Below are 56,784 nucleotides of genomic sequence, written 5' to 3'. Positions count from 1 at the left end.
GCTCCGGGCTCGCCGCGGTCGAGACGGTCGGGCTCGGCTGCCCGCCCGCCGTCGAGGCGGCCGGCGCCGCCGTCCCGGACTGCTGTTCACCACACGCGGCCAGGGCGGCCAGGCTGGTCAGTGCGATCGCGGTCCGCGCGATCCGGCTGCGCAACAACATCTCTGCTCTACCTCGTGTTCGGGGAGAACCGTGCCCGTACGCGCGGTTCGGCTCCCACACGGCCGGATCGGCGAAGTGGTTCACCGGGGTGCCGGAGAGAGGCTCCCATCACGAAGCCCGAACTTCCACTGAACCGTTCCGGGGCACCGTCCGTGTGGGTGGCGGCAACGGCGAAAGACGGTCCACGAGAGACCGCCTCACGAGCCGGAGAGACCCGAGGACACGAGGGAGCGGAAACGTGGCTACTTACCACATCGTCAGCGAGGACATCCAGGAGTCGGCGAGCTGGCTGCAGCAGAACATGCAGACGCTGCTCGACGGGATGACGCAGGCCAAGAGCAAGATCGACACGCTGATCCAGGGCGGCTACAACACCCCGGGCGCGCAGCAGCAGTTCGGGCCGTACTTCGAGGAGTACAAGGGCAGCGTGGACCAGACGCTGCACGGCATGGAGGGCATCAGCCAGTACCTCACGCAGGTCAGCGACGCCTTCACCGACACCGACACGCAGACCGCGAACAGCCTCAGCCGCTGACGACCGGACGGCGTCGGGGCCGCGTGGTGAGCAGATCACCACGCGGCCCCGACGTTTTGTTCTGACGGACCATCCGACCAGGAGAACCACGTGCGTCTGTTGCTCACCGTTGCGGACCCGTCCACCGCCGTCACCGACTACCAGGTCGACGCCAGCCCCGAGAACACCGTCGCGGAGCTCGCCGAAGCGCTGGGCGCGCGCCGTGCGGCGCCCGGTGACACGCCCCCGACGATCTTCGTCGCCGGGGCGCCGCTGGACCCGCGGCTCACCCTCGCCGAGGCGCCGCTGCGCCAGGGCACCGTGCTCGGCCTGGACCGGCCCGCACCCGAGGCGCCCGCGCAACCTCCCGGCCTGCTGGAGGTACGGGTGGTCAGCGGAACCGACGCCGGCAGCGTGCACCAGCTCGACATCGGCGAGCACTCGGTCGGCGCCGCGAGCACCAGCCGGGTCCGTCTCACCGATTCGTCGCTCGCCGCCGTGATGGCGTGGATCCGGGTCACCCCGGACGGTGAGTGTCGTCTGCGCCCAGCCCAACCCGGGCTGCTGCTCGACCGCGCCGAACTCGACGGCGAGCAGGTCTGGGCTCCCGGCGCGCAGCTCGCCGTGGGCTCGTCCATGCTGGAGCTGCGTCGCCCGGCCCGGGCGGAGGCCGCGCTGCAGATCTCCGAGGACCGGACCGGCCTGGACTACAACCGTCCGCCGCGCCTGCTCCCCGCGGCCCGCACCACCCAGTTCACCCTTCCGGGGGTGCCGGCACCGCCCGATCGGCGACCGATCGCGCTGATCACCGTGCTGGCCCCGCTGGTGGTCTCCGGGGCCGCGTACCTCGTCACGCGGAACCCACTGACCCTGCTCTTCGCCGTCCTCTCGCCGGTGGCGTTGATCGCCAGCCAGGTCGGGGCCCGCCGCCAGGGGAAGGTCACCTACCGCACCCGGCTCGCCGAGTACGAGGCGAAGAAGAAGCGGATCAGCGCCGAGGCACAGGAGGCGCTGACCGCCGAACGGTTGGCCCGGCGGGAGAACTTCCCCGACCCGGCGGCGGTACGGCTGATCGCGGTGGGGCCGCAGCGCCGGCTCTGGGAACGACGCCGCACCGACCCCGACTTCCTGGAGCTGCGCGCCGGCAGCGCCGACCTTCCGTCCGAGGTGGTGCTCCGGGATCCGAGTCAGGACGAACACCGCCGGGAGATCCGGTGGAGCGCGCTCGACGTGCCGGCGACGGTGCCGGTACGCAAGCACGGCGTGGTCGGCGTCGCCGGCGGTGCCGTCGCCCGCGCCACCGCCCGGTGGATGGTGGCCCAGGCGGCCGCCCTGCACAGCCCGGAGGACCTGCAGATCTACCTGCTGGCCGGCGCCGGCGACGAGGAGGGCTGGTCGTGGGCCGGTTGGTTGCCGCACGCGGCACCCCGCGACGGCCAGGACACCCTCGCCACCGTCGGCGCGGAGACCCAGACCGTGGCCCGGCGGGTGGCGGAGCTGGTCGCCGTCATCTCCGCCCGCTCCGGCGAGCGGGCCGACGGCGCGTTCCGCGACATCCTCGTGGTGCTCGACGGGGCGCGCAAACTGCGCTCGCTCCCCGGGGTGACACAGATCCTGCGGGAAGGGCCGTCGGTCGGGGTGCACGCGATCTGCGTCGACGCGGAGGAGAAGCTGCTGCCGGAGGAGTGCCAGGCGGTCGTCGCCGAGCAGGCCGACGGGACGTTGCTGGTGACCCGGACGCTCGCCGCCCCGGTCTCCGGCGTCCACCCGGACCTGGTCTCCCTGGACTGGCTGCGGACGGTCGCCCGCGCGCTGGCCCCGTTGCGGGACACCGGTGGCTCGGACGACGGGGGAGCGCTGCCGGACGCGAGCCGGCTGCTCGACGTACTGGGGATGGAGCCGCCGGAGTCGGACGCGGTCGCGGCGCGGTGGACCACCGGCGGCCGGACCACCGAGGCCGTGCTCGGCATCTCGCTCGACGGGCCGTTCGCCCTGGACCTGAAGCGGGACGGGCCGCACGCCCTGGTGGCCGGCACCACCGGCTCCGGCAAGTCGGAGCTGCTGCAGACCCTGGTCGCCTCGCTCGCGGTCGCCAACCGGCCGGACGCCATGACCTTCGTACTCGTCGACTACAAGGGCGGTAGCGCGTTCAAGGACTGCGTCCTGCTCCCGCACACCGTCGGCATGGTCACCGACCTCGACACCCACCTGGTGAGCCGGGCGCTGACCTCGCTCACCGCGGAGCTGAAGCGGCGGGAACACATCCTCGCCGAGGCGGGGGCGAAGGACATCGACGACTACGTCGACCTGCTGCGCCGCGAGCCGACCCGGACCGCCATGCCCCGGCTGCTGATCGTGATCGACGAGTTCGCCTCGATGATCCGCGACCTGCCGGACTTCGTGACCGGTCTGGTCAACATCGCTCAGCGGGGACGGTCGCTCGGCATCCATCTGGTGCTGGCCACCCAGCGCCCGGGCGGCGTGGTGTCGCCTGAGATCCGTGCGAACACCAACCTGCGGATCGCGCTACGGGTGACCGACAGCAGCGAGAGCCAGGACGTGTTGAACGCCCCGGACGCCGCCTCGATCTCCAAGTCGACGCCCGGCCGCGCCTTCGTCCGCCTCGCGCAGTCGTCGCTCGTGCCGTTCCAGGCCGGACGGGTCGGCGGGTTCCGGCCGGGGGCCCGGGCCACCACCCGGCAGGTGCCGTGGTTGGCGCCGCTCTCCTGGCCCGACCTGGGCAAGCCGGCACCGAGCCGCCCCGGCGGCGGCAACGCCGAACCGTCCGCGGAGCTGACCGACCTCGCCGTGCTGGTGCAGGCGATCCGGGGCGCCAGCACGCAGCTGGCCATCCCGCCGCAGCACAGCCCGTGGTTGGCGGCGCTGCCGGAGACGTTGACCGTGGACGCGCTGCCCGCCGCCCGAGGCAACGGCTACCACCTGCCCCCGGTGGCGTACGGCCTGGTCGACCTGCCGGCGCAGCAGGAGCAGGTGCCGCTGGAGCTGGATCTGGGGACGCTCGGGCATCTGCACGTCATCGGCTCGTCGCGCAGCGGGCGGTCGCAGACGCTGCGGACGATCGCCGGAACGGTCGCCCGTACGCACTCGGCCGCGGACGTCCACCTCTACGGCGTCGACTGCGGCAACGGCGCGTTGCTGGCGCTCAGCGACCTGCCGCACTGCGGTGCGGTGGTGCAGCGTACGGAGGCGGAGCGGCTCGGTCGGCTCTTCGGTCGGCTCGTCGCCGAGCTGGGGCGACGGCAGCAGCTGCTCGCCTCCACGGGCTCGGCGAGCCTCGTCGAGTACCGCGGCGGTGCGGCCGAGGCGGATCGTCCGCCACACATCCTGCTGCTGCTGGACCGGTTCGAGGTCTTCGACAAGACCTTCGCCGACTACGACAACGGCAACATCATGGCGGCTCTCCTCACGCTGCTGCGGGAGGGCGCCGGGGCCGGAATCCACGTGGTGCTGGCCGGTGACCGGAGCATGTTCTCCACCCGGATCTCCTCGACCACCGACGACAAGCTGGTGCTCCGGCTGACCGAACGCAGCGACTACAGCATGGTCGGCATCAACTACCGGCAGCTGCCCGACGAGATCGAGGCGGGGCGGGCGATCCGGGCGGTCGACAGCGCGGAGGCGCAGATCGCGCTGCTCGCGGAGGACAGCTCCGGTCAGGGGCAGGCGCGGGCCCTCGCCGAGATCGCCGAAGCGGCCCGGCTGCGGGACGCCGAGCTCGCCGACGCCGCCCGACCGTTCCGGATCGACGTGTTGCCGGACGAGTTGACCCTGGCGGAGGCCCGGACGCTGCCACGACCGGCCGGACCGCTCTGGACGATGGTCGGGGTGGGCGGCGACGAGCTCACGGCGATCGGCCCGGACCTGGAGAACATCCCCACCTTCGTGCTGGCCGGACCGCCGCGCTCGGGTCGGAGCACGACGCTGCTGACCATGGTCGCAGGCCTGCTGGAGAAGGGGACGCCAGTGGTGATCGCGGCACCCCGCCGGTCGCCGCTGCGGAACCTGGCCGGCCTGCCCGGGGTGCTCGATCTCGTGACGAGCGAGAACTTCACCTCGGCGGGGCTCGCGGCGGCCCTGGACGGGCGGACCGGACCGGCCGTCGTCGTCCTGGACGACGCCGAGCTGCTGCTCAAGTGCGATGCCGGCAGCGACCTCGGAGAGATCGCGCGGACCGGGGCGGAGAACGGCCTGGGATTGATCATGGCGGGTTCCATCGACGGACTCGCCGGCGGCTTCGGCGGCTGGCACGTCGACGCCCGACGCAACCGGCAGGGCGGACTGCTCAGCCCGCAGGGCCTCGGCGACGGGGAGCTGATCGGCGTCAAGCTCTCCCGCGGCCAGCTCGGCGGCGGACGGGCGGGCCGGGTGCTCGCGCACTTCGGCGACGGCAAGCTGCACCTGGTGCAGGTGCCCCGGACCGAACCCGCCGCGCTGCGGGCACCGTCGGCGGACGGAGGTTCCCCGGTCGACGAGCCGGCGTAACGATCACGCACACGCCGGCAGGTCACGCCCCGGAAGGGCGTGACCTGCCGGCGTATCCGTAGCTGAAAAAGGTCGGGGGGACACCGCCCCCGGTGTCCCCCCGACGTGAAGCCGGCAGCTACCCCCTAGCCGCCGACTCCGACGGGAGACGCCGCCTGCGGCGTGAGCGCGCGGCCGTCCCCCTCCCAGGTGAAGATCAGTGTCGCGGTGATCGTGGCGAAGAGCTCGAAGAGCTCCTCCGCCTCCGCGAGGTTCGGACTCGAACCGGTGACCAGCAGGACGTTCGCCGAGCCCGGCAGCGGTACGACCGTGTGCATCACGGCACAGCGCATGGTGGCGCCGTCCTGGGTGACGTTCTGGATGCCGTGCACCCGGCCGACCGTGCCGATCGTGGGAATCTGGGCGGTGCTCACCCGACGCCAGGTCCCGTCGGGTCGGGCCGGCTGCCCGACCGCGGTCAGCGCGCCGAGGATGTCACCGGTCGCCGGCGGGGTGACCACCGAGACCAGCACGGTCGCGGTGAGCGGACCGTCCTCGTAGACCTGGAACGTGCCGGCGGCGTGCACCGCTCCGGCGGCGCGGGCCTGCCGCACCGAGCGGCGTAGCTGCTCGGCGTACTGCCCGGCCTGGTCCTCGGTGAACCCGCCGTCGCGGGCCCGCGTCCACACCTCGTTCGCCATCCGGTTCTCGCTCGCCTCGTCGGCGACCGAGTAGTCCACCCAGTCGTCCGGGGTTCGCAGCTCGAAGCCGGTCGGGGTCGGGGACGTGGTTGTCGCGCCGGTCACTGTGCTGGCTCCCTCGTTCGTCAACTCGTCGCCTCGTCCGGGTTCGTGAGGGCGTTGACCGTCTGCTCGTCCGTCTCGCGGAACGCGTCGGCCACCGCCTTCGAGGCGTCGCGTACGCCTTCCAGGTCCTTCGCCACGACGTGCCGGCCGTCGCCCCACCGCTTCTCGAACTCGTGGGCGGCCTTCTCCAACTCCCGCTGCCCGAGGGTGTCGACGACGGACCCCATCGACCTGATCGGCGCGCTGTCCATCAGGTCCTTGGTGCGCTGCAACAGGTCGTGCACCCGCTCCAACTCCACACCGGGTACGTCGATCACGCTCATTCCGACGCTCCCACGCCGCGCCCGCTCATGGCGGCACCCCCGCTCCGCTTCCTGCCGTGACGAGGCAGCAGCACACCGAGCCTGACCATCCGCTCGCTCATCTCCGCCCTTCCTCCGGGAGCCGTGAACGGCTCTGCGCGGTACACGGACGGTCGGCCGGAGCGGTTCAGACCGCCTGAACCGATCTCCTGCCCGCTACGTGTGCGAGCCGGCTCCCGGCATTCGACCTGATGCCGGATGCCCAGACAGTGCGATGGGGAGGTTGGTCATGGCACGTCCAGGAACGGCCGAGTGGTCGGTGTTGGAACTCGACTCGGATCCGGTGCCGGGTGATCCGGAGTCCTTCGAGGAGATCACCCGCGCCTACCAGGAGTTGGCCCGAACCACCCAGGAGGCACACGACCTGCTCGCCTCGGGCGGCCAGATCGACGTCGGCCAGGGCAAAGCCATGGAGGCCTTCAAGGACCTGATCGGCAAGCTGCCGCCCCGCCTCGACCGCATGGCCCACTCCTACGCCTCGGCCGCCGAGGCCTACCTGCGCTACCTGCCGTCTCTGGAAGAGGCGCAGACCATGTCACTGCGCGCCCTCGAACAGGCTCGACAGGCCTCCGGCGACCAGGGTGCCGCGCAGGCCGCGCTCTCCTCGGCGCAGGCCGCGCTCACCGCCCTCACCGGGGACACCGACGCCGCCAAAGACGCCAAGGACAGGGCCGACGACGACCTCGCCGCCGCCCAGCGCCGAACCGACGACGCCCGACAAGCCCTCGACCAGGCGAAGTCCCTCCTCGGTCAGGCGACCGCCCTCCGCGACCAGGCCGCCCGCACCGCCGCCGAGACCCTGCGGCAGCTCGCCAAGGACGCACCCCAGCGATCCCTCTGGGAGAAGATCGCCGAAGCGTTCCGCGCCTTCATCGAATTCCTCCGCAGCACCGTCATCGAGTGGATCACCACCGTCCTCGACGTGCTCTCCACCATCGCGTTCTTCATCTTTCCCCCGCTCGGCGAAGCGATCGGGCTCCTCTCCGGCGCAATCGAACTCGGCGCCGCCATCCTCACCGGAAACCCCGCCGAGATCGGACTCGCCGCCGGTGGACTCGCGCTCGGACTCGTACCCGGCGGCCGGCTCGTCGGCAAGGTCATGAAATTCGCCCTCAAAGGCACCATCAAAGACGGCATCAAGACCGGCACCAAACAACTGACCAACGTCAGAACCCCACCCAACGCCGGCGCGAAGAGCCTGGACACGGGCGCGGTGAGCTACGGCCCCGGCAAGACGATCAAGGGAGCGTTCACCTCCGCCGGAAAGAACCTGGGCGATCTGGCGGCACGGTTCAAATCCCGACCCCCGGCGAACGAGAACACCATCGTCGGCAGGAACCGCTTCGGCATGAAGACGCGTTTCGACATCGGCGACGTCCGGGCCGAACCGGTGCTCAACGGTGACGGCAAGCAGATCGGCGTGAGTTTCCCGTTGAGCGCCAGCGACACCAAGAGCCGCGCCGAGTGGGCGAGCGTGGACACCAACCTCTCCACCGGCAAGTACCGGGGCCCGGATCTGGCCCCCGACGGGCGAGCGGTCTTCAAGAGCGTGCCCGGCGAGCGGCCGACCGAGGCGGTAGGTGGAAAGCTCGGTCAGCCGCGGCCGGACTTCGAGTTCGACCAGCTCCGCCGCGCGCCCTGGGCCGGGGAGGCCAACGACCCGATGTTCGTCATGGCGCACAGCAGCGCGAAGGACGTCGGCCTGCAGTTGAAGAACGGCAAGGTGGTGAACGTCTCCGGTGGGGAGTTCGCCAAGGTCCTGCACCACAACTCGGTGTTCAAGGACGCCGCCGGAGCGAACCCCGACAGCTCCATCACCATGATCGCCTGCAGTTTCGGGGCGAAGGACGGCAAGGTCGCCCCGCAGTTCAGCCAGGTGATGCAGGACCTCGGCAACGGCCGGCAGATCTACGCGGCGACCGACACCGTGTGGACCACCCGGCCGAAGGACTTCCAAGGCAAGGTCAACGTCCCCGGCGGAGACTTCGCCACCATCGCGGTCTCCAACAAGGGCGAGTTCCGCCCGCTGGTCTCGCCCGGAGCCGGCCACCCGTCACCTCCGCCGGCAGCTGCTCCCCCGGCAACCACTCCGCCGCAGCTTCCCCCCTTGGACTTCGGCGACCCGTTGCCCGACTTCAGCAGGTAGGCGTCCCGATGTACGGCCGGAGACCGGCGAACAGGAGCAGCCGGCGAACCGTTCGCCGGACCCGGGCGGCGAAAGAGCGCCACCGGAGCCCGCGCCGCCCAGGGGCACCTGGCCACCCGGGTGGCCAGATCGAGGTCGGGAGCACGGGCAAGTTCGTCGAATCGAATACCAGTAAGGGAGTGGGCAAGTGAGCGAACAGGACGACACCGGTCTTGACCGTAACTGGATGCTGCTGCTCGACAGCGACTGGTCGCCGCCCCCGGAGGCCGACGACCAGTCCGGTGCGGTACCGCCGGTGGAGTCGATCGTCGGCGGCTGGCTCGTCGACGACGACGGAACGGTCGGCGCGTTCGAGCCGAATCCGCTCTACCTGCCCAGCGGCCAGGACGCGCCGACCGGACCGGTCGACGCGGCGGCGAAGTTGGTCGTGGCAGGGCGTGCCGAACCGGGCCTGGTGCTGCTCGCGCTGCGGGACAGTCTGACCGAGGTCGCGGTCGACGACGAGGATCGCGTCATCGTGGCACCGGCCCCCGACGGGGCACCGTGCGTGCTGGTCGTCACGGGTGCGGCGGACCGGCTTCGGGTGCGAGCAGCGGGCTGGCGGCAGGTCAGTAGCGCCGAGCTGGTGGAGCTGCTACCCGAGGGCGTCGACGTGCTGCTCAATCCGGGCGGTCCCGCCTCGATGCGGCTCTTCGCCGACGTGCTGCGTGAGGCCGTCACCGAAACCGAGTGACTCCGGCGGATCGACCTGCGGGAACGGGGCCCGGGAGCCCGCCACCGATCCGAGCCCGCGATGAACCCGTTCGGTCCTGAGTACGTGTTCGGGTCGGCCGACGTCCACGCGTCCGGCTCACCCGCAGGAGCGGGCGGCGGAAAGCCGAGACGGTGCGATAGGGGAGGTTGGTCATGACGCGTCCAGGTGACGCCGAGTGGTCGGTGTTGCAGCTCGACTCCGACCCGGTGCCGGGTGATCCGGAGTCCTTTGAGGAGATCACCCGGGCCTACCAGGAGTTGGCCCGATCGACTCAGGAGGCGCACGACCTGCTCGCTTCCGGCAGCCAGATCGACGTCGGCCAGGGCAAGGCGATGGAGGCCTTCCGTGACCTGATCGGCAAGCTGCCCGGGCGGCTGGACGGGATGGCGCACTCGTACGCGGCGGCGGCCGACGCGTACCTGCGCTACCTGCCGTCGCTCGAAGAGGCGCAGAAGATGTCGGTGCAGGCCCTGGAGCAGGCCCGGCAGGCCTCCGGGGACCAGGGTGCCGCGCAGGCGGCGGTCTCGGCGGCGCAGGCCGCGATCACCGCGCTGGGTGGCGACCCGGAGGCCGCCCAGGCCGCGAAGGACAAGGCCACCGACGACGCCACCGCCGCCCAGAACCGCGCCGACGAGGCCCGGCAGGCGCTCGACCAGGCGAAGGCGCTGATCGGTCAGGCGACCGCGCTGCGCGACCAGGCCGCCCGTACGGCAGCCGGGACGCTTCGACAGTTGGCGAAGGACGCGCCACAGCGGTCGCTCTGGGACAAGATCGTCGAGGCGTTCGAGGCGTTCATCGAATTCCTGCGCAGCACGGTGATCCAGTGGATCACCACCGTCCTGGACGTGATCTCGGTGATCGCGTCGTTCATCTTCCCGCCGCTCGGCGAGGCGATCGGCCTGCTCTCCGGCGCGATCGACCTCGCGTCGGCCGTGCTCGGCGGAGACCCCGCCGAGATCGGATTGGCCGCCGGCGGGCTGGCCCTCGGCCTGATCCCGGGCGGCCGGGCCGGCGCGCTGGTCATGAAGTTCGCCGCCAAGGGCGGCAAGGCCCTCGGCCTGGCCGGCGACGGCGTCAAGGGAGCCACCCGCGGCCTGAACGGTGGCGGCGGAAAGACGATCGGGGGTGCGCTGCCCGGCAAGGGCGCGGGCGCCAACCGGCCCCCCGTCCCGAAGGACACCTCCCTGTCGATCGACGTACGCAAGTGCGTCACCGACCCGATCGACGTCGCCACCGGCGAGATGGTGCTCTCCCAGATCGACCTGGAGCTGCCCGCGCCCTTCCTGGTGCCGCTGGAGCGGACCCACCTCTCGTCGTACCGGGCGGGCGGTTGGTTCGGACCGAGCTGGGCCTCCACCCTCGACCAGCGGCTCGAATTCGACGCGCAGGGCGTCTGCTACTTCGCCCCCGACGGCACGATCCTGGTCTACCCGCCGGGAACCCCGGGCGAGCCGGTCCTCCCCGTCGAGGGGCCGCGATGGCCACTCACGGTGCACGCGGACGGCACCGCCGTGGTGACCGACCCGGTAGCCGGCCGGTCCAGCCTCTTCCTGCTCTCCGGCGCGGTCAGCCGGCTCGCGGCGGTCGTCGACGGTGACGGCAACCGGCTGGAGGTGGCGCGGGACGCGCGGCAGGCGCCGGTCGCGTTGCGGCACGCGGACGGGCAGTGGATCGCCGTCAGCACCTCGGGCAACCGGGTCACCGCCCTGCACCGGACGGATCCGGGCGGGCGGCCCACCGAGCTGATCGCCCGCTACCGCTACGACGAGCAGGGCCGGCTCGTGGAGGTCGACAACACCTCCGGCCGACCGATGCGCTTCGGGTACGACGAGGCCGGCCGGATCACCGGCTGGCACGACCGCAACGGGGTCGAGTACCGGTACACGTACGACGCGAGCGGCCGCTGCGTACGTACCGAGGGCGCGGACGGATTCCTGAACGGCACCCTCGCCTACGACCCCACCGAGCGGACCACGACGTACACCGACTCGCTCGGCAACGTCACCGTCTACCGGCTGGACGACCTGCGGCACGTGGCGAGCGAGACCGACCCGCTGGGCAACACCACCCGGTACGAGTGGGGCCGCTACAACCAGCTGCTGGCCCGGATCGACCCGCTGGGCCGGACCACCCGTTACGAGTACGACGCCGACGGCCGGCTGAGCACGCTGATCCGTCCGGACGGCACCGAGGCGCAGGTCACCAGCGGCGGCGACGCCGCGGCCGGCACCATCGCGGTGCAGGTCGGCGAGCGGCTGCTCACCCGCAGCTACGACACCGCACCGGACCCGGACGGCGGGCAGGTCGGGGTGGCCGAGCCGTTCGACTACGACCGGCTGCGCGCGGACGACCCGGTCCGGGACGCGGCGCTCGCCGGGCGCCGGGCCCACCGGCTCGACGCACGCGGCCGGCTCGAACGGGTGCGCTACGACGACGAGGGCAACCCGATCGAGCGGACCGACGCCGCGGGCCACGTGACCCGCACCGAGTACGGACCGTTCGACCTGGTGCTCGCCACCGTCGACGCCACCGGCGCCCGGACCGGCTACGAGTACGACGCCGAGCTGCGGCTGACCCGGGTCACCGATCCCCGTGGCCTGCAGTGGCGCTACACCTACGACCCGGCGGGCCGGCTGGTCGAGGAGGTCGACTTCAACGGCCGGGTACGGCGGTACGACTACGACGCGGCCGGTCAGCTGGTCCGGTCGACGAACGGGCTGGGTGAGGTCACCGAGTACGAGCACGACCTGCTCGGCAACGTGGTCGAGCGGCGAACCGGGTCCGGCACCACCCGGTACCGCTACGACGCGGTCGGCCGGCTGGTGGCGGCCGAGAACGCCGACGCCGAGCTGGTGATCGAGCGCGACGAGGCCGGGCGGGTGGTGGCGCACACCACGAACGGCCGGACCCTCTCCTTCCGCTACGACGACCGGACCGGCGCCCGGCACCGCCGCACCCCCCACGGGTCGGAGAGCGTCTGGGCGTACGACCCGTTCGGCAATCTCGACTCGTTGGTCACCGCGGGGCACACGCTCGGCTTCCGGCACGACTGGCAGGGCCGGGAGCTGCGGCGCAGCCTCGACGGTCAGGTGGTGCTCGAGCAGACCTTCGGCGCCGACCGGCAGCTCGCCGCGCAGGTGCTGCCCGGCCTGCGGCAGCGCCGGTTCGACTACCGGGCCGACGGCCTGCTCGCCGGCATCGACGAGGACGTGACGGGCCGGGTCGACTTCACCCTGGACGAGGCGGGCCGGGTGCTCGCCGTCCGGGGCACGGGCCGGGTCGAGGACTACCGGTACGACGCGACCGGCAACCTGACGTCGGCCCGGGTGTCCGGCCTGCCGTACGCCGGGGAGCTGCGCTACGACGGCAACCTGGTCACCGAGGCGGGCGGGGTCCGCTACCGGTACGACGCGCAGGGCCGGATGGTCGGCCGGACGTTGACCGACCCGGCCGGTGGGGACCGTACGTGGCACTTCGAGTGGGACGCCCACGATCGGCTGGTCGGGGTGCGGACGCCGGAGGGCGACCGCTGGCGTTACCGCTACGACCCGCTGGGTCGCCGGATCGGCAAGCAGCGGTTCGTCGGCGACGACCCGGCCCCGGTCGAGCAGGTGGACTTCGTCTGGGACGGGTCGCTCCTGGTCGAGCAGGCGCAGACCGACGAGCACGGCCGTACCCGGGTGACCAGCTGGGAGTACCACCCGCAGGAGCAGCGCCCGGTGGCGCAGACCGTCCGGGACGAGCGGGACGAGCTCGGCGAGCGCTTCTACGCGATCGTCACCGACCTGGTCGGCACACCCACCGATCTCGTCGACGCCGACGGCGCGCTGGTGTGGCGCAACGACGCCAGCCTGTGGGGTGTGGCCCCCGGCGCCGACGCCTCGGGCATGATCCCGCTGCGCTTCCCCGGGCAGTACCTGGACCCGGAGACCGGTCTGCACTACAACGTCTACCGCTACTACGACCCGATCAGCGGCCGGTACGTCAGCCAGGACCCGCTCGGCCTCGCGCCGGCACCGGATCCGGCCGGCTACGTGCCGAATCCGTACGCGGCGGCCGATCCGCTCGGCCTGGCCTGCACCGCCGGCTCGTCGAGCGGTACCCCGGGCTCTCCGGGCGGGGGCACCGACGCTCGGAGCCTGCCCGACACCGCTGGTTCGTCGGGCGGGAACCGCCCGCTTTTCGGGGGCGAATCCCTCGACAACGTCGACGACACCTTCCCGCCCATCCCCAACCGCCCGCGTCCCGACCAGCGGCCGGACGATCTGGGTGCCCCGGACGCCGAGCTCTACGACCTGAGCAATCCGATTCACCGCGCGCGGCCGATTCAACCGAACCCACCGCGACCGTCCGCCCTGTTCCACGGTTCGAGCGCTCCGCCGGACGTCGTCTTCCAGGACGGGCTGAAATCGCGGCACACGCAAGAGGTTCTGGGCACGCCAGAAGGCGACTACGTGCAGCCGCACTACGACCTTTTCAAGCACATGCACAACGGCAAGGGCAGCGGGTTCGTCTCGACCACCGGCAGCCAGGACGCCGCGCTCTCATTCGTGCGTCCGACGCCGCTTCCCGACCGTCCGGGCTTCAAGAAAGGAACCGCGGCGGACGGCAAGCAATACGATCATCACGACGGTTATCTCTATGTGGTCGACAATGATCTTCCGGCTATCCACGCGCCGTCCCAGAATCTGCCACCGGTACTCGATCGCGTGAGGTATCAGGACGAGTGGTCCGTGGTCGGGGACATTCCGCCAGACCGAATCATCAAAGCTATTCATGTCGAGGGTTACTACAACACGAATAGCGGGACGATGCCGGATCCGTACCGGCCCGGCCAGACGATTCCTACGGTGTCCCTCGAATTCCCGAACGACCCGAAGCTCGGCACGGTCCAGACGGTCGAGCACAACCCCAACTACGGCAGGCGGCGGTGAACGCCGGTTTTCAACAGATCACGCACCGGGACGCCATGCACCAGCCCCGGGATCCCGCGATGAGTGAGCACGAGAGGAGCTGGAGACAGCGATGACGACAGCGCAAATCCCAACGGTGACTTCGGAGATGCGTGACCGGGCCCGGCGGGCGCCGGACAGCTGGATCTACACCGTCGATCCGGCCTTCGAGGGGGCCGGGGACGTGCCCGGCTGGGCCGTCATCGGCGCGTTCCGGGTGGACGAGCGGGGTGAGATCGGCGACGAGTTCCGGCGGAACCCGAACTACCGGCCCACCCCGGTCGCGCTCGGGTTCCCCGTTCCGGCGAACGAGCTGGAGAACGCGTTGCAGTTGGCGGTCACCGGCCTGGGCGGGGACGAGGAGGTCCGCAACGCGCTGCGCGAGGCGACGGTTCTCGTACCCCACGTGCCGGAGGTCGGCGTCGCCGACCTGGACGCCGGCCTGGACCGGCCGGTGGTGCACGCGTTCACCTCGGACCAGTACCTGCCCGACCCGGCGCAGTGGCAGTACTGGGAGCGGTGGCCGGCCCGGGAGCTCGCCGCGTCCATGGGTGACCGATACCTGGTGCTCAACCCGGGCAGCGCGCTGGAGCTGCGGCTTCCCGCGTCCGACCTCGCCTGACCGCCCGCGGCCCGGCCCGCCCGGCCCGCCCGGCCCGCGTTCCCTCGGATCCCGCTCGGTGTCACCACGCCGTCACACCGAGCGGGCCGGGGAGGCGGACCGATCCACGCCCGGCACTGAACCTGTTCGGGCCCCGCTTACGTGTACGCGTCGGTAGCCACCGTCTCCGAGTCGCGGGCGACCCGTACATGTCACGACAAAGGTGTGAGTGAGGTAGTTCATGCGCAGGCTGCTCCGCGCCGCGTTACGCCGGTCGTCCCGGCCGGCGAAGGGCCGGTTGCTCGCCACCGGCGCCGCACTGGTGTTCCTGCTGCTGCCGCTGACCCCGGGCACGGCGAGCGCCGTGGAGCCCTCGGTGCCGTACTGGGTGGTGCCGGGGCAACCGGGCACGGAGAGCGACCTGACCCTGCCGGGGGTCGCCGACCGGGTGCTCGGCGACAGCCGGCGCTGGCCGGAGATCTTCGAGCTCAACCGGGGGCGGACGCAGCCGGACGGTCTCGTGCTGACCGAACCGGCGCAGTCGATCCGCGCCGGCTGGGTCTTCGTCCTCCCCGAGGGCGCGACCTCCGGCGAGATCCGGATCGGCGCACCGCCGACGGCCACGCCGCCGGCGGGTCAGCAGCCCGCCGGCCAGCAGCCGGAGGCGCCACCCGCCGACCGGCCCCAGCCGGCCGCGGTGCAGCCGGCGCCACCCGTCGACGGCGAGGAGACCCTGATCCTGGGCCTCCGGCCGATCACCGCGGCGCTGCTCGGCGTGGGCACGCTCCTGGTGCTGGCCGTCGTCGTACTGGTGCCGATCCTGCTGGGACAGCGCCGCCGCCCGGCGGAGTCCGCACACCCGGCGCCGGCGTCGGGCTCCCGGGCGGTCGTGGACCGCGCGTTGCGGCAGCTCGCCACGCAGGCCGGCCAGGCGCAGGTGTACGCGGCACTGATCGGCCCGGACCGGGTCTCGCTGCGACTCGCCCCCGCGCTGCCGGAGGCCCCACCACCGTGGCAGGCGCGGCAGCAGGGTGCGATCTGGGAGGCGCCCAGCTGGCAGCTCGACCAGAACCTCGACGACAGCGGTGAACTGCCGCTGCTCGCCACCGTCGGCACGGTCGGGGGCGAGCTGGCCGTGGTCAACCTGGGCCGCGCCCCGGGCATCGTCGCGCTCACCGGGGAGCCCGCGGCCGCGATGCGCGTGGCGGTTTCCTTCCTCGACGAGATCGCCCGGCATCCGGCGGCGGCGTCCGTGGTGATCAGCGTGGTCGGCACGCTGCCCGCCGCGTCGACGGCTCCGGAACGGGTCCGGGTCATCGCCGACGCGGAGTACCTGCTGACGCCGTCCGGCGACGGTGGCGAGGTGCTGCGCGACCACCTGGTGGTGGTGACCGCCCCGATCCCACCGGCCGAGTTGGAGCGCCTCGGCGCGCTGGCGGCGGTCTCGGAGGGTACGGCCGCCGTGCTCGTCGTCGGTGACGCCCCGAACGCGGCCTGGCGGTTCGCGGCCGACGCCGACGGGTCCCTCGACGTCGGAGTGCTCGGGCTTCACCTGGACCGTCCGACGCCGCGCGGCCGGCTCGTCCCCGGCCGCCGCGGTTGACCGGCCCGCTCCTGTCCGAACCCGTCGATCGATTGGTGTGGCGATGAAAGCTCGCATCCCCCGTACGCTGCTCGGCTCGGTGACGCTCTCCGTGGCGCTGCTCGCGACCGGGTGCACCACCACGGTGACCGACCCGGTCGCCCTGCCCCAGCCGGACTCCGGCAACAGCACGTCCCGGCCGGACTCCGGCAGCAGCGCGTCCCAGCCGGACTCCGGTGCCGCGCAGCAGCCGGCCGGAGCCGGTCCGCAGGACGATCTGGGCAAACGCAGCCGCGACGGCGGCTACTGGCCGGCGTCGGTACAGCTCGGCGAGAACCCGGAGCTCGGTCCGGTGATCCTCGACGGACAGGGCTTCACCCTTTACCGGTTCGACAAGGACGACTCCTCGCCGTCCCGGTCGAACTGCACCGAGGGCTGCCTCCTGCAGTGGCTTCCGGTACTGGTCAGCGAGAAGATCAAGTTCGAGAACCTCGATCCCGCCGGACTCGGCGCGACGGCCCGCCCGGACGGCACCCAGCAGGTGACCGTGGGCGGCTGGCCGGTCTACCGCTACGCGGAGGACAAGGTGCCGGGCCGGGTCTCCGGGCAGGGCGTCGACGGGCTCTGGTTCGTGGTGGGCCCGGACGGCAACAAGGCCGCCGCGCCGGCCGGGCAATAGTTGACGGCGCAACGACGTGAGCAGAAATACACATTCGCCCGCGATCTCCAGTAAACGGGAACGCAGCAGGCATCCTGGTGGCCTGTGGGCACCGGTGGGGACCGGCGTCGTGAGGCCAATAAAGGGTGGTACGTATGGCGGGGTTGAGGCCCGTTCGTCAGCAGGCAGTAGCAGACGAGGCCTTGGTCCGATCCCTCTACGAGGAGCACGGCCGCGCGATGCTCGCTTATGCGACGCAGCTGACCCGCGACCGCGCCGCCGCGGAGGACGTCGTCCAGGAAGCCCTCGTGCGGGCCTGGCGTCACCCGGACAGTCTGGTCAACGGCAAGGGTTCGGTTCGGGGGTGGCTGCTTACCGTGGTACGCAACATCGTCACTGACACGGTACGTGCCCGGAAGGCGCGACCGGCCGAGGTTCCGGAGAGTCCGACAGACGTCGCTGTCGAGCGCGACCACGCCGATCAGGTGGTCAATTCGATGGTCGTGATGGACGCTCTCAACCATCTCTCTCGCGAGCACCGCGAGGTGCTTGAACAGGTATACCTACTCGGGAGTACAGTCGCGGAAGCCGCGAAGGCGCTGGGTATCCCGCCGGGCACGGTCAAGTCACGCTCCTACTACGCACTCCGGGCGCTCCGCGACATCGCGGGACGCCCAGCCGGGGTGGAACGGTCTGCCTCATGAAATCCGACAGCTCGATGCCGACCAGTGACCACGTGGACATTGGCGGCTATCTGATGGGCGCGCTCGACGAGGAGCAGGTCCGGCAGGTAGAGGAACACCTGGCGGGCTGCGCGGAGTGCCGGACAGAGGTCGAGTCGCTGCAGGAATGGACGATGGCGCTCCAAGCGGTGCCGGACGCGATGCTGCTCGACGGCCCGCCGGAGGGCGGGGACCTGCTGCTGCAGCGCACCCTGCGGCAGGTGCGGAGCGAGTCGTCCGGCCGGCGTCAGCGCCGGGGCGTGATCTTCAGCGCCGCCGCGGCGGTGGTCATCGCCGCCGCCGTCTCGGGCGGCGTCGTCCTCGGCCGCACGACCGCCGACGCTCCGCAGATCGAGGCCCAGCCCGGGCCGTCCGCCTCGGTGACCGCCGCCGGTCCGGGAGTCCGGAACGTCAGCGCGTCCGACCCGCAGACCGGCGCCCGGCTGACCGTGGCCATGACCCCGGCACCCGGTTGGGTGCGGATCAACGCCGCGATCACCGGGATCCCCCGGGGAGAGCGCTGCCGCCTCCTGGTGGTCGGCAAGGACGGCAGCACCGTGCTGGCCGGCAGTTGGCTGGTGTCCGAGAAGGGCCAGGCCGACGGCACCACGCTCGACGGCAGCGCCCTGATCGACCCGGAACAGGTCGACAGCATCCGGGTGGAGACGGTCGAGGGCAAACCCTACGTCGGCGTGAAGCTGTGACCCGAAGGGCCCGCCCCGGCCGATGACTCGGCCGGGGCGGGCCCTCGTGGTTCTGCTGACGACCGCGGAAGCCGCCCTACCGGTACTTCTCCAGACAGGGCACGATCGCCCCGGCGGTGAAGCCGTCGCGGAACGCCTCGACCCGGGCGAAGCCGGACGGGATGCCGGCGCCGTTGGCGTCCGCGGCAATCAGGCTCCGGGGGGCGAGCATCTCGGCCACCGCCTCGTCCAGGTCGCCCGGGGACAGCTGCAGGACCGCGCCCCGGCCCACCACGATCGTCGCCGCCCAGACCCCGGTCATGCAGGCCGTACGCTGCGCCGTGGCCAGCCCGGTGAGCGGATAGCCCTCCGCCTGCTGCCTCGCCAGCGCGTACCGGGAGGCGACCTCGGCGAAGGCGGCGAAGTCCCCCAGACCACCCTCACCCTGCTCCGGGGCGGTACCGAGGCGACCCAGCTCGCCCAGGTCCAGCCCGACGGTGTTGGTGGCCGGGCAGTACGAGGCGGGCGTCGTCGCGGTCGCACCGGGGCACGGCCCCCCGGAGCGGCTGATCGCCGGCCACTGGGCACCCGGTCGACCGAAGGCGGCCCGCAGCGTCTCCTGCAGGGCGAGCAGCGAGTCCTGGTCGTCCACCGGCAGGTTCCCGGCCGTCTCGCCGGCGGGCGACGCCTGGCCGCTGGCCGGCTGGGTGATCCGCCGCCGCACCTCCGCCTCGTCGATGCGGGCGCACCGCTCGGGGCCGTCGCCGAAGCCGAACTGGAACGCCGAGACCCGGTCGAACGCGTTGCCGTGCGCCCCCTCGGCGTCGAATCCCGTTTCAACGCCGTCGCGGATGAAGAAGAGCGTGGCGAGGATCTGGTTGAGGCCGGGCCCGGTGGAGAGCCGGAAGTGTGGGGAGTTGCCCTCCGCCACCCACCGGAAGAAGTTCCCCGCGTAGCAGTCGGCCTGCTGCTCCTTGACGATGGAGCTGGTCCGCCCGCCGGCCGAGCCGAGCCGGAACTGCACGGCGTGCCCCAGCTCGTGTGCGAGGACGGCCACCACCGCCATCGGCCCGAACGAGTCGTCGAGGGTGGGAAGCAACTGCCCCCGGTCCCAGGCGACCGAGTCGTCGAGCGAGCAGTAGAACGCGTTCACCGCACCGGCCGTGCTGCTGTTGCAGACGGTGACGGCCGGGCCCGTCGAGTCGTACGAGATGAGCCGACTGACGGGGTCGAAGCCGCGGTCGAAGGCGGCGGGCAGCTGCTCCCCCCAGTACTTCTGCAGGTCGTCGACGGCGTTGCGGGCGAGCCGATCCAGCTCGCCGCCGTCGCTCCCCTCGGCGGTCAGGCGGGTGTCGGGCACCCCGGGCCGGGGCCCGCTCTCACCTGTGGTGATCTCCAGACCGGCGACCTTGGTGGCGCTCCACCGCTCGGCCGCGCCGGTACCGTCCACGGTCCGGGTGCAGCCGGCGAGCAGGGCCGCCATCCCGAGGGTCACCCCGCCGAGTGCGAGCGCCCGCCTTCTACTCACCGCCCGTACGTTGCGATGCGTCATCTTCCAGCACCTTCTTGATGTCGCGGCGCCGCCGTGGCACCGCTGTCGGGGGAGGCCGGCCGGGAGCGCGTCGGGAGGCCACCGGCGCGGCGCGGGTACGAAAACGGGTGTGCCGGCCCGGCGAAGAGCCGGACCGGCACACCCGCTGTGTGTGGTCGGACGATCAGCTGAAGCGGATCGAGGCGACGGCGTCGTCGAACTTGAGGGCCGCCAGGTTGGTGACGTCACCGTTGATGATCTGGGACTTGCCGGTGCAGTCCGGGCCGGTCCAGATCTTCAGCGAGCCGTTGGTCGCGATGGAGGAGGCCACGCGGGGACGGGGCACGTTCTGGCAGCCGGGGCCGGCGACACCCTGGGAGGCGCCGCTGTCGCTGAAGTTGGCGTCGTCGAAGAGGACGGCGCTGGTGGCGGGCGGAGCGGTCGCCCCACCGTTGTCCGGAGTGCCCTGACCACCGTCGTTACCACCGTTGTCGATGCCGGCCTTGCCGCCGGTCGGGGTCACGCCGAACCAGGTGCCACCGACGCCCTGGCCGAGGGTGTCACCGCGCTTGGTGTCCTTGGCGAACCGGTAGACCGGCCAGCCGTTGATGGTGACCTGCCGGGTGCCGTCGGAGCGCCGGACCGTGCCGACGGCCGACTTCTTGATCCCGGCGATGAAGATCTTGCCGCCCGGCGCGACGGTCACCGGCGGCCAGGTCTGCGCGCACTCGCCCTCGCAGTTCGAGGCGGGCGGGTTGTTGCTGTCCTTGTCGAACCGGTAGAGCGTCAGCCCGGAGCCGTTCACCACCACCGGGTCGAGGTCGCCGGCCTTGCTCGCGGTGAGCTGGACCCACTTCTGCGCGTTCCGCAGGGTCTCGCCGCCCGCGACGCCGCCGTTCGGCACGGCCCAGTCGCCCATGCCCGGCGCGGAGTTGTTGGACTTCGCGGTGCCCGGGAGCAGCGAGAGGTCACCGGCGCCCGCGCCGTCGGCCGGCGGAGCGGCTTGGCTGCTGGCCGGAGCCGAGGCCTGGGCCGGCGCCGGCGCCTCCGGGGTCGAGCTGCACGCGGTCAGCGCCGCCAGGCCGGCCGCCAGCACGGCGACGAGGGGCACCAGGTGCTTGCGCATCATGTGGAATCTCCAGGTTCTAGCCGGCTCCAGCGCGTTCCGGAGGCCGTTCGGCATCCACACGGAGCCCACCGGGAAACGGTTCAGCCCACTTCTGATCACCCGTCGTCACGCATGACAAGATCAGCCATGCCCGTGACCAACCCCTGGCTGGCCGGCCCGTCGCCCACCCGACGGCTCGACCGGCACCGCCTCGAGGAGCGCATCCTCAACCTGCTGTCGGCGCAGAACATGTGCGTCCTCGCCACCTCCGGGCCGGACGGCCCGCTGGCGACGCCGGTGCGCTACTTCCACCTCGACTTCGCGCTGATGTTCACCGCCGCCGCCGCGTCCCCGAAGATGCGGAACATCGCCGCGGACCCACGAATCTCGGTCGGCGTCTTCGCGCCGCTCGTCGGCCAAGCGAGCAGCCGGGGAGCCCAGCTCTTCGGCCGCGCCCGGGTGCTGGCGGCCGGCGACCCCGAGCGGGAGCGGTACTGGCCGGCCGTGCGTTGGCAGTCCGATCACGTCGAACGCTCCCGGGCCCTCGACGAGCCGCCGACGGACCCACTCGTGGTGGTCGACGCGGAGCGCATCGTCTACACGGAACACTGGCTGCGCCGGGACGGGTACGCACCACGGCAGTTCTGGCGGCGCGAGCCGAGCTGACGACTGTCGGTTCGGCCGCGGTGGTCCCGGCATGGGAGTGGCCGGGGACCGTCCGGGTACGACAGCGGGATGACGGATCGACCTCGACTGGTCCTGACCAGCACGGTGCTGGACTCTCCCGATGCCCAGGAGCTCGCCGCGTTCTACGAGCGTCTGCTCGGTTGGTCGCGGGACGAGGACGAGCCCGACTGGGTGACCCTGCGCGCGCCCGGGGGTGGGGCCGGGCTGGCCTTCCAGAGTGAGCCGGCGTACGTCCGGCCGGTCTGGCCGGCCGATCCCGGCCGGCCGCAGATGATGGCGCACCTCGACATCAGGGTCGAGGACCTCGAGGCTGCCTCGGCCCACGCGCTCGCCGCAGGTGCCACCCGGGCGGACTTCCAACCGCAGGAGCATGTTCGGGTGCACTTCGACCCCGCCGGTCACCCCTTCTGCCTGTACCTCTGAAACCCGGCGTCCGGCCGGTCTAAGCGCGGACCGACTGGGCGCGTGCGCCGGCGGCGCTCGAACGCGCCCAGTCGCCGTCGTCCGGAGGGTCAGGCCTTACGCAGGGACGCGATCACCGCCGCGGAGTGGGCGCGCATGGCGGGAACGCCGGCCTGGGCGGGTGCGGGCAGCGCGGAGAGGATGAGCGCGACCTCTTCCGGCGTGCCGACCTCGTCGAAGAAGCCGACGAGCAGGCTGGCGCCGACCGGCGGGGTGGTGGTGATCACCCTGAGCGCGAAGGCCTCCCACGTCTCGGGCGACACGTGCTCCTGCAGGGCGGGGAAGAGCAGGGGCTCCTCGTGCGAGAGGTGCGTGTGGACGAGGTCCCGCAGGGCGGCCGCGGCGGTGGCCAGCTCCCGCCGGTCGCCCTCGGTCGGCACCGGCATTTCCTCCAGCGCGTCCAGGGCGGCGTCGAGGGCGTCGTGCTCGTCGCTGAGGGCCTTGAGGGGCTCGGAGGCGCCGGGCGAGACGGCCTCGATCATCGGCCAGAGGTCGTGGTCCTCGCTCTCGTGGTGGTGGCGCAGCGTCGCCACCAGGAAGTCGCGGAGTTCGGTGAGGTGGGCGACGTCGGCTTCCCGGCGCGCTGCGGCCTCGGCCAGCAGGGTCGTCGCCTGGCGGTGCATGTCGTGGGTGAGCCGGGTCTCGATGACGGAGCGGGGCTCCTGTGCCGTGGTCATGCGAGCCAGAGTAGTTCGCTATAGGGCAATATGCTGAATAAAGCGTCCTCGGTGTGGCCTGAACTACACGGGGCGGCATCATCACACGCCGGGCCACCCAGGAATAGCGCCCGTGACGAATCCGGTTCGTTCGACACACCCGAGAGTTCACCGCATCGGCACACGTACCCCAGTCGGTTCCGGTTCATCATTCGAGCAAATTACCTGGTCAGCCGCCATCGGTCGGCGGAGACGCGATTAGCACGAAGACTCGGACGAGCCTCATCGGTGAGCGTCGGCGTATTACGCCCGTCACGTTGCTCAATTGTGCGGAAGTCGTTAGCTTTTTTCTGCTGCTCGGATGCCGCCCGTCCGAAGGGGACGGACGCACCACTCGGCGCCAGCCCGATCTGACGCAATCCTGATCGCTCTCCGCAACGGCTTTCATCCGAATCGGAAGGTGAAGTGTGGTGGCTACGAAGTGCCACCCGAGCATTCAGCGAATGGAGTTCTCCGCATGACTCGATCTGTCAGGCGACGCGCGCACGGACCTGGTTCCCTGCTGGGGGCCGCGCTGGTCGCGCTGCTCGGCGCGTCCGTCGCCGCACCGGCGGCACAGGCCGCTTCAGAATCCGCCTCCGGCAAGCCGGCCCCGAACTGCGCTCCTGGAGCCAGAGCTGTGGGGTTCAGCGACGCCCTGGACAAGGTCACCGTCAAGGGTGTGCAGGTCGGCGGTCTGTCCGCCATCACCTACGACGAGCGCAGTCACGGTTACGTCTCAGTGGTCGACCGCAGCGGCACGCTCCCTGCCCAGCTGTGGTTCTTCCGGGATCCCGGCCACCCACGCGTCACCGGGTCAACCCTGCTGACCAAGGCGGACGGCACCCCGTACGACGGCACGAACTTCGACGCCGAAGGGCTCGCCGTCCTGCCTGACGGCCGGTTCCTCGTCAGCTCCGAGTCCGAGCCCTCGATCCGGATCTTCGGACGTGACGGGGTTGAGCGCGGCGAGCTGCCGGTGCCGGCACGTTTCCGGGTCTCCCCCGCAGGGGAGGCCACCGACAACGGCACCCTCGAGGGGCTCGGCATCTCCCCCGACGGTCAGTACGTCTACGCCGCCATGGAGGACACCCTCAGCGGTGACGTCTCGCCGACGGGCGAGGCGGTCTGGCGGCGGATCCTCGTCTACCGGGCCGATCGGCACCACGACTACCGGCTGGTCCGACAGATCGGGTACAAGGTCGACCAGGGACTTCGGATCGCGGAGATCGCCCCGTACGGCGACGGCCGGTTCGTGGTGCTCGAAGCCGCCTTCACCGCCAACGTCGGCAACACGGTCCGGCTGTACGCGGTGACCGGCGCGGACCGGGCCGGCGACGTCACCTCGATCCGGAATCTCTCCGCCGCCCCCGGCCGGGACGTGATCGGCAAGCGGCTGGTCGCGGACCTGGTCAACTGCCCGACGCTGGGTGCCACCAGCCCCGAGCCGCAGATCAACCCGCTGCTCGACAACTACGAGGCACTGACGGTCGATCGTGGGCGTGGCGACGGGAAGGCCGAGATCCACCTGATCAGCGACGACAACTTCAACCCGATCCAGGTGACCCGGGTGCTGACCCTGCAGGCGCGGCTGCCCTGACCCTCGCTGCCGCCGGTGATTGACTAAGGGATCAGGGGAGTCGGGGGTCCGGCCGACCTGGATGCCCCGACTTCAAGGACGTTGAGTCGATCACCGGCGGCCGCGGCGACGCACCCCGGGATCACTGCAACGGGAAGTCGTGACCCGCGCCTCGCTCGTCCTCCTGCCGTGGCCCGAAGTAGCGCCGATCGGCCGCACTGATCGGCACGTCGTTGATGCTGGCCTCGCGACGGCGCATCAGCCCGTTCTCGTCGAACTCCCACAGCTCGTTGCCGTAGCTGCGCCACCACCGATCCTCGCGGTCGCGACACTCGTACTGGAAACGGACGGCGATCCGGTTCTCCCGAAAAGACCACAGGCCTTTCCGCAGCACGTAGTCGAGTTCGCGCTCCCACTTGGCGGTGAGGAACTCGACGATCGCCCGACGACCGGTGATGAACTGGTCGCGGTTACGCCAGACGGAGTCCTCCGTATAGGCGAGGCTCACCCGCTGCGGGTCGCGACTGTTCCACGCGTCCTCGGCGGCCTGCACCTTGGCCAGCGCGCTGTCGAGGTCGAACGGCGGAAACGGTGGGCGCGCCTCGCTCATGGTCCTGTCCCCTTCCGCGGTCCCCAGGACGGGCTGCGGCATTCCCGGCGGGAGCAGGGCCGAAACGTGGCCCCCTCCCGCCGGCTGGGCCGGGCCCGCAGCGGGTTCAGCGGGTCTGATCGGTCGGTCGGATCAGGATCTCGTTGACGGCGACGTGCTCGGGCTGGGTGAGCGCGTACAGGACGGCGCTCGCGATGTCCTCGGGCTGGAGGGTCCGCATCGACTCGGCCATGCTCTTCGCCATGGCCTGGATGGCCGGATCGCTGATGTGGCTGGCCAGCTCGGTGTCGACGAATCCGGGTTCGATGACGATCACCCGTACGCCCTCCGCGGTGACCTCCTGCCGCAGCGCCTCGGAGAAGGCGGTGATGCCGAACTTCGTGGCCCCGTAGACGGCGCTCGCGGCGGAGGCCGTACGCCCCGAGGTCGAGGAGATCTGCACCACGGCGCCCTTGGCGGCGAGCAGGTGCGGCAGGGCGGCGTGCACCGCGTACATCGAACCGAGCAGGTTGGTCTCGACCATCCGCGTCCACTCGGTGAGGTCCGCGCCCAGGATCGGGCCGCTGAGCATGACGCCCGCGTTGTTCACCAGCACGTCGAGGGAGCCGAATCGGTCGACGGTCGCCGTGACGGCGTTCTGCACGGACTGGCGATCGGTGACGTCCAGGTCGAGGGCGAGGATCTCGCCGGGGGCGTCCTGGGTGAGGGACTTCAGCCGGTCGGCCCGGCGGGCCCCGACCGCGACCCGGGTGCCCGCCTTCGACAGGGCGAGCGCCGTGCCCTGACCGATGCCCGAGGACGCGCCGGTGACGAGGACGACCTTTCCGTCCAGTGCGTTGCTCATTGTCCTACCTCCGGGGTGGGTTCGGAATGACTGCTCCGCCGGCCGAAGGGCCGGGCGGTGACCGGCGGAACAGAAAATGACCGCCTGGTCATGTTGACCGTAGCAGAGAAAATGACCGACCGGTCATGTTGGTGGTAGGGTCGACCCCGGGAGGGGGTACGCGTGACCGAGACGACAGCCACTCCGGGCCAGCGAGCGGACATGGTGCGCAACCGGCGCCTGCTGCTCGACGCGGCGACCGCGGCGTTCGCCGAGTGCGGGGTCGACGTGTCGATGGGGGAGATCGCCCAGCGCGCCGGGCTCGCCAAGGGCACGGTGTTCCGGCACTTCGCCTCGAAGGAAGACCTGCTCGCGGCGATCATGCTTCAGCTGCTCGACCGACTCACCAGCACGGCGGACCGCCTGGTCGACGCCGACGACGCGGCCGCCGCGCTGCACGAGTTCATGACCGCCGGGGTCGAGGTGCTCGCCGCCGACCGTGCGTTCTGCGAGGTGATCGGGCGCCCGTCGCTGCAACTCGCCCAGGTGCGGTCCGCGATCGAGCGCCTCGGCCAGACCGCCGAGACGCTCACCGCCCGGGCCCGCGAACAGGGCACGATCCGCGACGACGTCACCGGCATGGACATCGTGTTGCTGCTCGGCGGCATACATCAGACGGCGGCGCCCCTGCTGGACGCGCAGCCGCAGGTTTGGCGCCGCTACCTCGAACTGACCTTCGACGGGCTCCGCGCCACGAACGCCCGGAGCCTGCCGCACCCGCCGTCGCGCCGGCTCCCCACCGCCCAGTCCGACTGACCTCACCGGGCCCGCGCCGCTCGTCGTTCGCGAGCGACTCGGCCGCCCGTCCGGGGGACGGCGGAGGAACGCCCGGCGGCCCCGAAACGAGGACCGCCTCCGGAGGCCGCGCTGGGGTCCGGGGGCGGTCGACGGTACGACCCGATCAGATAATGATCTTGTACATGTTGAGATCGCCGATCGCGACGACGTGCTGCCGAACTGCTTCAACGCCAGGTCTGCCACACCCCGGGCTGGGGACTCCGCTCACTTGACGACCGCTCGAATTTAGTCATAGTTTTGGACGGTCAAGAAATTGGACTAACTCCGGTGAGGGAGACCCGACATGCGCGCAGCCTGGTACGAGAAGCAGGGTCCGGCGGCCGAGGTGCTGCGGCTCGGCGAGATGCCCGACCCGCAGCCCGGCCCCGGCGAGGTCCGGGTACGCATCACCGCATCCGGCATCCACGTCGGCGACATCGGCAAGCGCCGCGGCTACTGGGGCTCGACGATGTCGTACCCCCGGGTGATCCCGCACGGCGACGGCAGTGGCGTCATCGACGTGGTAGGCGAAGGCGTCGACCCGGCCCGGATCGGTGAGCGCGTCTGGGTCTACCTCGCACAGTCGTACCGCCCGTTCGGCACGGCCGCCGAGTACACGGTCGTGCCGGCCGCCCATGCCGTCCCGCTGCCGTCGGCGGTCCCCGACGAGCAGGCGGCCGGCCTCGGCATCCCTGGCATCACCGCGCATCGCGCGATCTTCGCTGACGGCCCGGTGACCGGGCAGCGCGTACTGGTGACGGGTGCGCTGGGCGCTGTCGGACGGGCCGCGGTGGCGGTGGCCCGGCGGGGCGGGGCCACGGTCGTCGCGACGGTGCGGCACCCCGAGCAGATCCCGGCGGCCCTCGCGGCCGGCGCCCACCACGTCGTCGACGTGTCGAGCGGTGACGCGGCCGAACGGATCCTGGCGGCGACCGGCGGGGAACCCGTCGACCGGGTGGCCGAGCTGGCCTTTGACGCCAACCTCGAACTCAACGAGAAGATCCTCGCCTACAACGGCGTGATCGCCACGTACGCGACGGGCGACAGCTCGCCGCGCATCCCGTACTGGCCATACGCCTTCAAGAACATCACGGTGCGCTTCCTCAGCAACGACGACTTCCCCGAGGAGGCGAACGAGGCGGCCGCCCGGGCCCTGACCGAGGCCCTGGTCGCCGGCGACCTGGTCTATCCGATCGCCGCGGAGCTGCCACTGTCGGAGATCGTCCGGGCCCACGAACTGGTCGAGGAGCCGACCACCGTCGGCCGCGTCGTCCTCAAGCTCTGACGACGGGCCGGGCGGCCCGGCCGGTCAGACGGAGGTTCCCTCCTCGGCGCTGATCAACGCGCCGATCGCGTCGAAGAACGCCGCGATTCCGGGGAGGTTGGCCCCCTTGGCCCGGGACGCGGCGAAGTCCTCGGGGGTCTCCCAGAGCACGATGTCCAGCCACTCGTCGTTCGGAAGGCGCACCAGGCGCGCCTCGATGAAGCCCGAGCGGTCCGCCTGGAAGTCGGCGAGCATCTGCGGCCGGGCCTGCAACAGGTCGTTCTCGCGGGCCGGGTCGACCCGGAAGCGAGTGAGTTCCACGGTGGGCATGAGTTCCTCCGGTTGGTTCGGTAGCACGATCGTATAGTCCAATTTATGGACTATCTATTCCCCGGCCTCTAACGGGGATTACACGAGACGGAGCAGCCGCGCTGTGGATCTCGGCATGCTCGCCACCCGACTCCTGTTCGGGCTGCAGTCCGAGCTGTTCCGGCGCGGCGCCGAGGAGGGCTTCGACGACCTCCGCCCCCGGCACGGAGCGGTGTTGGCCCACCTGGACGAGGACGGCCTGCGGCAGACCGACCTCACCCGGCTGGCCGGCCGGAACAAGCAGACCATCAGTGAGCCCAGGGGTTCGTGAAGGTGGTCACAGATATTGACTGTCCAGTCTTTGGACTGTCAAGATTTTGGACGTTACCGAAACACCTCCACCGCCGTCCCGCTGCCTCGAAGCTGAGACGGGCTGGATTCGCGGAGCCCCGGCGGCACCCGCGAAGCATCGTCCCGCCCGCTACGTGAGCGGCACCGACCAACGGAGCGACCATGACCTGGACAGCCGGTTTCCGTACCGCCGTGATCAACCCGCACGACCAGCTCCAGCTCAGCGAACCCCGTGGCTTCGCCGACCAGACCGTACGACAGGTGCTGCACCTGGCCGGCGGTGGAGAAGCCTTCCGCGTACGCCTGACGAACCGCTACGGCCGGGCCCCGTTGACCATCGCGGCGGCCACGTACTCGGTCGGCCGACGGCAGGGCGCTCTCACCTTCGACGGCATCGGGCAGTGCGTCATTCCGGCGGGCGAGGAGCTCGTCTCCGACCCGGTCGAGCTTCCCGTCGCCGCCGGCACGGACCTGGTCGTCGACCTCTACCTCCCGGAGCGGACCGGCCTCGCCACCTACTCCCACCGGCCGGCGGAGGTCGCGCGAGTCGTCGACGGAAACCACGTCGGCTCGCCCACGTTCGCTCGGGCCGCGCAGGTGGAGGCCCGGTTCTACCTCTCCGGGGTCGACGTGCTCGCCGCGCCGGGGACCGCGATCGCGGTGGCCTTCGGCGACTCCTGGTTCGAGGGCGTCGGCACCACGACCAGCGCGAACCGCCGCTCCGTCGACTACCTCAACCGCCGACTCGATCGAGGGTGGGTCGTCAACCAGGGCATCGCCGGGAACCGCCTGCTGCGCGACGAGGTCGGCGAACACGCGCTGACCCGCTTCGACCGCGACGTCCTCCCGGTACCCGGAGTCACCCACGTCCTGCTGCACTTCGGTATCAACGATCTCGTTCTCCCCACCATGCTGGGCGAGCCGCTCCCCACCGCCGCCGCCCTCGTCGAGGGCTTCACCAACCTGGCCGACCGCGCCCACGCCGCCGGCCTGAAGGTCATCGGAGGAACCATCGGCGCCTTCGGGGGCGCTCCGATCAGCACGCCGGAGGGCCTCGCCGTCCGGCGCCAGGTGAACGACTGGATCCGTACAACCGACGCCTTCGACGGTGTCTTCGACGTGGCCCGGGCCGTGGCGAACCCGCAGGCCCCCGACCACATCCACCCCGCGCTGGACAGCGGCGACGGCATGCACCTCAACGACCGGGGCGCCAAGGCCATGGCCGACGCCGTCGACCTGGCGGACCTCACGCTCTAGCTGCCCCCGCCGCCCGCCGCCCGTACGCGACGGCCCCGGCCAGCCCGCGCTCATCTGCGTTCGCCGATCCTGGACGCGTACACGGAGGCGGCGCCGTCGGAGAGCGTGGGAAAGACGACGGGCATGAAGTCCTCGCTGAAGGTCACAGGAGCGCCATTCGAGCACCCGACCGACCACAAGGGAGGGAAACACCGCGGGCCTGATCTGCCATATCGGCAGTTCAGGGTCGCGGTGATCTTGGCGCCCGAAGGGACTCGACTCCCTAACCTTCTAATTTGTAGGAGCATCCTGCACCCGGCGGTACCCGCCTCGCCTCCCCGCTGGCTCGTGGCCGACGTTCATCCGGTGGCGGCCGTTGGCGTTGTGCTGGGGTCAGGCTGGGGTCAGAGACTCGCAGCTTGGGAATCTCACAAGATCGACCGTGGGTGCGGCCCTACGCCTGCTCGGCGCGTTCTCACGTGGCCTGGTTTGGCCCCCCGTGCCATCGCCTTGTGGCCCGTGGATGGCCCGGCCACACCTCTGACCGGGGATGGTCGCCCAGCGGCTTCGCCCTTGACCGGAGCATGTCAGGCCGCGCCACTACGGTTCATCGCGTGATCCAAGAGACGACGGAGAAGCTGAACCGGTGCCGTGAGAAGGCGCTCGCACGCGATATCCCCACCGTTGACGTGGAGCGGTGGTTGGGCGTCGTACGCCGGTGCGCCACGCTGTCGCCGCAGGCGAATGGGCCGGTCGTGGGCCGCCTCGGCGGTCCACTGATGCTTCCGCCCGACGTCCCCGACCCTGAGTATCCCCTCATCGCGTCCCTTGACCTCGCGGCGCTGCCGCAGGACGCGACAGACCTCCCATTGCCGCCCGACGGCCAGCTTCTGTTGTTCGCCTGTCCCGAAGCCTCGGCATGGGGCAGCGAGATCCCCCTCGGTTCTGCGGCGTACGTCCCTGTCGGCACGACCGTCGAGGAACGCTGGTTGGACTTCAGCGACACGGGCGAGGAGTTTGCCAGCTATCAAGAGGTATCTGAGCTGCAGGGAGAGCTGCGACTGAGGTACGACATCTCGCTCCCGGACCATGACGACATCATCGACAAGGCCGAGCACCCCCACGCCGCCGAGCTGCGCGAGGTGTGGGGACAGGTGCGAGGCGAAGGTCTGAAGGTCATCGGCTGGGATCGGCTGCAGATCGGCGGATACGCCACTGACTGCGGTATGGACCCCGTCACCTCATCTGCGGTGTCGGCAGCGCGAACAGAGAGGGCCGGCCTACGACCGGGGACCGGGGAAGCGACACACCCGGAGGACTGGGTGCTTCTCGCCGAATGGCATCCTTCCCTCCCTGGCTGGGAAGACGCAGTTGCCCACTGGTCGATCAGGCGGCAGGACGCGGCGGCGCGACGCTTCAACCGGGCGTACGTCTCCGTGTTCTGGTTTTGACCGTCGTGCACCACGTCGGCGGTCTTGAGGATCTCCTCGTCGCGGTTCTTGAAGGCTGCGCGGGATGACCGGTGGTATGCGCCGTACTCGGTCGCCTTGGCGCTGGGGCTTCGCCGCGGTGAGGCGTTGGCGCTGCGGTGGGTCGACGTGGACCTGGTCGATGGCGTGCTCCGCGTTCGGCAGTCGTTGCAGCGCACAGGCGGACAACTCCGGTTCGGGCCGGTGAAGACGGACGGGTCGGAACGGGCGGTGGCCTTGCCTGCCGGGCTGGTCGACGTGCTCCGTGGTCATCGGGTCTTGCAGCGGACGAAGCGGGAGGCCGCCGGTGATCGCTGGCAGGAGCATGGCCTTCTGTTCACGACAAAGATCGGCACACCGATTGAGCCGCGCAATATCAATCGGCATCTCGACCAGCTCTGCGAGCGGGCAGGCGTTCGTCGTATTCGGGTTCATGACCTACGCCACGTAGGGGTCAGCCGTGGGGGTCAGAAAGGTCAAGGGCCAGTCTCCCATGATGGGAAACCGGCCCCTGACCTGCTGTGCGCCCGAAGGGACTCGAACCCCTAACCTTCTGATCCGTAGTCAGATGCTCTATCCATTGAGCTACGGGCGCTGGTGCTCAGCCAGCCTACACGACCGACTTTCGCGCGGAGACTCCGGGATTCGAACCCGGGAGGGGCTTTAAGACCCCAACCGCATTAGCAGTGCGGCGCCATAGACCAGACTAGGCGAAGTCTCCTCGGTGACCCGCAAGTCACCGCGCCCGAGGATACAGGGCCGCACCCATCGGGGGCAAAGCGACCTCCTCGGCGACTCCGTCCGGTCTCCGCCTCGCTGTACTTCCACGCTGTGCGGCGGCGTGTTCACGGCTACGCTCCATCGATATGCACGAGCAGCCCCCGAGCGAGCCGACCCGCCGCGAGCCTGCTGACGGGGCCCGGCGGCGTTTCCCCGAGGCGACCTTCACTCCGCCCGACGACCCGCCCGCCGCTTCTGACCCGGCGCCGCCCTCGGCGAAGCCGAAAAGATCCCGCCGCGCGAAGGCGGCACCGGCCGTGCTGTTCCAGCCGCCCGAGCCCGACGACCCGGCGCCTCCCCCGGTGCCCCGGCGCGCGACCGCCGGGAAGTCCAGACCACCCGCGACCATTGCCGCACCGGCGACCGAGGCGGACCGGTCGGCGGGGACCGGGGCAGCAACAGCGCGGCCGGAGGCGGTATCCGCTCGGGAGACGCCCGCGGAGACCGGAGAGCCGGCAGCGGACACTCCGAAGGCCGTTGAGCCGGCAGCGGGAATCGCGAAGCGGGCAGCCGGCACCAAGAAGGCCGCCGGAACCGCGAAGCGGGCGATAGGCAACACAAAGGCCGCGGACACCGCGAAGGCCGTTGGGCCAGCAGCGGACACCCCGAAGCAGGCGACGGCCCCGAAGGAGACGACGCCCGCGAGGAAGGCGACCGCGGCGAAGAAGGAGACGGTCGGGAAGCGCGCCCCGGCGAAGAAGGCCGCCAAGAAGGTGCCCGCCCCGCGTGGGAACACGCCGGAGGAGGCCGTCCCGCCACGACCCGCGCGGGTGGCGACCGCCGCAGCGCGACCCCAGCGACAGGCGGCCGTACCGGCGCCGACGACCGAGCTGTCAGCTCTCCGGAGGACCACCGCCCGGGTGTTCGATCATCCCGGTTTCGCCCCGGAGCTGCTGGCGCTGGCCGCGGTGGAGGCGCTCGGCCCGAACGCGCGGGAGTGGGCGGAGCGGTTGCGGTCGGCGTACCCCGAGGCGTCGCCGGAGGCGCTGGCCCGGCTCGCCACCCGGCGCTTCGTCCGGCTGGCGGGCGCGGGCGGGGCCGTTTCGGCGCTCGCCGGCGCCCTCGCCCCGTTGGCCGAGCTCACCTCGGTGCTCTGGACCCAGGCCAACCTGGTGCTGCACCTCGCCGCGGCGTACGACCGCGATCCGGTCCATCCGGATCGGGCCGTCGAGCTGCTGGTACTGACCCAGGTGCACCCGGACGCGGAGAGCGCGCGTACCGCACTGGACGCGGCGCGGGCGTTGGACGGGCCGGGGGAGGCGCCGTGGCCCCGCGCTCTGGAGGCGGCGTGGCGGCTGGCGATGCCGCTCGCCGCTCAGGCCGCCGGTTGGCTGGTGCTTCGACTGGCGTCCCGGCTGCTTCCGGGCGCGGCGGTGCTCGCGGCGGCGGCCGGGGACGCGGCGGCTGCCGAGCGCCTCGCCGCCCGCGCCGTCACGGCCTACCGATCGGGGCAGATCTTGGCACGATAGCGCCCCTGGAGAGGCCACTCGGTTCCAAGATCCAGAAGCCCAGGGTCAGAGCCAGTCGAACCACGAGTCGGGCAGCAGCGCGTACCCCACGAAGGCGACCACGTCGAGCAGGGTGTGCGCGACGATCAGCGGCATCACCCGGCGGGTACGCAGGTAGAAGAGGCTGAACACGACACCCATCACGACGTTGCCGAGGAACGCGCCGAAGCCCTGGTAGAGGTGGTAGCTGCCGCGCAGCACGGCGCTCGCCGCGATGACCGCGCCGATCCGCCACTGGAGTTGGCGCAGGCGGGTGACCAGGTAGCCGACCACGATCACCTCCTCCAGCACGGCGTTCTGCGCGGCGGCGAGGATGAGCACCGGCACGGCCCACCAGGCCTCGGGCAGCGCCGCCGGCACGAGGGTCGCGTTGATGCCGAGCTGCGCCGCCACCCAGAACAGCGCTAAGCCCGGCAGCCCGATCAGCGCGGCCAGACCGGCGCCGCGCGCCAGGTCGGCACCGGGCCGCCGGGCGTCCAGGCCGAGGGTCCGCGCCGGGTCACCGGGATCCCGGCTCAGCAGGTGTACGGCGAGCAGCACCGGCAGCAGCGCGAAGACGATGCCGAGCAGCTGGTACGTCAGGTCCAGGTACGGCCGGGAGGACGCCGAGGTGTTCAGCGCGGCGGTCTGCTTGGCGAGGCCGCCCTCCGCGGTCAGCTTCGCGATGATCGAGACGACCGCGTAGACGGCGGACTGGCCGAGGGAGAGGCCGAGGACCAGCAGCGTCTCGGTCCCCAGCATCCGGCGGGAGACCGGGCGGGTGAGCTCAAGAGTCACCGCACCACTCTGCCCGACGGAAGCGGCTACCGACCGCCCGAGGACCCCTTGTGAGCTGATCGCACATTCTGTGCGACCGGTCAACACGCTCCGTGGACATTCTGTGCTCGCCCCATTCGCCGTCAGGAGAGGGAGCGACCGGCATGGAGAACTTCGCGCGACTGCTGAAGGAGAGCTGGACCCTGGTCGAGGAGCACCGGGAGCGGCTCAGCGAGCACTTCTACGCGCGGCTGTTCCTGCTCGACCCGGAGCTGCGGCAGCTCTTCCCGGTGCAGATGACCGGGCAGGGTGACCGGCTGCTGGAAGCGATCATCACGGCGATCCACACCGTCGGCGATCCGGAGAGCTTCGACGAGTTCCTCCGCGCGCTCGGCCGCGACCACCGCAAATACCACGTGGCGGCGGAGAACTACGCGACGATGGGGGTCGCCCTCATGGACGCGCTCCGCAGCACCGCCGGCGACGGCTGGAACCTGGAGTACGACCAGGCGTGGCGGGACGCGTACGCGGCGATCTCGGAGAAGATGCTGGCCGGCGCGGCGGCCGACGAGAACCCGCCGTTCTGGCACGCGGAGGTGCTGACCCACGAGCGGCACGGGGCGGACACGGCGGTGCTGACCGTACGCGCGCTCCAGCACCCGATGGCCTGGAAGGCCGGCCAGTACGTGAGCCTGGAGGTTCCGCGTTACCACCCGAGGGTGTGGCGGACGTACTCGGTGGCGAACGCCCCGAACGAGGAGAACGTGCTGGAGTTCCACGTCCGCTCCTCCGGCGCCGGCTGGGTCTCCGGGGCGCTGGTTCGCCGGGTGAAGCCGGGGGACCTGCTCCGACTCGCCGCTCCGATGGGCTCGATGACCCTGGATCGGACCTCCGAGCGGGACCTCCTCTGTGTGGCCGGTGGGGTCGGGCTCGCTCCGATCAAGGCGCTGGTTGAGGAGCTGGTCACCTACAACCGCACCCGCTGGGTGCACGTCTTCTACGGCGCCCGGCAGGAGGCGGATCTCTACGGTCTGGCCGGGCTCCGCGAGCTGGTCGCCGCGCACCCGTGGCTGTCGGTCACTCCGGCGTGCAGCGAGGACCCGGACTTCGACGGTGAGCTGGGCGAGATCGCGGATGTGCTCGGCCGGTACGGCCCGTGGACGGGGCACGACTGCTACGTCTCCGGGTCGGCGCCCATGGTCCGGTCGACGCTGCGGGTGCTCGCGGCGGACGACGTACCGCCGCCGCACATCCGGTACGACACGTTCGGCGAGCTCTGAGACTTTCCTCCCCCCATCCGGGGTGCGTGCCCCTGCCCCCTGGGGCACGCACCCCGGCCCCCGCCCCCGCCCCGGCTCGCCACCGGGTGCGGAAGTCAGTACCGCCAGGGACGGCCGGTCTCGCGGTACTCCTCCACCGGGACCAGCGGCACGCCTGGCGTCATCCGGTCGACGTAGAGCCGCCCCTCCAGGTGGTCGATCTCGTGTGCGACGAGCCGAGCCATCCCGTACTCGAACGAGGTGATGATCCGGCTGCCGTCCCACTGGTCGTGCTCCACGTCGATCCGCAGCGGCCTCGGCACGAGACCGCGGTGGTCGAAGAAGGAGAGGCAGCCCTCGTACTGCTCGTCCGTGTCGGGCGACACCTCGACCACCCGGGGGTTGAGCAGTACCACCGGTTCGGCGTTCCGGTCCGGGGGCCGGACCACGGCCACCGCCCGGGCGACGCCGAGCTGCGGAGCGGCGATCCCGACCCCCTTGCTGAACGGATGCAGTTCGTCGAGGCGGACGAGGGTGGCGCTGAGCCGGTCGACGATGCCCCGGGCGGCGGGCTCCTCGGCGGGCAGGTCGAGCGGGCGGGCCGGTTGCCGCAGCTGGTCGTCGCCGCGCTGCACCACCCCCAGGGCACGCATCCGGTCGCTCGGGCGGATCCGGCCGTCCAGCGGGCTGTCGTGCTCCGGCTCCGGCCGGGCCCGGAACCGCCACTGCATCCGGTAGCGGGCGTTCAGCGGCGGGTCCTCGGTCTCCCACTCGAAGATCGCGCGGTGGCCCTCGTCGTGCCGCTGCACGGGGGTTCGCAGCGGGCCCTCCTCCGCCGAGAGCGAGGTCTCCGCGCCCCAGACCTGCGGGTCGAGGGCCGCCGGAAGATCGAGGCGTACGGCGAGGTGCCGGGTGGGTAGCCGGACCGCCCGCTGGAACCAGGGTCCCCACTTCTCCGCCCCGACGCGGTAGGCGTACTCGATGGTGGCGCGGTCGCCCGGGTAGAGCGGGAAGCGGCGTTCGCCGTTGTCGAAGAGGAGCCAGACCTCCTTGAACGCGTCCCGGTCGTGCTTGGCCCGCCAGTGCATCGGCTCGCGCTCGCCGCCGTCGTCCCGGTACGCGCGCAGTTGAAGCTCCGCGAAGGTGAGCGGATGTTCCCGGTGGTGCCGATTGGAGCGCCCGGGGTCGTTCGGGTAGCGGTCGACTGCCACCCGCACCAGGTAGCGGGTGACGGGCTCGGTGCCGGCGTTGTAGAGCTCCCGCCGGATCACGCACCGGTAGCCCTCGTCGCTGTGGCTGAGGGTGGCGGATTCACGCTCGACGATCAGGCCGGTGCCGGGGGGAAGCCACTGACCGGGCAGGGGCAGGTCCCGGTGCGCGTGTCCGTTGCGGGCCTGCCGTGCGTCGTCGTACTCACGGAAGCGCTGCCAGATCGCGCCGCCGGCCTCCAGGACGGCCTCGGCCCGCCGGGCGAAGTCCTCGGTCGGGCGGTGTCGCCGCCCCTCGACGTGGCTGACGTACGAGGGGTCGAAGCCCATCAGCACGGCCAGCTGTTTCTTGGACAGCCCCCGTCCGGTTCGGTGCCGCGCGAGTTCGGCGGCGAAGGAGTCGACAGCACGATCGAGGGGTGAGGTGGTCATCGGCTTCCTCGTGGCCGGGAGTATCAGTTTCACGTTCCGTGGCCGAACAAACACAAAACTGCCACCTTGCCGACAATGTGCTTGACAATGCACCGACAACCGTCGATCCTTCGGCGCCGACCGGCGGGCACCGTGCGTTTTTCCGGTACCGGCGGGGGTAGTAACGGCGGGCACGAACGCCGCGACCTGCGCGTACAGGGATTCGCCGAGGTGACCAAGACCTCTGGATCCGCCGGAATCCGACCTTCCCGGGAGCGGCGAGCTGTGGTTAGGCTAGCCTTAGCTCAACTGATGACCACGGGGGACGGGGATGATCGAGTGACAGCGGTGATGCCGAGCCGCGATCTCGCAGCCGCCCCGCTGGCTCCGGTCACGGCGGCGCTGCGCGCCATGTTCGGCACCGACGAGATCCCCGGCCTCGCGCCCGGCCTCACGGTCGCCGACGAGCTCGGCTGGATTCCCGCCACCACTCTCGTCGACGGTTCCCGGCTGCCGGATTTCCTGCACTCGGCCGCCCAGCGCTGGAACGGCACCCCGCACGCCTGCGCCGCGCTGGCCTGGAAGTCCTACAGCTACTGGTGCAGTCTGCCGGCAGCGCTCGGCTGGGCCTCGGCCCGGCGGGTGCCGCTGCTGGACCCGTCCACCGTCCTGGTCCACTTCGACGATCCCAGCGCGCTGCTCACCTTCGGCCTGCGCCACTCGACCACCGTGGCGGTGCTCCCCGGCGACCCGCTCGCGCTGACCGGCGGCCCCCGGGTGCGGGTGGTGGCCGACGAGACCGAGCTGCTCGACGTGCTCCGCGCCTCGCTGCTCGACGCCCACCTGCTGCCGATGATCAGGGCGATCCAGGCGGAAGTGCGGATCGGCACCCGTACGCTCCTCGGCTCGGTGGCCTCCGGCATCTCGGCCGGGATCCTGCGCGCTGCGGACGGGCTGCCCGGCCCGTCGGCGGAGACGATCTCGACCCTGCTCGACGCCCTCGGCGTGCAGGACCTGGTCGAGCTGGTCCCCGGGCCCGGCGGCGAGCCGACCGTGCAGCGCCGCACCTGTTGCCTCGCCTTCACCCTGCCCCAGCCGAAGGTCTGCCGGGGCTGCTGCGTCCGCGACGCCTGACCGCGCTCAGTCGGTCAGCGGGCGGACGTCCCAGAGCCAGACGCCCCTGGTGAAGACTGGCTGGATCCCGGTCAGTTCGGTCATTCCCCGGCGGAGCGCGTCGGCGTTGCGGTGCCGCCCGAGGATCACCACGCCGGCCCGCCAGTACCGCAGGTCGTCCACCGCGTTCACCCGGCTCTGCGGGGTTATGGGCGGCACTGCCCCGGTTTGCCGGATCACCGTGAAGAAGCTGCTGGTGGGGCGCGGCGGCGCGGTGAAGAGGGCCGCGCCGCGCTCCTGCGCGTGCGGCCGGTCGTCCGGCCCGAGGAAGTAGCCCCGCGCCAGGGGCATCTCCAGTCGGGTGACGGCCGACCAGCGCAGCGGCTCGGCGTAGTTGGTGTCCGGCAGCGGCAGCGTGACCACGCTGCGGCCGCCCGCCACGTACGGGCGCCAGGCGCCGGAGGTGACGAAGGTGGGGACCGGGTCGAGGTGGGTCGCCGGCAGCGGGGTCGGCAGCAGCGGCAGCAGCGCCATGGCGAGCACCGTCACCGTCCAGAAGCGGATCCGGGGTCGCGCCCGCGAATGTCGTACGGCCAGCTGCCGGGCGCGCTCGGCACCGAGCGCGAGCAGCAGCCCGATGATCGGGGTGAGCGCCAACGCCCACCGGGTCGGCACCACCGAGTGCAGGATCGGCAGGTCCTCGAGGAGGGCCCAGAGGCTCGGCACACCGGTCTCCCGGCCGTCGAAGATCACCTCGCGGCCGAGGGAGAGCACCGCGAAGAGCAGTCCGAGCACGGTCAGGGCGAGCGCCAGCACGTTGCGCCGCAGCCACCAGACCAGGGCGATCACCAGCACCACGAGCGCCCAGCCGAAGAAGCTGTTCTCCTCGGTCGGGTTCTTCGCCAGCCCCTCGGCTGTGCGCGCGCTGCCGGCGAGCGACTCGCGGGAGTAGGCGACGAACGACGCGAGGTCGCTCGAGTAGCCGCGGATCAGCCGGGACAGCCCCTGGTACGACCCCGGCCCGAAGAACTGCACGTAGAGCGGGTACGCGAGCGCGACCGCGGCGAATCCGGCGGCGACACCGAGGCCGGCGAGGAAGGGGCGGGCGCGGTGTCGCAGGTCCCGCCGGCGGAGGGCGAACAGCGCCACCACCACGCCCAGCCCGATCGCGGTCATCAGCAGGATCTCGAGGTTGAGGAACGCCTGCCAGACGATCACCAGTGCGAGCAGGACCCCGTTGCGCAGCCAGCGACCCGGCTCGGCGAGGCGCAGGGTGCGCCAGATGATCAGGGGGACCACGAACTGCGACACGATGTTCGGGTGCGAGTTCGCGTGGGAGATCATCGCCGGCGCGAACGCGCAGAAGGCGGCACCGAGCCAGGCCGGGCCACGCGACCCGATCAGCACCCGGGAGAAGAGGAAATACCAGGCTATTCCGGTCGCGATCATTCCGAGGGTGAGGAAGAGCAGAAACGAGGCGCGGGGCCCGAAGAGCAGGGTGACCGGCGTCAGCGGCAACGAAACGGATAATACGGACGTGTTGGCCATCAAATTGACGCCGTCCGGCACATTCATCCGATCCGAGTGGAACGGATATGCGAATTGCGTGATGACCCGCGCACCGTGCGCCATCATCCACTCGAACTGCGCCTGATCCGACCGGTTGTCCCGAATGCCATTTCGCGGGTCGAGCCAGAGCCGCGCGGTCACCCAGAAGCCCAACGCCACGAAGCTCAGCGCGGCGAGAAGGTCGATCCGACGCCCCCGCCCCGAGCGCTCCCCCCGGTCGACGCCCGCTGACGCACCGGCCACGGTGTCGCCTTCGGGCTCGCCCCGATCAGGAGTAGTCATAACAATTCGGAGCGTAGTCAGCGTAAGACGTGCACGTGGCACGTTTCGGGGTACTGCCGTACTATGTGCCGGGTTCGCCGACCGCCGATCACGCGCCACCCCCGACCGCAATTCGGCCATCAGGTTCCCCCGATTCTTCTGCCGTCCGCGCGGATGATTCACTCTGTCGGTCCAGGCGCGGGTCGAGTTCATACCGTGAGGAATCGACGCATGGCAGAAATCACTGGTGATCAGCGCGTCCAGTCCGAGGTGCTGGAGGGTCTCGCGACCGCGGTCAATCACCGCCGCTGGTTCGTCGAGCTGGCCGTGCCGTACCTGGGCGACGATCCGATCGAGATCGGCAGCGGGCTGGGCGACTACGCGTTGGAGTGGGCCGAGCACGCGCCCCGGTTCACCGCTACGGAGGCGGACCCGGACCGCCTGGTCCGGCTGAAGGAGCGCCTCTCCGACCAGCCGAACATCGACGTTCGGGAGATGCTGCTGCCGCACTCGGAGCGGGGCAGCTACAGCGCGGCGGTCTCGTACAACGTGCTCGAGCACATCGAGGACCACGTGCTCGCGCTGAGCAGCATGCGTGAGCTGGTCCGGCCCGGCGGCGCGGTCATCATCATCGTGCCGGCCTTCCAGTTCGCCATGAGCCCCGCGGACATCGCCACGGGCCACGTCCGCCGGTACACGAAGAAGACGCTCGCGGCGGCGATGACCGAGGCCGGGCTGACCGTCGAGAAGATGCACTACGCGAACGCGCTCGGCCTGCTCGGCTACTTCATGGCCACCAAGGTCTTCCGGCTGATGCCGAAGGAGGGCCCGATGGTCAAGATCTACGACACGCTCGTGCTCCCGGCGACGAAGGCCGCCGAGCAGCTGGCCCGTCCGCCGTTCGGGCAGTCCGTCTTCGCCGTGGCGCGCGTACCGGCCTGACTCCGCCCGCTCGGCGCTCCCTCCCCGTGCTCCCGGGTCCGCGGTCCCGCGTCGCGGGGCCACGACGGGAGCACGGGGAGGGCCGGCTCAGCTCACTTGCTCTGGTACGTCGGGCGGATCACCGCTCGGGCCAGGGTGTGGAAGGCCAGGTTGAAGCCGACGTACGCGGGGGTGGCGTCCGGGGTCAGGTCCAGGCGGTCCACGTCCAGGGCGTGCACCGCGAAGACGTACCGGTGCGGCCGGTCGCCACTCGGCGGGGCGGCGCCGCCGTAGCCCTGCTCGCCGTAGTCGTTGCGGACCGAGAAGGCCCCGCCGAGATCGGCACCCGTGCCGCCACCCGCGCCCCGCGGCAGCTGGGTGACCCCGGCCGGCACGTTGACCAGCACCCAGTGCCAGAAACCGCTGCCCGTCGGGGCGTCGGGGTCGTAGCAGGTCACCGTGAAGCTCTTGGTCTCGGCCGGGAAGTCCGACCAGGTGAGCTGCGGGGAGAGGTTTTCACCGCCCATGCTCGGGTGCGTGTGCCGTACGTCCATCGGCTCGCCGTTCTGCACGTCGTCGCTGGTCAGCGTGAACGACGGCACGGTCGGCAGCAGTTCGTACGGGTCCGGGGCGATCGGTCGTTCCAAGGTCATCGAGACGCGTCCTTCCGACGTGCGCGCGAACGTCCTGTGATCTTCTTACCCTGCCCCGTCGCGGCAATCGAGCGGAAGCGGCAGGTGCGGATGCGACGTTCGGCTCACTACCGTTGGTTGTAGGCAAACCTCCCAGGAGAAAACTCTTGACCAGCATGTGGCGTGACTTCTTCGCAGCGGTCGTGACCGCCCTCCGGCACCGGCCGGACGAGCGGGCGATCGCCGAGGAGCGCCGCCGCGCCGTCCAGCGACTGGCCGAGGAGAAAATCCGTGAGCAGCGTCGCGAGACCGAGGCGCAGGAGTGACCCCGCGCGTCCGCGAACCCCGCATTCCACGCCGCTGACCTCGGTAAAGTCTGGTTTCGCGGTCGCCTCCTCGTGCGCGGCGACCCGGACCGGGTGGTCGAGCGCGCGGCCGGCGAATGCGATGGACACCGAAGATGACTCGGGCAGGTGGGTCGGAAGATCCTGGCGCGGCACAGCGGCACCCCGGCCCGCACCTGCCCGCCCAGCCCTCGGGTAGCCAGCCGACCCTCGGCCTGGCCGGGCTGACCTTCGTCGTACCGTTCTTCTTCCTGCTCGCCAACGCGCTCGGCGCCGTGGAGGCGACGCTGCTGGTGCTCGGGCCCCTGACGACCTTCGCGCTGCCGATGATCGCGACGGTCGCGTTCTGGTGGCAGGACTGGCCGGGCAGCCGGCTCCGGCCGGGCTGGTCCGGGATCACCGACACCGTCCTCATCGCCGTCGGCGCGGTGCTGGCGACCATCCTCGGGCAGGCCGTGACCAGCCGGGTCGACCTGCGCGGCATCTTCTACCCCGACCCCGGCCCGGGACATCCGCCGACCTTCCCGGTGACGCTCGCGCTGGGCGCGGCAGCGTTCACGATCATCCTGCACCTGACACTGGTCTGCGAGGGCTGGCCGATCCGCAGGCTCGGCTGGTTCCGGGGCGGCGTCGTCGCGCTGGTCGTGTCGCTAGTGATCGCGGTGGTCGCGTACCTGCTCCTGGTGAACCTGGACGACGTACCTGCCGCGGTGCGGCACGCCCAGCGGCTGCGAAATCCGGGCGGGCCGGTGCCGGTCGCGGCGTACAGCGCGGTGCTGCTCGTCCTCGGCGTCTGGCAGGTGCTGCTCTTCGTGGCCCTGCGCGGCTGGCCCTTCACCCGGATGCGGCGACCGGGGCTGCGGCTCGCGGCCCGTAACGCAGCGGTCGTGATCGGTACCGCGGTCAGCTTCGCCCTGCTCTGGTGGGCGACCGGTGGCGACGTGGACCTGATCAACGCCATCGCCGGCACGGTGATCGCCGGGGCGCTGCTGGTCTCCATGCTCTTCGACGGCTGGCCGACGGCGCGACCGGGCACCGGCGTCCGGCAGCTCACCGTCCTGCCGGTGGTGGCTCTCGTCGCCGCGGCGCTGTACCTGGCGCTGTCGGCGTACGCCCGGGGGATCGACTGGACCCGGACCACCGCCGACGGGTGGGTGGCGCTCGCCGCGCTGAACTACCTCGCCCTCGGGGTGGTGGTGCACGTCGCCGTCTGGCGGCGCTGGCCGGTCGTGGTCACCACCGCCCGGTAGCGCGCTCCGACCCCTCGTGGGGCTTGTGGGGCGAAGCAACGACAAATACTGTCCCGATGTATCGGCTTGATATATCGGGACGACACCCTCGTCGCCCGGTCGACGCTGGAGGTGCGATGAGGTCGATCGACTACGACACCGAGCAGTACCAGGACTACGCGCGTGGCCGGGCGCTGACCGCCCAGCAGACGCAGGTATGGATCGACGCCTTCGCGGCGGTGCTCCCCGAGCGGCGTCCCCTGGCGGGGCTGGACGTCGGCTCCGGGACCGGAAGGTTCACCCCCGCGCTGGCGGAAGCGTTCGGGCCGGTCACCGGCATCGAACCGGCGACCCGCATGCGCGAGATCGCACAGGCGCACTCCGCGCACCCCGACGTGCGTTATCTGGCCGGCGCCGCCGAGGAGCTGCCCGTGCCGTCCGGCAGCGCCGACTACGCGCTCATGTTCCTGTCCTGGCACCACGTGAAGGACAAGCCGCAGGCAGCCCGGGAGCTGACCCGGGTGCTCAAACCCGGCGGGCGGCTGCTGCTGCGCGGCAACTTCCGCGACCACCACCCCCGGCCCTGGTGGCTGGAGCATTTCCCCCGCGGTTACGAGGTGGACGCCGCGCTCTTCCAGCCGCTGCACGAGGTCATCGCGATGTTCACGTCGATCGGCTGGCGCGTCACCGGCTTCGGCACGGTCACCGAGCCCTCCGTGGGCAGCTACGGCGACATGCTCGCGCGGCTGCGTCTGCGTACCCTCTCGTTCTTCGGGCAGCTCGGCCCCGACGACCTGGCGGCCGGCTTCCGCCGGCTGGAGCAGGTCGTCGCCGCGGACCCCGACACGCCGGCGCCCGTCTTCGCCGAGCCGCTGCTCACACTCGAACGGCGCTGAGCACCACCGCCTCCTGACCGGCGTTCGCGCTGGTCAGGAGGCGTTCGTACTGCTGACAGGGCGGAGTATGGGATTCGAACCCACGAAGCCCCCTGCTGCTCGGCACGAGGAGGGCTATTACGGCGAGACCTAGCCGAGCGCGGCGGGCACGCCAGCGCGTGGCGACATGTTGTGACTGCGATTGCACGCAGGGTGCGCGCTAGGACGACACATTGGTCGTAGTCTCGCCTCGTGCTGCTCACGTACGTCGACGAATCCTTCACCGCGCGGGTCTACTGGATTGGTGCGCTGATGGTGCCCGACGCTGCGGCTATCCCGCTTAGCGAGGCCCTCGACGCCGTGGTGGCCGACGCCGTGAAGACGTTCGGCGTGCCGGTCGACGTTGAGTTGCACGGCTACGACATCTTCCACGGTCGCAAGGGATGGACGGGTGTTCCGCCCCGCGCGCGAATCGCGGTCTACAAGGCCGCGATGGCGGCGATCGGCGCGCAGGAGGATGTCGCGATCACCCTGCGCGGGGTGAAACGGGAGCAGCTGGTCAAGCGGTACGCCTATCCGAGGCCGGCGCACGAGGTGGTGCTGTCGCACGTGCTGGAGCGCGTCGACGGGTACGCCGCCTCCCGGGAGGAGTACGCGCTAGTGATCGCCGATGAGGTGCACGACCAGGCCGGCCATCGGGCTGACCTCGACCGTTACCGGGTGTCGGGCACCGGCGGGTACCGGTCGCGGAAGCTGACCCGGATCGTCGACACGCTTCACTTCGCGCCGTCTCACGCGAGCCGGCTGGTTCAGGCCGTCGACCTGGTGACGTTCCTGTTCCAACGGCTCGACATCCCGGGCACCGACCCGCGGGCCGCCGTGATCAACGAGCAGCTGTGGGCGCTCGTCGAGCCTCGGCGCTACCACTCGCACTGTTGGAATCCGATGGCCAACCAACGCTGACCCTGGATGCACGAGAGGCCCGCGTGAGCGGGCCTCAAGGCGGGCGCGGGAGCCCGAAGGCATCCTGCGGTGTTCAGGCTAGCAGGATTTCGTGGGTGACACCCGAACTCCCGCAAGTCATGCGCGCCCCTGACCGGCGCTGCGCTGCCGCTGGTCAGAGGGCGGTTTTGCTGCTCGGGTTGGCGGAGGGTGTGGGATTCGAACCCACGAAGAGGTTGCCCCCTTACCGGTTTTCAAGACCAGCGCCATCGGCCACTAGGCGAACCCTCCTGAGCCGCGAACCAGAGGCGCGCGGCCGTGCCTAGTCTGCCATGACGACCGTCCGGAACGACTGAGGGCCGCAGCGCCGCCGGCGTACCGGAAATGCTGCCGTCCACCCTGCGGCGGCTGCCTTCCGATCCCGGCGCGCAAACGGTGCGAGGGCCGAGACTTCCGGCCGGCGCGTGGAGGGCGGGACGGATCGGGTAAGACTGGGCCATGCACGCGATCACCATTTCGGAACCTGGCGGCCCCGAAGCACTGGTCTGGGCCGAGGTGCCCGATCCCGAGCCCGGCCCCCGCGAGGTGGTGATCGACGTACGGGCCAGCGCGGTGAACCGGGCCGACCTGCTGCAACGGCAGGGGCACTATCCTCCGCCGCCGGGCGCGCCCGCGTACCCCGGGTTGGAGTGCTCCGGCGTGATCAGCGCCATCGGGTCCGACGTGACCGACTGGGAGGTCGGCCAGGAGGTCTGCGCGCTGCTGGCCGGCGGCGGGTACGCCGAGCGGGTGGCCGTGCCCTCCGGTCAGCTGCTGCCGGTGCCGGTCGGCGTCGACCTCGTCGACGCCGCCGCGCTGCCCGAGGTGGCCTGCACGGTCTGGTCGAACATGGTGCAGCTCGCGGAGCTGCGCTCCGGCGAGACGCTGCTCGTGCACGGCGGCGGCAGCGGAATCGGCACGTTCGCGATCCAGCTCGGCGCGGCCCTCGACGCCACCGTGCTGGTGACCGCGCGGGCCGCGAAGCACGACCGGCTGCGGGAGTTGGGCGCCGCGCACGCCATCGACTACCCCGAGCAGGACTTCGTCGAGGAGGTTCGGCGCTTCACCGACGGTCGGGGTGCCGACGTCATCCTCGACATCATGGGCGCCGGCTACCTGGCGCGGAACGTCGCGGCGCTCGCCACCGGCGGTCGGCTCGCGGTGATCGGCCTCCAGGGCGGGCGCAAGGCCGAGCTGGACCTCGGCGCGCTGATGACCAAGCGGGCCACGATCACGGCGACCACCCTGCGGTCGCGGCCGGTGGCGGAGAAGGCGACGATCGCCTGGGGCGTACGGGACGAGGTGTGGCCACTGGTCGAGGCGGGCCGGATCCGACCGATCGTCGAGCGCCGCCTGCCGATGACGGCCGCCGCCGAGGCGCACCGGCTGGTCGAGGGCGATCACTTCGGCAAGATCGTGCTCACGACGCCCTGACGTCGACCTCCGGCTCTCCTTCGGTGCGCGGCAGCACCAGTCGGGCACCCGGCCCCTCACCGCCCAGGCTGTCGCCCGGGTTGTAGAGGGCGCAGCGCTGCAACGACAGGCAACCGCAGCCGATGCAGCTGTCCAGGTCGTCGCGGAGCTTGGTCATCAGCCGGATCCGCTCGTTGAGCCGCTCGCGCCAGACGCTGGAGAGCCGCGCCCAGTCCGAGGCCGTCGGGGTACGCGAGGCGGGCAGCGAGTCGAGGGCCGCGCGGATCTCGTCGAGGGAGATGCCGACCTGCTGGGAGATCCGGATGAACGCCACCCGTCGCAGCTCGGAGCGGGCGTAGCGGCGTTGGTTGCCGCCGGTCCGCTGGGCGTGGATCAGACCGAGCCGTTCGTAGAAGCGCAGCGCGGACGGTGCCACGCCGCTGCGGGCGGAGAGCTGACCGATGGTCAGGGACTCGTGCATGTCGTCGCCTTGAGTTGAAGTTCACTTCAACTCAAAGCTACCGGCACGACGACGAGCACCGCCACCATGCCCTGTATGGAGGTGGTGGTCGACGAAGCTTCTCAGGTCAGCGGGACGCCGCGGAGGAGCGGCGGCGGGTGCGCTCGCGGCCGAGGATCCAGATGGCCTCGACGCCGTCCTTCCAGGTGATCTTCTTGCCCTCTTCCCGCCCACGAGCCCGGTAGCTGATCGGCACCTCGTACGGGCGGATGCGGCGGCGCAGCAGCTTGCCGGTCACCTCGGCCTCCATCCCGAAGCCACGGGAGCGGACGTCGAGCGAGCGGTAGAGCGACACCGGCATCAGCTTGAAGCAGGTCTCCAGGTCGCCGATGTAGGAGTTGAAGAGCAGGTTGGCCGCCATGGTGACGCCCTTGTTGCCCATCACGTACCAGAAGCTGTAGGCGCTGTGGCTGCCGAAGGTGCGGTTGCCGTAGACCACCGTGGCCCGGCCGTCGAGCACCGGGTCGAGCAGCTTGGGGATGTCCTGCGGGTCGTACTCCAGATCGGCGTCGAGGATGACCATGTATTCACCCTCGGCGTTGTCGACGGCCGTCTTGATGGCCGCGCCCTTGCCGGCGTTGCGCTGGTGGGTGATGACCCGGACCCGCTGGTCGTCGGCGCGGTCGAGCACCTCCGCGGTGCCGTCACGGCTGCCGTCGTCGACCACGACCAGCTCGATCTCGCACGGGTAGTCGACCGCGAGCGCCTGCTTGAGGGCATCCGCGATGCGATCTTCCTCGTTGTATACGGGCATGAGGATCGAGAGCTTCACGGAAATCTCCACGGTGGGGACGGCCTGTCGGGCCTAGCGTAGCCTGGCTGGTCAGCGCAGTGGTGGCCCGTACCGTAGGGCGTCCGGCGTGGCGTGGCCGTCCGGATGGTGTTTACTTCCGCCATGTCGGCAGCTGGCTCCCTGCTCACGGTGGCGCCCGTCGCCGCGCTGCTCCTGCTCGTCCACGCCCTCAGACCGCGCGAAGCCGTGACCGCGCCCCTACGGCTCGCTGTCGTGCGGGCGGCGCTGGTGACCGGAAGCTTCGCGGTGCTCACAGTCGAGGTGCTCGGTGCGCTGCACGCGTTGACACCCACCGCGTTCGCCGTCACCTGGCTGCTCTTCCTCGCCGTCACCGCGCTGGCCGCCGGCTGGCGGCACCGGCGGGACGCCGCGCGCAGCGGCGACGCGCACGCCGCCACCCCGGCTCAGGCGCTGGTCGGCGCATCCACCGCGCCCACCGCTCTCGACGTCACCTCCCCGGGCGCTCCGCCACCGGCGGCCGACGACCCCGAACCCGGCCCGGAACGGGAGGGCCGGTGGACGCGGCTCACCCGGCCCTGGCGTACGGCGAGCCGGGGCGAACGGATTCTCGCCGCCACTGTGGGCGGGCTGCTCCTGGTCGAGCTGGTCGTCGCGCTCCTCGCCGAACCGAACAACTTCGACTCGCAGACGTACCACCTGCCGAAGGTCGAGCACTGGGTGCTCCAGGGTGGCCTCGAGTTCTGGCCGACCGCGATCCACCGGCAGGTGACCATTCCGCCCGGCGCGGAGTACCTGCTGCTGCATCTGCGCCTGCTCACCGACGGCGACCGGCTCTACAACCTGGTGCAGTGGGGGGCCGGGGTGCTCTGCCTGCTGGTGGCCGCCCGGATCACCGCGCAGGTGGGCGGCGGGCGGCGCGCCCAACTCCTCACCGCCTTCGTGCTGGCCACCACGCCGATGGTGGTGCTGCAGGCGACCAGCACCCAGACCGACCTGGTGGTCGCCGCCTGGGTCGCCTGCGCGGCGACCCTCGCGCTGGACGGGCTGCAGCGGCGTACCGGGCTTGGCACGCTGCTCGGGCTCGGGGCCGCCACCGGCCTGACCGCGGTGACGAAGACGAGCGGCCTGATCGGGGTGGGCCCGCTGCTGGTGCTCTGGGGGCTGGCCCAGCTCCGGCTGGCCCGGCGTCCGCAGACCCCGCAGTCCACGCCCACCGGTGCGGCGGGCAGCGCCGCCGCCCGTCGGGTCCCGGCCGTTCGGACCGTCGGCGCCTCGCTGCTGATCCTGCTGGTCGCGGCCACAGTGGTCGGGCCGTTCCTGGCCCGGGTCACTGTGGAGTTCGGGCACCCGCTCGGGCCGCCCCGGCTGCGCGAGTCGATCCCGATGGAGCGCCACGATCCCGCCTCGATCCTGGTCAACGTGCTGCGGATCGGGCATACCGCGTTCGACACGCCGCTCGCGCCGCTGCGCCACGCCGCCGCCACCGCGATCGTCGAGGGGGCCGAGGCGATCGGCGTCGACCCGCAGGACCGGGAGATCACGTTCGGCCGGGAGATCTTCCCCGAGCCGGCCTGGTACCCGGACGAGGACCGGGTGGCGTTCCCGCTCGCCGGATCGCTGGCGCTGCTCGGCGCGGTCTTCGCGCTGGCCCGCCCGGGGCGGATCAGCCCGACCCGCGCCGGGTCGCTGCGGGCGTACGCGGCGGTGCTGGTGACCACCGTGCTGCTGCACACCGCGATGATCAAGTGGCAGCCGTGGGGTAACCGGCTGCTGCTCTACGCCCTGGTGATGGCCGCGCCCCTGGCCGGTGTCTGGCTGGACGCCGTGTTCCGCCGGCGCGCCGCCGCGGCGGGTGCCCGGCCCCGCAGGTCGATCGCCGTCCTCACCGCGGTGGCCGTGCTGGCCACCTCCGCGCTGGCCGGCGTGCTGGCCGTGTCGTACGGCTTCCCGCGTCGGCTGGTGGGCACGGGTTCGGTCTTCACCACGGCGGAGTGGGACACCCGGTTCCTGCGCCGGCCCGAGTGGACCGACGAGTTCCGCTGGGCGGCCGAGGCGGTACGCGCCAGCGGGGCCCGCCGGATCGGCCTGGTCGAGCAGAACGACAACTGGGAGTACCCCTGGTGGCTGTTGCTGCGCGACGCGGACGGCCGGCCGCCCGAACTGGTGGCGCTCCAGTCGGTGCTGCCCGAGCGGCCACCGGCGGAGCCGTCCTCGGTGGACGCCATCGTCTGCACCGGCCCCGAGGCGGCGTGCACCCGCCTCGTGCCGGCCGGTTGGCGGGTCGAGTACCGCGACTACGTCGGGTACGCGCTGCCGCCCGGTCGCTGACCCACCGTCGTCGACCGGCGCCCCTGTCGGGGCCGCCGGTCGCGGTGGGGGCGCCCGGCGGGTCCGGTCACGGCTTTCTCCGGCCGGGCGATGCCGGTCGCGGCGTGGGTGCCGGGCGGGTCCGGTCACGACTTTCTCCGGCCGGGCGATGCCGGTCGCGGCGTCCACGCTGGGCGGTCCGGTTCGCCCGAAGGGTGCGGTTCGGCACTCCGCGCAAGGATCACGAGACGCATTCACATAGCCATCCCCGCACGTTACTTTCTGGTAACTCAATCGACGCCCAGCGATTGAGCCGAAAGGAGTGCGTCGATGCCTGTCACCTCCGCCAGGCGCGAACGGACCAAGCGGCGGCGTTTCCTCGCCGCCGCCGTCGCCGCCGCTCTCGCCCTGCCGATGCTCCCCGGAGCGGCGGCCCCCGCCGCCGCGGCCGACCGACCGACCATCCAGCCGCTCCCGGCCGCCCTCGAAGCCGTCCGTGCCGCCGAGGCGACAGCCCTCTACGGCGCCCCGGCGATCCGCCCGATCGAGCAGCGGCGTACGTCGCTGGTCACCATGGGGGACAGCGAGATCTCCGGCGAGGGCGTGGGCAACTACGTCCCCGGCACCCACGAACCCGGCAACTGGTGCGACCGCTCGTACGACCAGGCGCTCTTCCGCACCGGCATCCCGGCCGACGAGCGGTACAACATCGCCTGCTCCGGCGCGACCCCGTGGAACCTCGTGGCCGGCGGGCCGACGCAGCACAACGAGTTGAACCAGGGCGACCACCTGGCGATCAAGGCGCGCAACACGCACGTACGCCTGATCTGGGTGGTGGTGGGCGCCAACGGTGACGGCACCATCCAGTTCGGGCCGGTCGCCACCGACTGCGCCATCCGCCGGGTCTTCTTCCAGGGCCCGTGCTACCCCACCTACACCGACCAGTGGACGGTCCGTACGGACGGCAGCCGCCAGGCGGTCGAGGAGGCGCTCACCGACATCCGGAACACCATGACCGGGGCCGGCTACCTGGCCACCGACTACGAGCTGGTGCTCATGTCGTACCCGAGCCCGGCCAGCCCCGACGTCGAGGACAATCCGGACTTCCCCGGCTGGTACGCGGGCGGCTGCCTGCTCTACCTGGCGGACGCGGCGTTCGCCCGGAACAAGGCGGTGCCGCTCTTCGAGTCGGCGCTGCGGGCGGCGGCCGCGAACACCGGCACCCGCTACCTGGATGCGAGCCGCCTCTTCCACGGCCACGAGGTCTGCACCGACAGCACCTCGGTCCGCGGCCTCTACATCGAGCTGGGCATCTGGGACGAGAACGCGGCCCGCCAGTCGTTCCACCCGAACTACCGCGGGCACGGCATGTTCGCCCAGTGCATCACCCAGTTCTGGAACTCCGGCCAGGCGCAGGCCACCTGCGTCGACCCGGCCAGCACCGGCGCCGGCGTGCTGTACAGCGGGCTGTTCGAGTTCAAGCAGCTCCGCAACGTGGCCACCGGCACCTGCGTGGACAGCAAGGGGTACGACTCCCGCAACGGCACGCGGCAGCAGTCGTACGCCTGCCACGGTGGACGTAACCAGGGCCTCTGGTACGACCCGACGCGGCAGTCGCTGCACTCGGAGCTCTCCCACGACCGGTGCCTCGACGTCGCGAACGGGTCGCTGACCGCCGGCACGGCGGTGAACCTCCACGACTGTCACGCCGGCGCGAACCAGAAGTTCGTCTTCGCCGGCAACCAGCTCAGGCCGGCCGGCAACGGCAACCTCTGCGTGGCCTTCGACAATCCGCTGCTGGGTACGCCCCGGCTACGGCTCGCCACGTGCTCGACGAGCAACCGGCAGCGCTGGACCTTCGAGTCGCGAAACTTCGCGAACCCGGTGGGCTACGGCCACGACGACTTCATCGGCTCACGCGTCTACTGACCGGTGACGGTCAGGGCCCCCGGTCATGGCACGACCGGGGGCCCGGCCGTCACCTCCCGCGCGGCACGACTACCAGGCGCGCGACCCCGGCGTCGCCGTCCTTCGCGCCAGCCACCCCCACCGCCGTACCGACGCGTACGTCAGCGGGCTGGATCGTGGTGCGCCGTTCGAGCACCCGCAGGTCCGGGCCGAACCGCCAGGTCATCGTGAAGCCGTCGGTGGACTTCACCGTCATCGAGTCGCCGTCGATCGCGGTCACCTCACCACGCTGCACGGTCACCGTCTGCTTGGCGCCGTCCTTGGTCTGCACCACGGCCTCGCCGTGCAGCGTGTTCCGGCGCAGCAGGACCCGGGCCTTGCGACGCTCGCGCCGCTCCTCGGCCCGCTCACGTCGTGGCTTCTCACCCTTCTCACCCTTCTCGCCGGGAGCGGACGAGGCGGACGTCGACGGGGCCGGCGCCGCGACGCCCAGCACGTCCAGCTCGTCCGGGTCGAAGCCCATCGCGGTCAGCGCCTGCCCCTCGACGCCCATGGCGGCGGCCACCTCGACGGCCACCTCCCGGGCCGGCTGACTCGCCACCTGGGCGGCGCCGCATCCGCTGACCCCGAGCGCGACCGCGGCGAGCAGCGCCGTCCCGGCCACGAAACCCCAACGTGCCATGACTCTCCCTCTCGTACGTCGGTGGGCTAGGGCGTGTGTCGAAGTCCTCGGTCGAGCCGAGGCGGAGTCCAGGCGGCGGTCCGGCAAGGCGGGATTCGTTCGGATACCGGTGTTGTATCCGGACGAAGCGCCGACGCCGCCGGTCGTCGTCTGGGCCCGCCGCAGGCCGGCCAGGGACTTCGACACACGCCCCAAGCCTTCCCGGTCTCCGCCAGCGCGACGTCAGACCGATGTTCGGATCAGGTAAGCGAGGCAGGCAGCCGGACGGTGAAGGCCGCCCCACCCTCGGGCGCGTGCGTCGCCGTGATCTCACCGCCGAGGCGGCGGACCAGCCCGGCGGCGAGCGCCAGGCCGAGGCCGCTGCCCACCTTCCGCACCCCCCGGTACCGCTCGTGCAGCGCACCCCGGTCGAACGCCACCGCCAGGTCGTCGTCGGTGAAGCCAGGGCCGCCGTCCCGAACCTCGACCAGACCACCGGCCGGCTGCTGCGGGCCGACGCGACGGACGGCGATCACCACCGGGGCTCCCGGTGGTACGACGCGCAACGCGTTCTCCAGCAGCCCGTCGACCACCTGCCGGATCCGGCCCGGATCGGTGTACGCGGGGACGGGGCCGTCCGGCCGCTCCACCTGGAGCACCACCCCGACGGCCGCGCACCGGGCGGCCCAGGTCCGCTCCGCCTCGTCGGCGAGCCCGACCAGGTCGACCGGGACCGGCTCCAGCGGGAAGTCGGCCGCCTCCAGCCGGGCCAGCGCCAAGAGGTCGCTCACCAACCGGTCCAGATGTCGGGCCTCGGTGAGCACCGTACGACCAGCCGCCGGCACCTCGTCGGGTTCGATCACACCGTCGGCCAGCGCTTCGGCGTACCCGCGGATCGCGGTCAGCGGGGTGCGCAGCTCGTGCGAGACGGAGAGGAGGAACTCCCGTTGCCGCCCCTCGCTGGTGGCCAGCGCAGCGGCGAGCCCGTTCAACGCGTCCGCCAGGTCGGCCACCTCGCCGGGTGGCTCGACCGGCACCCGGACCGCCCGGTCCCCGGCGCGCAGCCGGGCGGCGGCGCTCGCCGCGTTACGGATCGGCCGGGCCAGCCGGCGGGCGAGCAGCAGCCCGGCGACGACACCGGCGGCCAGCCCGGCCAGCAGCGGGGCCCAGAGGCCACGCAGCACGCCGCTCCAGAGCCCGGTGGTACGCGTCCGGGACAGCACCACCCCGTTGCCGCCCGGCAGGGCCCGCCCCTCGATCAGCGCCGGCCGGCCGCCGACCCGGCGGGTCGTGGAGACGTTGCGCCCCTCGGCGATCCGCTGCACCAGGCGCGGTGGCAGGCCGGCCCGGTCCACCGCGCCGCCCCTGATCAGGTACGCGTCGATGCCCTGGGCCCGCAGCTGGCGGATGAGCCGCTCCTCGTCGGCGGTGCGACCCCGATCGAGCCGGGTACGCAACACCTCGGCGGCGAGCCGGGCCTGGGCGGCCAGCGCTTCCTGGTCGCGCCGTTCGGCGCCGCGCACCGCGAGCGGCACCGCCACGAGCGCGGTGACCAGCACGGAGACCATCGCCACCGCGCAGGTGACCAGCACCGCCCGGGCGGTGAGGGTCCGCCCGAAACCGGTCCGGGACGGCGCGCCGGGCGGCTCCGGCCCGAGGATCGGCAACGCCACGGTCGGCGGGTCGACGTGGGCCGGAGGATGCGGATCGGCCGGGTCCGGGTCAGGCATCGGCGGAGTACCCCACGCCCCGATGGGTCCGGATCACGCCGGCTCCGCCGAGCTTCGCGCGGACCTGCGCCACGTGCACGTCGACGGTGCGGGTGCCGGAGTGTGCCGCGTACCCCCAGACCGCGGCGAGCAGCTCCTCCCGCGTGAAGACCCGGCCGGGCCGGGCCATCAGGTGCGCGAGCAGATCGAACTCGGTCGAGGTGAGGTGCACCGGGACGCCGTCGGCGAGCACCGTGCGGCGCGTCGGGTCGAGGCTCACCGCGCCGACGATCCGGGGCCGGTCGTCTCCGCCCGGCGGGCCGGCCGCGCGGCGCAGCAGCGCCCGGACCCGGGCGACGAGTTCCCGGGGGCTGAACGGCTTGGTGACGTAGTCGTCCGCGCCCAGCTCGAGGCCGACGACCCGGTCCACCTCGTCGTCGCGGGCGGTGAGGAAGATGACGGGCGTCCAGTCGCCGGCCTCGCGCAGCTGCCGGCACACCTCGGTTCCGGCCAGCCCGGGCAGCGCGATGTCGAGGACGCACACCACCGGACGCAGCCGGCGGGCGGCGGCGAGACCGGCCGTCCCGTCCCGCTCCACGTGTACACCGAACCCGTCGCGGGCCAGGTAGAGCCGGACCAGGTCGGCGATCGCGGGCTCGTCCTCCACCACGAGGACGAGCCCGCGGGGGGGTACGTCGACGCTCACCGGCCCATGATTGCCCACCGTTCGGGGGCGGTACCGGCAGGGCGTGTTCGGATCAGGTAAGAGAAGTGCCGCCGGCTCGGACGGTCAGCGGACGGCCGCGGGGCGGAGGCTGGCCGGCATCGTGTTGGCCGACGGTTCGCCGATGGTGGCGACGATTCGCTCCTGCGCCGGCCGGAGGCGGGTGCGGAAGGCGTGGTTGAGCAGTGTGTCGAGCTGCCACAGCTGCTTCGGCTGGCTGGGGCGGACCAGGAAGTGCTCACGGACTCCGTCGATCGCGGTCGCGGCCAGCTCGATCGAGTGCGTACGCGGGTCGGGGCTCCACGTGACGTTGCTGAGTTCGCGCAGCTCGGTGTTGAGGTGCAGGCGGAGCCGGTGCAGCACTCGGGTCTGCTGGGTGACCACGAGTCGCCGGTGCGTGAGCAGGAGCAGGTACTCGCCGCCGGCCGGCCGTTCGGGACGGCTGCACCGGGTCACCAGGATGGTGGCGTCGCCCGAGCCGACACAGCGGCGGAAGACGGGCATGTGCCGGGTGACGGTCTGCATCGCCAGGCCCGCCTCGGCGGCGGCCGGAAGGAACGTTCGGGAGAAGACGTCCATGCCCTGCCCAACGACAAGCGTCCGGGAGTGACGTGGGTCACGTCGAAGTTGTGCAAGTTCCACGGCCGCCGTCGCACCGGGTGTCCGACTTCCGGTGCCGCCCGGCTCCGCAGCCGGGCCCGCCTGTCCCGGTCGAGGTCAGAGCAGCTCGACGATGGTGGCGTTGGCCATCCCGCCGCCCTCGCACATCGTCTGCAACCCGTACCGGATCCCGTTGTCCCGCATGTGCTGGAGCAGGCTGGTCATGATCCGGGCGCCGGAGGCGCCGAGCGGATGCCCGAGGGCGATGGCCCCGCCGCGCGGGTTGAGCCGCTCCGGCTCCGCCTCGGTCTCGGCCAGCCACGCCAGCGGAACCGGGGCGAACGCCTCGTTCACCTCGTACACCCCGATCTCCTCGATGCCGAGCCCCGCGCGGCGCAACGCCTTCGCGGTGGCCGGGATGGGCGCGGTGAGCATGGTGACCGGGTCGTCGGCGGCGGCCACCGCGGTGTGGATCCGGGCCAGCGGGCGAAGCCCGTGCCGGCTGGCCCACTCGCTCGTGGTGACCGCGAGCGCGGCCGCGCCGTCGGAGATCTGGGAGGCGGACCCGGCGGTGACCACGCCGTCGGCCCGGAACGGGGTGGCCAGCTCGGCCAGCTTCTCCAGCGAGGTGTCGCGGCGGATGCCCTCGTCGGCGGCGAACTTGCCGCCGTCGGCGAGCGCGACCGGGGCGAGTTCGGGGTCGAACGCGCCCGCGTCCTGCGCGGCGGCCGCCTTCTCGTGGCTGGCGAGCGCGAACTCGTCGAGCTGGGTACGGGAGAAGCGCCACCGCTGCGCCATCAGCTCGGCGCCGACGCCCTGGTTGAACGGGAGCGGGGCGTCCTCGGCGAAGCCCTCGACGCCGCGGTAGCGATCACGGATCGCGTCGCTGAACGGCATCCCACCGGCCACGCTGGAGCCCATCGGCACCCGGGTCATCGACTCGACGCCGCCGGCGACC

49 protein-coding genes, 3 tRNA genes and 1 pseudogene (2 of these 53 running past the window's edge) are annotated in these 56,784 nt (G+C 71.6%); 30 read left to right on the top strand and 23 right to left on the bottom strand.

All coding sequences use genetic code 11. The features are described from left to right. A protein-coding gene (locus tag D7044_RS22925) for a hypothetical protein (RefSeq protein WP_120690144.1) crosses the window boundary here: on the bottom strand, positions 1-160 show its 5' portion. The gene continues 542 nt to the left of window position 1, outside the view; 160 of the gene's 702 nt are visible here — the first part of the coding sequence; it begins with the start codon at positions 158-160; its stop codon lies off the left edge, out of view. 238 nt (positions 161-398) lie between these two features. On the opposite strand from D7044_RS22925, the gene D7044_RS32460 reads away from it, so the two are divergent. Beyond that, positions 399-695, top strand: coding sequence for a WXG100 family type VII secretion target (locus D7044_RS32460; RefSeq protein WP_158609416.1), 297 nt, complete (start codon positions 399-401; stop codon positions 693-695). Positions 696-785: 90 nt separating this feature from the next. Then, a complete protein-coding gene (locus tag D7044_RS22915; protein WP_120690143.1) occupies positions 786-5,177 on the top strand; it encodes an FtsK/SpoIIIE domain-containing protein in 4,392 nt (1,463 codons plus the stop codon). Between the two features lie 125 nt (positions 5,178-5,302). Here D7044_RS22915 and D7044_RS22910 read toward each other — a convergent pair whose 3' ends face one another. Together D7044_RS22910 and D7044_RS22905 are read right to left on the bottom strand one after the other, a co-directional pair. After that, positions 5,303-5,962, bottom strand: coding sequence for a hypothetical protein (locus D7044_RS22910; protein ID WP_120682831.1), 660 nt, complete (start codon positions 5,960-5,962; stop codon positions 5,303-5,305). A 20-nt stretch (positions 5,963-5,982) separates the two neighbouring features. Continuing rightward, positions 5,983-6,285: a hypothetical protein gene (locus tag D7044_RS22905; protein ID WP_120690142.1), complete on the bottom strand. Its 303-nt coding sequence runs from the start codon at positions 6,283-6,285 to the stop codon at positions 5,983-5,985. 268 nt (positions 6,286-6,553) lie between these two features. Here D7044_RS22905 and D7044_RS33445 point away from each other — a divergent pair, with 268 nt between their 5' ends. The 8 genes from D7044_RS33445 to D7044_RS22865 all read left to right on the top strand — a co-directional run bounded on the left by D7044_RS33445 (position 6,554) and on the right by D7044_RS22865 (position 18,443). Continuing rightward, on the top strand, positions 6,554-8,470 hold the full coding sequence (locus D7044_RS33445) for a putative T7SS-secreted protein (RefSeq protein WP_147434705.1): 1,917 nt from the start codon (positions 6,554-6,556) through the stop codon (positions 8,468-8,470). Between the two features lie 187 nt (positions 8,471-8,657). After that, positions 8,658-9,203 carry a type VII secretion system-associated protein gene (locus tag D7044_RS22895; protein WP_120682834.1) on the top strand — a complete coding sequence of 182 codons (546 nt, stop codon included), beginning with the start codon at positions 8,658-8,660 and terminating at the stop codon, positions 9,201-9,203. Between the two features lie 173 nt (positions 9,204-9,376). Further along, entirely contained in the window at positions 9,377-14,158 is a 4,782-nt protein-coding gene (locus tag D7044_RS22890; protein ID WP_120690141.1) for a DUF6531 domain-containing protein, read from the top strand. 91 nt (positions 14,159-14,249) lie between these two features. After that, positions 14,250-14,798: a type VII secretion system-associated protein gene (locus D7044_RS22885; RefSeq protein WP_120690140.1), complete on the top strand. Its 549-nt coding sequence runs from the start codon at positions 14,250-14,252 to the stop codon at positions 14,796-14,798. A 220-nt stretch (positions 14,799-15,018) separates the two neighbouring features. Beyond that, complete coding sequence (locus D7044_RS22880) at positions 15,019-16,380, top strand: hypothetical protein (RefSeq protein ID WP_120690139.1); 1,362 nt, start codon at positions 15,019-15,021, stop codon at positions 16,378-16,380. Positions 16,381-16,423: 43 nt separating this feature from the next. Further along, positions 16,424-17,038 carry a COG4315 family predicted lipoprotein gene (locus tag D7044_RS22875; RefSeq protein ID WP_147434704.1) on the top strand — a complete coding sequence of 205 codons (615 nt, stop codon included), beginning with the start codon at positions 16,424-16,426 and terminating at the stop codon, positions 17,036-17,038. Between the two features lie 134 nt (positions 17,039-17,172). Beyond that, positions 17,173-17,721: a sigma-70 family RNA polymerase sigma factor gene (locus D7044_RS22870; RefSeq protein WP_120682842.1), complete on the top strand. Its 549-nt coding sequence runs from the start codon at positions 17,173-17,175 to the stop codon at positions 17,719-17,721. Continuing rightward, positions 17,718-18,443 carry an anti-sigma factor gene (locus D7044_RS22865; RefSeq protein ID WP_120682844.1) on the top strand — a complete coding sequence of 242 codons (726 nt, stop codon included), beginning with the start codon at positions 17,718-17,720 and terminating at the stop codon, positions 18,441-18,443. The genes D7044_RS22870 and D7044_RS22865 overlap by 4 nt, the downstream gene beginning before the upstream one ends. Positions 18,444-18,519: 76 nt before the next feature. Here the strand turns inward: D7044_RS22865 and D7044_RS22860 are convergent, their stop codons facing one another. Both D7044_RS22860 and D7044_RS22855 read right to left on the bottom strand, forming a co-directional pair. Beyond that, the gene (locus tag D7044_RS22860; protein WP_199716732.1) at positions 18,520-19,974 is read right to left on the bottom strand and encodes a neutral zinc metallopeptidase; all 1,455 of its coding nucleotides are present in this window, start codon (positions 19,972-19,974) and stop codon (positions 18,520-18,522) included. 163 nt (positions 19,975-20,137) lie between these two features. Next, the gene (locus D7044_RS22855; RefSeq protein ID WP_120690137.1) at positions 20,138-21,082 is read right to left on the bottom strand and encodes a hypothetical protein; all 945 of its coding nucleotides are present in this window, start codon (positions 21,080-21,082) and stop codon (positions 20,138-20,140) included. 126 nt (positions 21,083-21,208) lie between these two features. On the opposite strand from D7044_RS22855, the gene D7044_RS22850 reads away from it, so the two are divergent. After that, the gene (locus tag D7044_RS22850) at positions 21,209-21,727 is read left to right on the top strand and encodes a pyridoxamine 5'-phosphate oxidase family protein (RefSeq protein ID WP_120682848.1); all 519 of its coding nucleotides are present in this window, start codon (positions 21,209-21,211) and stop codon (positions 21,725-21,727) included. A 69-nt stretch (positions 21,728-21,796) separates the two neighbouring features. Further along, on the top strand, positions 21,797-22,171 hold the full coding sequence (locus D7044_RS22845; RefSeq protein ID WP_120682850.1) for a VOC family protein: 375 nt from the start codon (positions 21,797-21,799) through the stop codon (positions 22,169-22,171). An 89-nt stretch (positions 22,172-22,260) separates the two neighbouring features. On the opposite strand, the gene D7044_RS22840 is transcribed toward D7044_RS22845, so the two are convergent. Beyond that, complete coding sequence (locus tag D7044_RS22840) at positions 22,261-22,887, bottom strand: hemerythrin domain-containing protein (protein WP_120682852.1); 627 nt, start codon at positions 22,885-22,887, stop codon at positions 22,261-22,263. A gap of 496 nt (positions 22,888-23,383) precedes the next feature. Between D7044_RS22840 and D7044_RS22835 the strand changes: the two genes are divergently transcribed. Continuing rightward, entirely contained in the window at positions 23,384-24,505 is a 1,122-nt protein-coding gene (locus D7044_RS22835; protein WP_120682854.1) for an esterase-like activity of phytase family protein, read from the top strand. 121 nt (positions 24,506-24,626) lie between these two features. On the opposite strand, the gene D7044_RS22830 is transcribed toward D7044_RS22835, so the two are convergent. Then, the gene (locus D7044_RS22830; protein ID WP_120682856.1) at positions 24,627-25,094 is read right to left on the bottom strand and encodes a nuclear transport factor 2 family protein; all 468 of its coding nucleotides are present in this window, start codon (positions 25,092-25,094) and stop codon (positions 24,627-24,629) included. Between the two features lie 106 nt (positions 25,095-25,200). Continuing rightward, positions 25,201-25,938 (bottom strand): SDR family NAD(P)-dependent oxidoreductase, encoded by a 738-nt coding sequence (locus D7044_RS22825; RefSeq protein WP_120690136.1) that lies wholly within the window; start codon positions 25,936-25,938, stop codon positions 25,201-25,203. Between the two features lie 162 nt (positions 25,939-26,100). On the opposite strand from D7044_RS22825, the gene D7044_RS22820 reads away from it, so the two are divergent. Continuing rightward, positions 26,101-26,733, top strand: coding sequence for a TetR/AcrR family transcriptional regulator (locus D7044_RS22820; protein WP_199716731.1), 633 nt, complete (start codon positions 26,101-26,103; stop codon positions 26,731-26,733). A gap of 325 nt (positions 26,734-27,058) precedes the next feature. Further along, on the top strand, positions 27,059-28,039 hold the full coding sequence (locus tag D7044_RS22815; RefSeq protein WP_120682862.1) for an NADPH:quinone reductase: 981 nt from the start codon (positions 27,059-27,061) through the stop codon (positions 28,037-28,039). A gap of 24 nt (positions 28,040-28,063) precedes the next feature. Here D7044_RS22815 and D7044_RS22810 read toward each other — a convergent pair whose 3' ends face one another. Next, positions 28,064-28,348: an antibiotic biosynthesis monooxygenase gene (locus D7044_RS22810; RefSeq protein WP_120690134.1), complete on the bottom strand. Its 285-nt coding sequence runs from the start codon at positions 28,346-28,348 to the stop codon at positions 28,064-28,066. Positions 28,349-28,451: 103 nt separating this feature from the next. Between D7044_RS22810 and D7044_RS22805 the strand changes: the two genes are divergently transcribed. From D7044_RS22805 to D7044_RS33575, 4 genes are all read left to right on the top strand, one after another. Then, a complete protein-coding gene (locus D7044_RS22805) occupies positions 28,452-28,658 on the top strand; it encodes a hypothetical protein (RefSeq protein ID WP_120690133.1) in 207 nt (68 codons plus the stop codon). A gap of 182 nt (positions 28,659-28,840) precedes the next feature. Continuing rightward, on the top strand, positions 28,841-29,935 hold the full coding sequence (locus D7044_RS22800) for an SGNH/GDSL hydrolase family protein (protein ID WP_120690132.1): 1,095 nt from the start codon (positions 28,841-28,843) through the stop codon (positions 29,933-29,935). A gap of 593 nt (positions 29,936-30,528) precedes the next feature. Continuing rightward, positions 30,529-31,365, top strand: coding sequence for a DUF1963 domain-containing protein (locus D7044_RS22795; RefSeq protein ID WP_199716730.1), 837 nt, complete (start codon positions 30,529-30,531; stop codon positions 31,363-31,365). 24 nt (positions 31,366-31,389) lie between these two features. Continuing rightward, a complete protein-coding gene (locus D7044_RS33575; RefSeq protein WP_120690130.1) occupies positions 31,390-31,932 on the top strand; it encodes a site-specific integrase in 543 nt (180 codons plus the stop codon). On the opposite strand, the gene D7044_RS22785 is transcribed toward D7044_RS33575, so the two are convergent. Continuing rightward, positions 31,906-31,978: transfer RNA gene (locus tag D7044_RS22785), tRNA-Arg, on the bottom strand. The genes D7044_RS33575 and D7044_RS22785 overlap by 27 nt on opposite strands. A 35-nt stretch (positions 31,979-32,013) precedes the next feature. Continuing rightward, positions 32,014-32,104: transfer RNA gene (locus D7044_RS22780), tRNA-Ser, on the bottom strand. A 919-nt stretch (positions 32,105-33,023) separates the two neighbouring features. Here D7044_RS22780 and D7044_RS22770 point away from each other — a divergent pair. Further along, on the top strand, positions 33,024-33,632 hold the full coding sequence (locus tag D7044_RS22770; RefSeq protein ID WP_199716729.1) for a hypothetical protein: 609 nt from the start codon (positions 33,024-33,026) through the stop codon (positions 33,630-33,632). A gap of 45 nt (positions 33,633-33,677) precedes the next feature. Here the strand turns inward: D7044_RS22770 and D7044_RS22765 are convergent, their stop codons facing one another. Further along, positions 33,678-34,448, bottom strand: coding sequence for a CPBP family intramembrane glutamic endopeptidase (locus D7044_RS22765; protein ID WP_120682868.1), 771 nt, complete (start codon positions 34,446-34,448; stop codon positions 33,678-33,680). 143 nt (positions 34,449-34,591) lie between these two features. On the opposite strand from D7044_RS22765, the gene D7044_RS22760 reads away from it, so the two are divergent. Then, complete coding sequence (locus tag D7044_RS22760) at positions 34,592-35,707, top strand: globin domain-containing protein (RefSeq protein WP_120682870.1); 1,116 nt, start codon at positions 34,592-34,594, stop codon at positions 35,705-35,707. Between the two features lie 95 nt (positions 35,708-35,802). Here D7044_RS22760 and D7044_RS22755 read toward each other — a convergent pair whose 3' ends face one another. After that, positions 35,803-37,326, bottom strand: a complete 1,524-nt coding sequence (locus D7044_RS22755) for a peptide deformylase (protein WP_120682872.1) — start codon at positions 37,324-37,326, stop codon at positions 35,803-35,805. A gap of 330 nt (positions 37,327-37,656) precedes the next feature. Here D7044_RS22755 and D7044_RS22750 point away from each other — a divergent pair, with 330 nt between their 5' ends. Continuing rightward, positions 37,657-38,439: a hypothetical protein gene (locus D7044_RS22750; protein WP_120690128.1), complete on the top strand. Its 783-nt coding sequence runs from the start codon at positions 37,657-37,659 to the stop codon at positions 38,437-38,439. 6 nt (positions 38,440-38,445) lie between these two features. On the opposite strand, the gene D7044_RS22745 is transcribed toward D7044_RS22750, so the two are convergent. Further along, positions 38,446-40,269, bottom strand: a complete 1,824-nt coding sequence (locus D7044_RS22745) for a hypothetical protein (protein ID WP_233565087.1) — start codon at positions 40,267-40,269, stop codon at positions 38,446-38,448. Positions 40,270-40,479: 210 nt separating this feature from the next. Here D7044_RS22745 and D7044_RS22740 point away from each other — a divergent pair, with 210 nt between their 5' ends. Then, entirely contained in the window at positions 40,480-41,190 is a 711-nt protein-coding gene (locus tag D7044_RS22740) for a class I SAM-dependent methyltransferase (RefSeq protein WP_120690127.1), read from the top strand. 92 nt (positions 41,191-41,282) lie between these two features. Here the strand turns inward: D7044_RS22740 and D7044_RS22735 are convergent, their stop codons facing one another. After that, positions 41,283-41,822, bottom strand: a complete 540-nt coding sequence (locus D7044_RS22735) for a YbhB/YbcL family Raf kinase inhibitor-like protein (protein ID WP_120682876.1) — start codon at positions 41,820-41,822, stop codon at positions 41,283-41,285. Positions 41,823-41,968: 146 nt separating this feature from the next. On the opposite strand from D7044_RS22735, the gene D7044_RS32455 reads away from it, so the two are divergent. The 4 genes from D7044_RS32455 (at position 41,969) to D7044_RS22720 (ending at position 45,212) form a co-directional block, all read left to right on the top strand. Next, entirely contained in the window at positions 41,969-42,127 is a 159-nt protein-coding gene (locus D7044_RS32455; RefSeq protein WP_158609404.1) for a hypothetical protein, read from the top strand. A 134-nt stretch (positions 42,128-42,261) separates the two neighbouring features. Then, positions 42,262-43,395, top strand: coding sequence for a hypothetical protein (locus D7044_RS22730; protein ID WP_120690126.1), 1,134 nt, complete (start codon positions 42,262-42,264; stop codon positions 43,393-43,395). Between the two features lie 116 nt (positions 43,396-43,511). Then, positions 43,512-44,270 carry a class I SAM-dependent methyltransferase gene (locus D7044_RS22725; protein ID WP_120682880.1) on the top strand — a complete coding sequence of 253 codons (759 nt, stop codon included), beginning with the start codon at positions 43,512-43,514 and terminating at the stop codon, positions 44,268-44,270. 231 nt (positions 44,271-44,501) lie between these two features. Then, positions 44,502-45,212, top strand: coding sequence for a DUF3800 domain-containing protein (locus D7044_RS22720; protein ID WP_120690125.1), 711 nt, complete (start codon positions 44,502-44,504; stop codon positions 45,210-45,212). A 180-nt stretch (positions 45,213-45,392) separates the two neighbouring features. On the opposite strand, the gene D7044_RS22715 is transcribed toward D7044_RS22720, so the two are convergent. Further along, positions 45,393-45,482, bottom strand: a tRNA-Ser gene (locus tag D7044_RS22715). A gap of 207 nt (positions 45,483-45,689) precedes the next feature. Here D7044_RS22715 and D7044_RS22710 point away from each other — a divergent pair. Continuing rightward, on the top strand, positions 45,690-46,664 hold the full coding sequence (locus D7044_RS22710; RefSeq protein ID WP_120690124.1) for an NAD(P)H-quinone oxidoreductase: 975 nt from the start codon (positions 45,690-45,692) through the stop codon (positions 46,662-46,664). On the opposite strand, the gene soxR is transcribed toward D7044_RS22710, so the two are convergent. Both soxR and D7044_RS22700 read right to left on the bottom strand, forming a co-directional pair. Next, complete coding sequence (soxR, locus tag D7044_RS22705; RefSeq protein ID WP_120682884.1) at positions 46,651-47,124, bottom strand: redox-sensitive transcriptional activator SoxR; 474 nt, start codon at positions 47,122-47,124, stop codon at positions 46,651-46,653. The genes D7044_RS22710 and soxR overlap by 14 nt on opposite strands. Positions 47,125-47,230: 106 nt before the next feature. Beyond that, positions 47,231-47,935 carry a glycosyltransferase family 2 protein gene (locus D7044_RS22700; protein WP_120682886.1) on the bottom strand — a complete coding sequence of 235 codons (705 nt, stop codon included), beginning with the start codon at positions 47,933-47,935 and terminating at the stop codon, positions 47,231-47,233. 123 nt (positions 47,936-48,058) lie between these two features. Between D7044_RS22700 and D7044_RS22695 the strand changes: the two genes are divergently transcribed. Both D7044_RS22695 and D7044_RS22690 read left to right on the top strand, forming a co-directional pair. Then, entirely contained in the window at positions 48,059-50,245 is a 2,187-nt protein-coding gene (locus D7044_RS22695; RefSeq protein ID WP_158610025.1) for a hypothetical protein, read from the top strand. A gap of 309 nt (positions 50,246-50,554) precedes the next feature. Further along, the gene (locus D7044_RS22690) at positions 50,555-52,153 is read left to right on the top strand and encodes a ricin-type beta-trefoil lectin domain protein (RefSeq protein WP_120682888.1); all 1,599 of its coding nucleotides are present in this window, start codon (positions 50,555-50,557) and stop codon (positions 52,151-52,153) included. A 49-nt stretch (positions 52,154-52,202) separates the two neighbouring features. Here D7044_RS22690 and D7044_RS22685 read toward each other — a convergent pair whose 3' ends face one another. The 5 genes and pseudogenes from D7044_RS22685 to D7044_RS22665 all read right to left on the bottom strand — a co-directional run. Beyond that, the gene (locus D7044_RS22685) at positions 52,203-52,814 is read right to left on the bottom strand and encodes a hypothetical protein (protein ID WP_120683162.1); all 612 of its coding nucleotides are present in this window, start codon (positions 52,812-52,814) and stop codon (positions 52,203-52,205) included. A gap of 222 nt (positions 52,815-53,036) precedes the next feature. Then, positions 53,037-54,523: pseudogene (locus tag D7044_RS22680) on the bottom strand (sensor histidine kinase). Next, positions 54,516-55,208, bottom strand: coding sequence for a response regulator transcription factor (locus D7044_RS22675; RefSeq protein ID WP_120690122.1), 693 nt, complete (start codon positions 55,206-55,208; stop codon positions 54,516-54,518). Before D7044_RS22675 ends, D7044_RS22680 begins: the two are co-directional and overlap by 8 nt. A gap of 84 nt (positions 55,209-55,292) precedes the next feature. Continuing rightward, positions 55,293-55,805: a hypothetical protein gene (locus D7044_RS22670; protein ID WP_120682894.1), complete on the bottom strand. Its 513-nt coding sequence runs from the start codon at positions 55,803-55,805 to the stop codon at positions 55,293-55,295. A 138-nt stretch (positions 55,806-55,943) separates the two neighbouring features. Next, a protein-coding gene (locus D7044_RS22665; protein WP_120690121.1) for a thiolase family protein crosses the window boundary here: on the bottom strand, positions 55,944-56,784 show its 3' portion. Its footprint extends 332 nt past the window's final position; only the last 841 of its 1,173 coding nucleotides appear in the window; its start codon lies beyond the right edge, outside the window — the gene reads right to left on this strand; its stop codon occupies positions 55,944-55,946.

The sequence above is a fragment of the Micromonospora musae genome, assembly GCF_003626635.1.
Classification (GTDB): domain Bacteria; phylum Actinomycetota; class Actinomycetes; order Mycobacteriales; family Micromonosporaceae; genus Micromonospora; species Micromonospora musae.
This window is presented reverse-complemented; position numbering and strand designations above follow the sequence as displayed.

Excerpts from the sequence above, each read along its gene's own strand:
- D7044_RS22905 (WP_120690142.1), bottom strand. The coding sequence starts at position 6,285 with ATGAGCGTGATCGACGTACCCGGTGTGGAGTTGGAGCGGGTGCACGAC.
- D7044_RS33445 (WP_147434705.1), top strand. The coding sequence starts at position 6,554 with ATGGCACGTCCAGGAACGGCCGAGTGGTCGGTGTTGGAACTCGACTCG.
- D7044_RS22890 (WP_120690141.1), top strand. The coding sequence starts at position 9,377 with ATGACGCGTCCAGGTGACGCCGAGTGGTCGGTGTTGCAGCTCGACTCC.
- D7044_RS22885 (WP_120690140.1), top strand. The coding sequence starts at position 14,250 with ATGACGACAGCGCAAATCCCAACGGTGACTTCGGAGATGCGTGACCGG.
- D7044_RS22880 (WP_120690139.1), top strand. The coding sequence starts at position 15,019 with ATGCGCAGGCTGCTCCGCGCCGCGTTACGCCGGTCGTCCCGGCCGGCG.
- D7044_RS22875 (WP_147434704.1), top strand. The coding sequence starts at position 16,424 with ATGAAAGCTCGCATCCCCCGTACGCTGCTCGGCTCGGTGACGCTCTCC.
- D7044_RS22870 (WP_120682842.1), top strand. The coding sequence starts at position 17,173 with ATGGCGGGGTTGAGGCCCGTTCGTCAGCAGGCAGTAGCAGACGAGGCC.
- D7044_RS22865 (WP_120682844.1), top strand. The coding sequence starts at position 17,718 with ATGAAATCCGACAGCTCGATGCCGACCAGTGACCACGTGGACATTGGC.
- D7044_RS22860 (WP_199716732.1), bottom strand. The coding sequence starts at position 19,974 with ATGACGCATCGCAACGTACGGGCGGTGAGTAGAAGGCGGGCGCTCGCA.
- D7044_RS22855 (WP_120690137.1), bottom strand. The coding sequence starts at position 21,082 with ATGATGCGCAAGCACCTGGTGCCCCTCGTCGCCGTGCTGGCGGCCGGC.
- D7044_RS22850 (WP_120682848.1), top strand. The coding sequence starts at position 21,209 with ATGCCCGTGACCAACCCCTGGCTGGCCGGCCCGTCGCCCACCCGACGG.
- D7044_RS22845 (WP_120682850.1), top strand. The coding sequence starts at position 21,797 with ATGACGGATCGACCTCGACTGGTCCTGACCAGCACGGTGCTGGACTCT.
- D7044_RS22840 (WP_120682852.1), bottom strand. The coding sequence starts at position 22,887 with ATGACCACGGCACAGGAGCCCCGCTCCGTCATCGAGACCCGGCTCACC.
- D7044_RS22835 (WP_120682854.1), top strand. The coding sequence starts at position 23,384 with ATGACTCGATCTGTCAGGCGACGCGCGCACGGACCTGGTTCCCTGCTG.
- D7044_RS22830 (WP_120682856.1), bottom strand. The coding sequence starts at position 25,094 with ATGAGCGAGGCGCGCCCACCGTTTCCGCCGTTCGACCTCGACAGCGCG.
- D7044_RS22825 (WP_120690136.1), bottom strand. The coding sequence starts at position 25,938 with ATGAGCAACGCACTGGACGGAAAGGTCGTCCTCGTCACCGGCGCGTCC.
- D7044_RS22815 (WP_120682862.1), top strand. The coding sequence starts at position 27,059 with ATGCGCGCAGCCTGGTACGAGAAGCAGGGTCCGGCGGCCGAGGTGCTG.
- D7044_RS22810 (WP_120690134.1), bottom strand. The coding sequence starts at position 28,348 with ATGCCCACCGTGGAACTCACTCGCTTCCGGGTCGACCCGGCCCGCGAG.
- D7044_RS22800 (WP_120690132.1), top strand. The coding sequence starts at position 28,841 with ATGACCTGGACAGCCGGTTTCCGTACCGCCGTGATCAACCCGCACGAC.
- D7044_RS22760 (WP_120682870.1), top strand. The coding sequence starts at position 34,592 with ATGGAGAACTTCGCGCGACTGCTGAAGGAGAGCTGGACCCTGGTCGAG.
- D7044_RS22755 (WP_120682872.1), bottom strand. The coding sequence starts at position 37,326 with ATGACCACCTCACCCCTCGATCGTGCTGTCGACTCCTTCGCCGCCGAA.
- D7044_RS22750 (WP_120690128.1), top strand. The coding sequence starts at position 37,657 with ATGCCGAGCCGCGATCTCGCAGCCGCCCCGCTGGCTCCGGTCACGGCG.
- D7044_RS22745 (WP_233565087.1), bottom strand. The coding sequence starts at position 40,269 with ATGACTACTCCTGATCGGGGCGAGCCCGAAGGCGACACCGTGGCCGGT.
- D7044_RS22740 (WP_120690127.1), top strand. The coding sequence starts at position 40,480 with ATGGCAGAAATCACTGGTGATCAGCGCGTCCAGTCCGAGGTGCTGGAG.
- D7044_RS22735 (WP_120682876.1), bottom strand. The coding sequence starts at position 41,822 with ATGACCTTGGAACGACCGATCGCCCCGGACCCGTACGAACTGCTGCCG.
- D7044_RS22730 (WP_120690126.1), top strand. The coding sequence starts at position 42,262 with ATGACTCGGGCAGGTGGGTCGGAAGATCCTGGCGCGGCACAGCGGCAC.
- D7044_RS22725 (WP_120682880.1), top strand. The coding sequence starts at position 43,512 with ATGAGGTCGATCGACTACGACACCGAGCAGTACCAGGACTACGCGCGT.
- D7044_RS22710 (WP_120690124.1), top strand. The coding sequence starts at position 45,690 with ATGCACGCGATCACCATTTCGGAACCTGGCGGCCCCGAAGCACTGGTC.
- soxR (WP_120682884.1), bottom strand. The coding sequence starts at position 47,124 with ATGCACGAGTCCCTGACCATCGGTCAGCTCTCCGCCCGCAGCGGCGTG.
- D7044_RS22695 (WP_158610025.1), top strand. The coding sequence starts at position 48,059 with ATGTCGGCAGCTGGCTCCCTGCTCACGGTGGCGCCCGTCGCCGCGCTG.
- D7044_RS22690 (WP_120682888.1), top strand. The coding sequence starts at position 50,555 with ATGCCTGTCACCTCCGCCAGGCGCGAACGGACCAAGCGGCGGCGTTTC.
- D7044_RS22685 (WP_120683162.1), bottom strand. The coding sequence starts at position 52,814 with ATGGCACGTTGGGGTTTCGTGGCCGGGACGGCGCTGCTCGCCGCGGTC.
- D7044_RS22670 (WP_120682894.1), bottom strand. The coding sequence starts at position 55,805 with ATGGACGTCTTCTCCCGAACGTTCCTTCCGGCCGCCGCCGAGGCGGGC.